Here is a 57,671-nt window from a genome sequence, read left to right as displayed (position 1 = left end):
ACGAAATGCCAGCATGCCAAGATGCGATCTCTGATGTAGACCCATCACAATGGTCAATCGGCGATGTACGTGAGTTAGAAGTTGAGTCGATTGAGTTCGGTCGTATCGCTGCTCAGATCGCAAAACAAGTGATCGTACAAAAGATTCGTGAAGCAGAGCGTGCATTGGTTGCAGATGCTTATGAGTCTAAAGTCGGTGAGCTGATTTACGGTGAAGTGAAAAAGCAAACTAAAGATGGTTTCATCATTGATCTTGGTGATAATGCTGAAGCTTATTTGGCGCGTGAAGAAACGATTCACAAAGAAATGTTACGTCCGAAACAGCGTATCAATGCAATTTTATATAACGTAAACCGTGAAGGTCGTGGTGCACAATTATTATTGTCTCGTGCTCGTCCTGAAATGTTAATCGCATTAATGAAGAAAGAAATTCCAGAAATTTCTGAAGAAATCATTGAAATTAAAGCGGCAGCTCGTCAACCGGGTGTTCGTGCTAAAATTGCAGTGAAAACTAATGATCATCGCATTGACCCTGTTGGTGCTTGTATTGGTATGCGTGGTACACGTATTCAAGCAGTGCAACAAGAGTTAAATGGCGAGCGTATTGATGTTGTGGTGTGGTCTGATGACCCAGCACAGTATATCGCAAGTGCATTAGAGCCAGCTGATGTATCTGGAATTGTACTTGATGAAGATGCACGCAGTGCGGATATTATCTTTGCAACCAATGATCAGTTAGCGCGTGCAATTGGTTCGCAAGGTCAAAATGTTCGTTTAGCATCAGAATTAACGGGTTATAAACTCGACATGATGTTAGAAGAAGAGTATCGTGCTCGTCAGCAAAACGAAGCACAGCAATATTTAGATATGTTTATTACACGTCTTGATATTGAAGAAGATTTAGCAATGGCTTTGGTTGAAATGGGCTTCACTTCATTGGAAGAGATTGCTTATGTACCAGCTGAAACATTTGACGAAATTGAGCTTGAAGCAGATTTGGTTGAATTGCTACAAAGCCGTGCAAAAGAAGCTGCTTTAACAGATGCGTTGAAACAGCAAGAAAATATTCAAGAGCCAAGTGCAGAACTTCTCGGTATGGAAGGTATGACAACTGAGATTGCGTATGCATTGGCGGCGCGTGGTGTAATTACTGTTGATGATTTGGCTGATCAAGCAACTGATGATATCTCTGATATCGAAGGCTTAGATAATGACAAAGCTGGACAATTAATTATGAAAGCACGTGAATCATGGTTTAACTAGGAGATAATAGATGACGGACAAGTCGATTCAAGAGTTAGCACTCAGTGTAGAACGTCCTGTAGAGAAACTCCTAGAGCAGGTTCGTGATGCAGGTCTACCACAGCGTAAAGCAGATGACATTATTACCACTGAACAGCAAGATACTTTGATCAATCACTTGAAAAAAGTTCATGGTCAAGAAAGTGGTAACACAGGAAAAATTGCGTTGAAACGTAAAACAACGAGTACTGCAAAAGTAACAAGTACATCGGGTAAAGCAAAAAATATCAACGTAGAAGTACGTAAGAAACAAGTTTTTGCGAAACCGAATCCAGAGTTACTTGCTGCAGAAGCAAAAGCGCGTGCAGAAGCGGATGTGAAAGCACGTGTTGAGCAAAAAGTACGTGAAGAAGCTGAGCAAAAAGCACGTAACAGTGCGGAACAAAAAGCCAATGCAACGTTAGAAGCAATGCGTGCAGCGCATACTTCTGATGGTTCAGGTCAAACAACTGCGAAAGCAGCTGTTGTGGTGAAAAAGCGTAATAGCGATAAAGTAATCAAAGCCCCTGTTATTCGTCCAACAGAAACACCTGAACAAAAGAAAGCGCGTGAAGCTGAAGCTGCGAAGTTAAAAGCAACTGAAGAAGCAGTACGTCGTAAAGCGGCTGAAGAAGCTCAACAACGTACACTTGAGCAGATGCGTAAAATGGCATCTAAATACTCAAGTGATGATGCGACGACAACAATTCGTGTGATTGATGATTCTCCATTGGCTGCGGGCCTTGTTGGCCAAGCATATGAAGACTCATTTAATCAAGAAGACCGTGAAATTAAACGTGGTGGTGCAACTAACCCGCGTGGTCAGAAGAAAGGTGGTCGTCATAATCAAGAAGAGCAAAACTTCAGCCGTCAACATCACAAACGTGGTTTAAAGACCAGCCAATCAAATAAGCATGGTTTTGAAAAGCCTGTTAAGAAACAGATTTATGATGTAGAAATTGGTTCAACCATTGTTGTTGCTGATCTAGCGCAAAAAATGGCTGTAAAAGTTCGTGAAGTTATCAAGATGCTTATGAAAATGGGCGAGCTTGTTACTCAGAACCAATCAATTGATCAAGATACAGCGGTATTGGTAGTTGAAGAATTAGGTCATAACCCAATTCTTGTTTCTGATACACAAGCAGAAGATAACTTACTTGAAGCGGCTGAAGAAGCTCGTGGTGAGCAAACAACTCGTCCACCAGTTGTAACAATCATGGGTCACGTTGACCATGGTAAAACATCATTATTAGACCGTATCCGTCGTGCTAAAGTAGCGGCAGGTGAAGCGGGTGGTATTACCCAGCATATCGGTGCTTACCATGTTGAAACTGAGAAAGGTATTATTACTTTCTTAGATACACCTGGACATGCTGCGTTTACGTCTATGCGTGCTCGTGGTGCGAAGGCGACTGATATCGTTGTTCTTGTGGTTGCTGCTGATGATGGTGTGATGCCACAAACAGCTGAAGCGATTGATCATGCGCGTGCTGCGGGTACGCCAATCATCGTTGCGATTAACAAGATGGATAAAGAGTCAGCTGATCCAGATCGTGTGTTAAATGAATTAACAACTAAAGAAATCGTTCCTGAAGAGTGGGGCGGTGATGTTCCAGTTGCTAAAGTATCGGCACATACAGGTGCGGGTATTGATGAGTTGCTTGATCTGATCCTGATCCAATCGGAAATGTTGGAGCTTAAAGCATCTGCTGAAGGTGCAGCACAAGGTGTTGTTATCGAAGCGCGTGTTGATAAAGGTCGTGGTGCAGTAACTTCTATTCTTGTACAAAATGGTACGTTGAATATTGGTGACTTAGTATTGGCTGGTTCATCTTATGGTCGTGTTCGCGCGATGTCTGATGAAAATGGTCAACGTATCACTTCAGCTGGCCCATCAATTCCAGTGGAAATTCTTGGTTTACCAGAAGCGCCAATGGCGGGTGATGAAGTTCTTGTTGTCAATGACGAGAAAAAAGCACGTGAAGTTGCTGATGCTCGTGCAGACCGTGAGCGTCAAAAACGTCTTGAGCGTGCAAGCTCGATGCGTCTTGAAAACATCATGGCTTCAATGGGCAAAAAAGATATTCCAACAGTTAACGTTGTGCTTAAAACAGACGTACGTGGTACGCTTGAAGCATTACATGTTGCGCTTGATGAGCTTTCAACTGATGAAGTTAAAGTACGCGTAATTGGTTCTGGTGTTGGTGCAATCACAGAATCTGATGTAACTTTAGCAGAGTCTTCTGAAGCTGTATTATTGGGCTTTAACGTACGTGCGGATAACACAGCGCGTCAGAAATCTGATCAAGATGGCATTGATATCCGTTACTACAGCGTGATCTATCAATTAATTGATGACGTAAAAGCAGCAATGAGCGGTAAGCTTGCACCTGAACACCGTGAAACGATTTTGGGTGTTGCTGAAGTGCGTGAAGTGTTCCATTCAAGTAAGTTTGGTGCTGCAGCGGGCTGTATGGTTCTTGAAGGTGTATTACACCGTAACAAACCAATCCGCGTATTACGTGATGACGTGGTTGTGTTCCAAGGCGAGCTTGAATCTCTTCGTCGCTATAAAGAAGTGGTTGAAGAAGTTCGTGCTGGTATGGAATGTGGTCTTGCAGTCAAAGGTTATAAAGACATCAAAGCACAAGATAAGATCGAAGTGTATGATGTTCAGTTAATTAAACGGAGTCTTTAATGGCGGGTAGCCAACGCTTAAAGCGCATGGCGGATTCTGTACAACGTGAGTTGTCTGAGCTAATCCGTCAAGAGCTTAAAGATCCTCGCTTAGGTGGTCTAGTGACCATCTCAGCAGTGAAAGTCAGTGCTGACATGGGATATGCTGAAGTTTATGTCACAGTAATGGGGCGTGAGCTTGGTGATGAGCAAAGTGAAGCAGCGAATAAAGAAACTTTAGATGTATTGAATAAAGCTTCTGGTTTCTTGCGTCATGAATTGAGTCGTCGTATCAAGACACGTATTACGCCGAGATTGCGTTTTCATTACGATAAAACCAATGCATATGGTAACTACATGTTTGGTCTGATTGCTGAAGCCGTAAAGGATCTGCCTGAACAAGGGCAAGATGAGAAAGAATAAAGAAAAAAGCCACCTAAGGGTGGTTTTTTTATGTAATAAATAAAAAATATTACGACAGATTAAGTCGCTAATATATTGTAAAAAAACATGATTTTTTGTTATTGTGAATCCATGTTCTAAAATTTAAGAATATAAAAATTATTTAAAAATATTGCATAGGGGAACTTAGGTGGAACTACATAGCCGTCTTTACTATAAGCATTCAGATGATCAGGTCATGAAACAACTAGAGGCTTTATTTACCACACATCATGGTGATGAAGAAAAGTTTATTCAGTCAAGTTTAGTGATTAATCCAGAAGCAGGTGATATAGCGCAAGAGTTGCTTGATCAGATTGATTCTGTTGAGTATGACCTTGCGCCAGAAAGTTTGGTTTATGTTGCAGGTTTTGCTGTGCTTGATTTTACTCACGGCTCAAACGGTGACGAAAATATTGAGAATATTTTATTATTTTTAAAAGAATTATTACCTGATATTCATGTGCAAGCACGAGGTCAGGGCGATGATGATCCTTGGGAATTTTGGTTTAAATTTGATGGTGATGAATTGGTTCGTGAAGATGATGAACCATTCAATGATCCAGAGGATGATGAGGAAATTAAAGCCTCAATTTATCAGTGGTGGCATGAGGGGATGCCAGAACAAATCAAAGAAGGCTTTTTGAATGAAGACTAAGGTGAGAGTTTTGGTGAAGCGTAAAGCACTGCCATAGACAGAAGAAGACCAACTATTGTTGGTCTTCTTTATTTGCGACACGGCGATAACGCTGCCACGGTAATGGACGATTTAAAGCTTCGGGAACTTCGCCACTATTTGAACGTAGGCGTAAATGAATCGCAGCTTGTGCCATTAAATTTGCTGATACTGGTGCAGTAATAAAGACAAATAAAGTAATTAATAATTCAGCAAAACCAAAACGCCCCTGTGTTGCGCCAAAGATCATTGCTGCAATTAGAAAACTTCCTAATCCTAACGTACTCGACTTCGTTGGGGCATGCAGACGCATAAATAAGTCTGGTAGTCGAACCATGCCGATCGATCCGACCAGCATGAAGAAAGCACCGAATATAAGGAAGAAAGAAATAATGATTTCAATGATTAACTGCATAGCTCATCTCCTTAGTCAATGACATGACCCGTTGTGAAATAACGAGCAAGCGCAGCTGTCGAAACGAAGCCTAGCATTGCAACCAATAGTGCTCCTTCAAAGACATTGGTACTTACCCAATACACACCTAAAACAACAATAAGACATGTCGCATTTAGAAATAGTGTGTCTAAAGCAAGTAGGCGATCAATCACAGATGGGCCGATAATCAATCGGATCAGGCATAGAAACATTGAGATAGTAATGGCAATTAAGCTAATGCCAAGCGCATAAGGTAAAATTGTCATTTGCTTGCTCCTTCTTCAATCTTTACATCAAAGATTTCGAGTAAAGGTGTTTCGTAGCGTTTTTTGATTTCTTGAATATCGAGTTCAGTGTCATCTGAGCTAAGTGCGTGGACGAGAATATCGCCACGCTCTTGATCAATCCCTGCTGAAACCGTACCTGGTGTCGTAGTAATGATCATCGCGAGAAGAGTATTCACTTCTTCATGCTCAGTTTCTAGTGGAACGCGATACCATCTCGGATGGAGTTGATCCATTGGACCCAACACCATTTTTGCCACGCGGAAGTTTGAAACGATAATATCCCAAAACACAACAAAAAATAATTTTACTGCTGGTGTCCAGTGAATGTGTGGCGTTCTAGAAATAAATGGCCCAACTAAACGTGGAATAATAATCGCCAATAGGATGGCCACTAATATATCCGTTAAGTCCAGACTATGCGACAGCATTAACCAACTCAGAAAAACCAAAAAAGACACGAAAGGGTGGGGGAACCAACGGTCAAGCAAAGCTACTTTTTGCATGTTAGTGTTCCTCCATTGGTTTTAACTGAGTGGTATTTGGAATCGTTGGTGCTTCTAACGTTTGTTCTGCAATTTGGCGTTGCTTATATTCAGAGATGTGCTCACCTTGCAGTGTTGGTTTGGAAATCACATCAGGAATAAGTAAAGCATTATGATCTTCTACTTCACCACCATATTTTGTTTCTGGCAAATAGCTTGGATCATAAGGTTGAACGCTGATCGCACGGCCTTGGTTATCCGTCTTTAAAATGGCTTGCTGATAAAGGGCGTGATTTTGGATTTGCTGTGCAGTCAAAGCCATATAGTTTTGAATTGGAGCAGCAAATACTACATAAGCCATTAAAGTACCCAATAGAATATAAATCGCTTTATCATTTCGTTTTGGAGCTACTTCTGGTAAAGCTTGATAAACAGCATAAGCTTCTTCGTTTGGATTTTCCTCTGGTGGTGTAGCTCGCCAGAACAGAATGAAACCAACGCGGGTAAGTGCGATGATACTCAGCAAGCTGACAATTAAAATAACAGCAATAATCCAACCTTGATAAGCCGTTTCAGCGGTGGCTTGTAAAATAAACACCTTGCCAAGGAACCCACTAAAAGGTGGTAAACCAGCAAGCATTAAGGCAATGGTAAAGTAGGTAAATGCCGCAGCCTTTTCCTGTTTCATTTTAGGGGAAACTTTGAGGTGGTCTTTAAATGCACCACGTTGTGATGTAATCCAACCACAGAATAAATAGAATGCTGCTGCAATCAATGTGCTGTGAACTAGATAGTAAAGACCTGCTGCCCATGCTGCTGTATTGAACATCGAGATTGCAATCAGTAATGTTCCGATAGATGACAACACCATGAAACCCACAAAGCGACGTAAACGGTCTACACCAAGTGCGCCAATTGCTCCATAAATAGAAGTCACTAAGCCAATGACTAATAGACAGTTTTTAAGAATATCTTGTGCCATTGCATCATCAAACACAGTGCCATTAACACGCAAAATGGCGTAAATACCGACTTTGGTCATGATGGTAAAAATTGCAGCAACAGGTGTGCTCGCAACGGCATAGGTTTTAGGTAACCAGAAGCCTACAGGCAGCATCGCTGCTTTAATGCCAAACACAACAAACAGAAGTAAGCCGCCTGCAATCGCAAGTTTATGCTGATCATTGTCTAATGTTGGAATAAGGCGACCGACATCAGCCATATTTAAGCTACCGACACTGCCGTAAATCATGCCTAAGCCGATTAGAAAGAGTGCAGATGCAAGCAAATTGATGGTGACGTAATGCACACCCAGCTGAAAACGTGGGCGCCCTTGTCCATGCAATAAAAGCACATAAGATGCCATCAATAGAATTTCAAAGAAGACAAATAAGTTAAATAAATCGCCTGTTAGGAATGCACCAGATAATCCCATCAACAGGAAATGGAACATGGCATGGAAATAGCGACCACGCGTATCCCAGTTTTCACTGGCATACCACATAACAGGTACAGCGAGGGCATAGGTCAATAGCAGCATGAAGGCTGAAAGACGATCAAGCACTAATACAATACCAAAAGGAGCAGACCATTCACTGAGTTGATAAACCGTGATTTGTCCTGTACTTGCAATTGAGAAGTAACTTATTGCCAGCCCTAAACCGATTAACGCTGAAACGAAACTAATGCCTCGACGCCAAGGTTGACGCCAGTCTTGCTTTAAAGAACCTGAACCTGGATTTCCAAGTATCAATAGGATAAAGCTGGTAAAAGCTGGAACTAAGATACTGAGAATAGGAGTATGAGTAAGCCAAAAATTGTAAAAATCGAACATTATGGCTCATCCTCACGTGGGTCATAAGTCAAGGTGGGTTCTTCTTTAGAGTCGACATGATCTGTACCAGACTCATATCGGCTACGGAGAGCAAGTTGTACGATAAACGCAGTCGTTGCAAAACCAATTACAATTGCAGTTAACACAAGTGCTTGAGGCAGTGGGTCTGTAACTTTGGTTGCTTCAGTCAAGATAGCTGGAGCATTGACCTGTAAACGTCCCATTGCGAATAGGAACAGGTTGACAGCATAGCCGATCATGGCCAAACCCAGAACAACAGGAAAGGTTCTCGCACGAAGAATTAAATAGATTCCTGTCGCGGTCAGTAAGCCAATCCCAGATGCAAGTAAAAATTCAATACTAACCATTATTTATCTCCACTTGGGATTGGGCCAGACATGCTTGAATGGCGTGAGTCACCTAAGACTGAAATCAATAACATGGTTGCACCTACAACGGTGATATAAACACCTAGGTCAAAAGCTGCTGCTGAAGCTAGATGCATTTTTCCGAGTAGGGGAGGCTCGACATAGATATGTGCACTAGTTAAGAAGGGGCGTGCCCAATACCATGCTGCAATACCTGTTAAACCAGCAATGGTTAAACCAGAACCAATCCAAATCTCATATAAACGACCTGATTTGGCTTTTAGCATCTGCTCAGTTTTGTCTTGCCCTAGAACAATGTACTGAATGATCAGTGCCATCGAAGTAATCAAACCCGCAATGAATCCACCACCCGGATAGTTATGACCACGCAAGAAGATATAGACACTGACAACAAGCGCAAGTGGCAAGATCCAAGAAGCGGTCATTCTTAGCATCAGTGGTGATGGATTAAAACGGTAAGTCAGACCTTGGGTCATGGTGGTGCCATGCGCACGCATACCATCCATCAAGCAAAGCGCACCAATACCTGCAATGCCTAATACGGCGATTTCACCAAAGGTATCGAATCCACGGAAATCGACAAGAATTACGTTCACTGCATTTGAACCACCACCAAGTGGAATCGCTTGCTGCATGAAGAACCATGAAATTGAATTGTGATCTCGAGTTAATAATAACCAAGCAATCCAACCAATACCTAAGCCACCTGCGATGGCTAAGCTTGCATCTCTCCAACGACGTGAACGACTTGATTCGTATGGTGTAAGTTGTGGTAATAACGACAGACTCATTAATAATAAGACAGTGGTTACAATATCAACGGTAATTTGCGTTAGGGCTAGATCGGGTGCAGATAGAGTCACAAAAGTCATAGTGACAACCAAACCAACTGCACCACTAATCAACACTGCCTTAATACGTTCGTGGTGAAACCACAACATCATCCAGCAGCCAGAGAATAGTGTTAGCCAAAGGACAATCGCAACCCACGGTGCATGTGTCAGTTCACGAGTGCCCGTAGTGAGACCTTGATTGAACAGCGGTAAGCCAACCATCAAAATACTGAACAAAACGATCCATAGCAGATAGCTTTGTAATGAGCCATTTTCTGTTGCTTGTTTAATCTTTCTGCTATTTAACAGTAAATGTTTTAGGAACAACTCAAATATGATCTTGCCTTGAAACTTACCTAGATAAGGATCAAGGTCAATTTTGCGGATACGCCCATCTTTTGCCAATGCAAAATAGAAGATAGCACCGCCAATCAAAGCAATCACACTCATGAGTAGTGGTGCATTGACTCCATGCCAAATCGCGAGGTGAACGCCTTCAAATTCAGGTTGTGCCAAGCTTGAGCGAGTCACGCTATTGACCATCGTGCCTGCAAGAAGAGCTGGAAGAATCCCGACTAAAATACACAAAGTTGCCAAAATGATTGCTGGTAGACGCATTCCTAATGCAGGCTCATGTGCATCTTTATTTGGGACTTGTTTACCAACTTCACCGTCAAAGAACACGCCGTGAACCAAGCGAATTGAGTAGCTAACCGCAAAGATCCCTGCCAAAGTTGCAACAATTGCCGAAATGACCATCACTGGACCAGACAAGTTTGCAAGCAGTTCAGTAAAGAACATTTCTTTGGAAATAAAACCGTTGGTTAATGGAACACCCGCCATTGAGGCTGCAGTGATCATGGTTAATGTGCCTGTGAAAGGCAGTAATTGCCAAACGCCACTGAGTTTACGTAAGTCACGCGTACCCGTTTCATGGTCAATGATTCCAGCAATCATGAACAATGCAGCTTTAAAGGTTGCATGGTTGATGATGTGAAAAATCGCAGCAGCGACAGCAAGGGGAGAACCGATCCCCAGTAAACATACAATTAGACCTAAATGGCTGATTGTTGAATATGCTAACAGACCTTTGAGATCTTCTTTGAAAATTGCAAAACCTGCCGCCATACACAGTGTGAATAGACCGACAAAAGTGACGATATTGTGATACAGCGCAGCGCCAATAAAAATAGGTGCTAAACGTGCGAGCAGGAAAATACCTGCTTTAACCATGGTTGCTGAATGCAGATAAGCGGAAACAGGCGTTGGCGCAGCCATCGCATTGGGTAACCAAAAGTGAAATGGGAACTGCGCACTTTTAGTGAATGCACCCAATAAAATTAATAATAAGGTTGGTACAAAAAGGTAATGCTGTTGAATCGTATCTTTCATCAGCACAAGCTGATCGATTTGATACGTTCCTGTGATTTGTCCAAGTAAGACAAAGCCACCGAGCATTGCAAGACCGCCCATTCCTGTAATGGTGAGTGCCATACGAGCGCCGCGTTGCGCAGCATCATATTGACTCCAATAACCCACTAAAAGGAATGATGAAATACTGGTTAATTCCCAAAATACCAATAAGATAATGAGGTTATTGGAAAGTGAGATACCAAGCATTGCCGCCATGAACAGCATTAATAATTGATAAAGCTTACTAAGAGAGTTTTTCGGACTCAGATAATAATAGGCGTAAATATAAATGAGTGTACCGATACCGCTAATCAGCAGACCAAACAATAAACCTAATGCATCTAGGCGAAAACTTAGATTGATTCCAAGTTGAGGAAGCCAATCCCAGCTTTGTTGCAGAGTATTTCCCTGAAGAACAGTTTCTGCCTGAGTAAGAAGTAAAATGAAACAACTAAGGCTGATGCCAATTGCCCCTAGTGCCGTCATGCCCCGCGAAATACGTTGCAATTGTGCGACAAGGGTGGTGCCGAGTATGAGCGGTAATAAGATAATAATCGGTAGCACACTGGTATCCATGTCGATGATTTAGGTCGGGAGCGACCTAAGGGTGAATTTTCTTTTCGAGACTCACAGGCATTCAAAGAGAGCGCCAAAGTTTCAAATCTCGAAACCCAATCAAGTTAACGGAGGCAGCAAGTTGTATTGCACAACTTGAAAATAAAATGAGCTTTATCTTACTATAAAATATGAACAAAAACCCGATGTTATTACATGAAAATAACAACATCAGGCTGAGTTTGGTCGGGAAAATTCAGTCGATAAAACAAATGATTAAAGCGGTGTTTCTTCGGGGGTATCATCAATTTTTAATAAGCTTAATAAATCATTTTTTTCTTGAGGGTTAAGCTCCTGTATTTGATGAAATAATTCATCCACTCGGCTAATCAGTGTTTCTGTTTCCAGTAAGTTGTGCGTTTGAGCGATGTTATTTCCTTCAGTCCAAACTAGTTCGTTATACAGTTGAGAGAGTTGTTGTTGAGACTTTTCTACATTGATTTCGTAGATTTCTTTGGCGTCTAAACGTAAACATTGATAATCCACGGCATGTTCAAGCAATTCATCTCGATTGCCTGAAGCGATAATTTGTAGTCTTGGAAATGCTTGATGAAGTCGTTGCAAAATCTCAGCACAATTATTTTGATCAAGCTGATGATCGATCTGATCAATTAATAAAATGCCTTCGCCTTCTAAACAAGGATCAAAACAATGCGGGTTGAGTAAGCACATGCGACGAGTAATATCACCGACAAGTGCAATCCATGTTTTGAGGGAGGCTGAGAGCTGTTGAAATGGAATTAACTGATCACGATAACGTACGATCAATTGTAATTTTGGAACATATTGAATGTAGAGATCCGTCAGGTCAGGAAAAATGGTATGTAAGCTTTTTTTCAATGCATACAGATTTGGGGCAGATAGTTGCTTTGGATGATTAGCCAATTCTTGCTGTAATTGATTTAATATTTCCAATTGATTTTGTTGGCTAAAATCATTCCCCATTAAGCGGCGAACAATATGAGCTGAGTGGGCATTTTCTACATCACTAATTTCACGTAACCATTCAAAAAAACGCGCAAAAGTGGTGTAGGGAATCGCCGTAAGATCATAAGCAGAGATTTCTTGTAAAATTCCTGGAACATTTTTGCTTTGTAAATTGATTTCATGGACAAAGCGTTCAGCAGGATAATAAGCAATCAGTGGTAAGCCAAATAAAGGATCTTGTAAGCTGGTTTTTTGATAAAGCGTAACCATTTGATCAAGCTGCTGTGTCTCGACTTGACTGATACCGACACCTTGACTATTAAATGTCTTAAATAATTTCCAAACACAGCTTTGAGTGTCCGTTTCAGCGGCTGAACTGCTCTCCGCCAAACTACCAGTCAGTTCAGCACTCATACGAACTTGCATTTGAATTTTTGCTTGGAGTCGGGTCAGCATAATGTCTTGATCAGAAATGACTACGCCCGCTGTTCGTATATCTTTATAACGTGCCGAGAACCACGTTAATGCTTGGTAGATATTTTTTAATAGCGTGGTTTTGCCTGTAGCTTGATCACCCAAAATAAGTGTGACAGGACGCTCAGCCTGAAATTCGACAGTTAAGTCTCGAAACATTCCAACATGCTTGAAGAGAACGGATTCAAGTTGCATAGGCTCTCACCTCAATCTAAGCGCTTTAACCTGCTGACTGACGAAGACCTGAGGGAGCGCACCGTTTTAATTGTTGTATTAAGTCAAAAAGATGGTGAATATTTAAACTTACTTTAGCACGAGTACAGGCAACGTAAAGTAATCTTAATTCTTCATCTGTAATTTTATGTTCCAGCCCATTCACTTTGAATTGGTAATCATCTTCGATATGGACACGATTCCATTCCAGTCCTTTGGCTTTATGTGCCGTTGAGATCACATAATCAGCTTGTTCAATCGGTGTGATTTTGGCAAGGGCTTTTTTAAGTGGTTCTGTGCCGTGATCATCGACCAATTTAACCAATGGTTTAATGTCGCTGCCGTCATTGGTCTCACAATATTCATGTACATCATGCCATGAGTTAAACCAAGCCAGCTCAGGGACATCGGTAATGCGTTTGCCTTGTTTTAATAAGCTTGCCGCATCAACAAAACGACTGAGTTTTTGATGATCTGCTTGTAAGCTGACTTTGTCGCCATGCACCAGACCTGAAAGCAGTAACTCCATCGCGCGGGCATTGGTACGGCACAGGATGGCATCACGCATTTTGGTGTGCGGTTTATTCACCACACTTGATTTTACATTTGGATTGCCGAGTAGAGGGACAGTTTCATTGAGTGCACCAAGCAAACTATTTGCCACATCTGCGATTGCATCACCGAAACGGAACGAGGTGGTCAAACGGCTTTCAGGTAGTGGCATTTGTTGCATCGCATTAATTGCACCACGCCAAGCATAGATTTGTTGATGTGCATCACCGACATAAATCACTTGGGTGCTTTTCTGACGCAACAAAATGCCTAACATCAAGGGATCGGCATCTTGTGCTTCGTCAAATAGCACATAATCCGCAGGAATATTCGGTTCAGACAATGCCCATAATTTCAGATAAATGTCATGCCCAATGCCTGCTTGATGATTTGGATCAATCGATTCTAACCAGCGACGTTCAACCGCAGGATAAAGATGCTGTTGTAAAGATTCGATATCATCCTGATGCAACCAACTCGGTGCTTGAATATGACGAGGCGCTGGATATTGTGAACTGGTCGAACAAAAATAGCTCACCGCATTGGCAACTAGGCTTGCCAAACGGCTTGGCATCAAAACGTATTTTTCATAACGTCCACCCATGAGTCGACGCAAAGTAATCGGTTCTAGGCGATATTCTTTGGCCATAAAACTTGGACTAAGACGTGGTAAACGTAATTTATCCGTTACCCCGCGTGGCACACTGCGAAAAGCGAGCGAGTGGAATGTTCGACAATTTACATTGCCGTGAAATTTACTCTGCGCTTCTGTTGCGATGGCTTTGTTAAATGCCAAATACATACCACGCCGTTCAGGCATGGCATCACTGATCATTTGTAAGGTTGTCGTTTTACCTGTGCCAGCATAGGCAATCACTTTAAAGGATTGTCCTAAACGAGCATTGTCTATGGCAACAGCTTGCTCATAAGTCGCTTTGGGTTTCTCGATACTCGACACAGGCGATGCTTACGCTTCTTTGCTACGATTGGCTTTTTCGACTAAACCTGATAAGCCTTGGCGACGTGCAAGTTCATCCAATACGACTTGAGGGTCGAGATCAAAGTAGCCAAGCATCACAATGCTGTGGAACCAAAGATCAGCAACTTCATAGATCAGGTCATGTTTATTTTCAAGCGAAGCATGCACTGCATAATCTTTTGCTGCGATGATGCTTTCGACACTTTCTTCGCCGACTTTTTCTAAGATTTTATTGATACCTTTTTTATATAGACTAGCAACATAAGAGCTATCAGCTTCAGCATTCTTACGTTCTTGCATTAAGCGACCTAAATAGCCCAAAACATCGATTTGTTCGCTGTGGCTATGGTCATGCACTTCTGTTTTTGCGGATGCACCATAAATTGCAGTTGGATCTTTCAGTTGGGCATCAACGATTTCCCAGCCTTGAGGTGTGAGTTTTCGATAAAAACAAGACTCTCGACCTGTATGACAAGCAATACCGCCGTGTTGTTCTATTTGAAGAATAATAACATCAGCATCGCAATCGAGACGAATTTCATGCACCGTTTGAAAGTGTCCTGATTCTTCGCCTTTGTGCCACAATTTTTGACGTGAACGTGAGTAATACACCGCCTGATTTTTTTCAGCTGTCAGTTGTAAAGCCTCACGATTCATCCACGCAACCATTAACACTCGACCAGTTTGATGATGTTGCGCAATGGCAGGAACAAGACCATTGGAATCAAATTTAACTTCATCTAACCAGTTTGACATGAGTGGAAATCCATTTGGTGGAAAGCCGTTAGTGTAGCGTTTGTGGCTAGGGTTGGCTATGCTTGTTGGTTAAAAAATCGGTTTGCTGAATTAAAGGTAGTTCGAAATTTCAATCAAGTTTTGATCGGGATCACGAACATAAACAGAAATAATTTTTCCTACAGCACCTGTTCTTTCAATAGGCCCTTCAATAATTTCGACATTCAGTAATCGTAGATGCTTAATGATTTCATCTAACGGTGTTTCTGCAATAAAACATAAATCAGCTGAGCCAGCAGTGGGTTGATGAGCTTTGGGTTCAAACTCTTTACCTGCTTGATGCAGGTTGATTTTTTGAGTGCCGAATTTTAAGGCCTTACGGTTATCACCAAAGGTGATAACTTCAAAATTCAAGGCTGATTGGTAAAACTGACAAGTTGTCTCAATATCGGCAACGGTCAGAACTAAATGATCTAAATGACTAATTTTCATATTTAATTCAAATCCTATTTTGCACTTAGTCATATTCAGGTAATGATTGATTATTTTCAATCAAGACATTTTGATTGTGTTGGTATGCCGCAATCTGTTGATAGCTCATTTGTTGGAACATACCTGTTTTTAAACCTGAAATGGTGATTGCCATTTCTTTACGGAAATACGGGATTTGATACAGCCAAGGGAAAACAAGGTCGCGTAATCCACCTGCCCACCAATGATCTGATTGATAAAGAGGGGTGAGGAGTCGACTGAGAAATTGGTAGAATTGGGTCGAAGAACGACGGTGTTGGTGATAGTGTTGCCATAATATCGTCCAGTCGATCTGCTGGTTTTTCTGAGCAATTTGCAAGGACTGAGAAAATGCCCATGCATCTAAAAGTGCCATATTCGCACCTTGTCCCAATTGTGGACTCATGGCATGTGCCGCATCACCAATGACCCCGATTCGACCTTGTCCATATTGAGACATCACCACATCACGATATTGGGCAGAAAGCCATTGAGGTTGATGTTGTTCACTCAATAAAAGCTGCTCTAGCCAATCAGCAACATCTGGCCAACGATTAGAAACCTGTTTCAACCAATGTTGCTTTGCCTGTTCATTTTGCAAGAACGTACTTAACTGCGAAGTCGGCAAACTCCAAAACACACTGGATAGCCGTTGTTGTGGTGCGGATGGAATTGCACCTGTAGGCAAGACGCCCATCATAATTTTGGAACGATCATAAAATTGATGCAGAATCTTAGGGTCTAATACGGCGCACTCAGGCACAATACTCCATGCTGCTCCCCAAGGATAAGCTTGATCTACTTTGACCCATGCTTTAGGGCGTAATTGACTCCGTGCACCATTGGCAATCAGTACAGCATCAAAACAAGCATCGAAACTTTGCTGTTGGTATGAGCCAACTAAACGAACTTCGTTATGACGTTCTTCGACCTGATCAATGCTATGCCCCATACACCATGTGATTTGATTTGCGTACCCAGCCAGTTTTTCAGTTAATACGTGACATAAGGTCGCACGATGAATCCCGATACCGTAGAAATTTGAGCCAGCTTGATGATAGTGGCTGTTCACTAGCAGTCTTTTATCAGCAAGTTGCCCCTCTAAGCCTGTGACTTTTGCGCCAAGTTTCAGGGTATGGTCGAGTACACCAAGATGTTCAAAAACTGCTAAGCCTGCTGGTTGTAACAGTAAACCAGCACCTACAGGACAAAGCTCATCAACTTGCTCAAAAATCGTAATTTGATGACCTTGTCTGGCAAGTAAAATGGCTGTTGCCAATCCAGCGGTACCTGCACCAATGATTGCAAAATGGACTGTTTTCATTATTTATTCTTTTAAGGGCGTTATAAATTGGTTGAATTGTGATTTTAACTGATCGTAATTAATTTTTGAAAATTGATATAAAAAATCCTCTGCGAAAACAGAGGATTTTTGCTTTATTTCGCCATACGCCATAGCGCTAAAAGACTACTTAATACGATAAGAATAATCGATATAAACCAAGGTGTAATAATCGCAATGGTAAGTAAAATCAACATGATGCTGCCAAAAATCCAACTGCGGCGTTGTTGATGTTGCATTTGTAGGCGCATTTGTTGAATTTCACGCAATTGTTTGTCATGCCATGCAGACTGATTTTTTAATCCATTTAGACTGTCGATGATCAGGCTTGGTAAGTCTTGAGCACCAAGCAATAAATCTGGAATCTGTTGTCCGATTTCTTTGACATTTTTAACGGGGTTCATATTGGCTTTGACCCATTCTGTCAGAATCGGTTTCGCCAGTTTCCAAATATCAAGCTGAGGATAAAGGTCTGTACCTAAACCCTCAACATGAACCAATGTCTTGAGGAGTAACATCAATTGCGGTGGAATTTCCAAGTGGAAACGACGCGCAATATCCATGACTTGAATCAAGATGCCTGCAAAATCCAGTTGATCCATCGGTTTTGAAACCATAGGGCCGACCGTACGACGCATTTCACGAGCCAGTGTATCTTGATCTGTACCCGGTGGAATCCAGCCTGCTTGATGCACGATTTGAATCAATTGCATGAAGTTGCTATTCATCACAGCAAGCAACATGCGTGCAACGGTCATTTGATCATGTTTAGACAATTCACCCATGATGGCACAGTCCAGCGCGATAAAACGTGGATTACTAGGGTTAATCGTTTCAACGAAAACATTCCCTGGATGCATATCTGCATGGAAAAAGTTGTCACGGAATACTTGGGTAAAGAAAATCGTCAGACCTTTTTCAGCGAGATCAGCACGATCCATACCTAAACGATCAAATGTTGCCGTATCAGAGATTGGAACACCTGTGATTCGTTCCGCTACCATCACATCTTTGCTGTCCATATAAACTTCAGGCACATACATCATGCTTGAACCTGTAAAGTAATGGCGCATACGGCGGGTATTGTCTGCTTCTAAGCTCAGATCAAGTTCATTTAAAATGATTTGACGATAATCTTGGATGATCTCTGATAAATGTAAGGCACGTGCAGCTTCTACACGATTTTCTAACCAATCACCCAGCCATGCCAAGATTTCAAAATCTTGCAGAATCTGCCCCCGAATATCAGGGCGTGTGACTTTAACAACCACTTCACGACCATCATGCAAAGCCGCAGTATGAACTTGTGCAATAGATGCGGCAGCTAATGGTTGCTCATCGAAGCGTGAAAATAAGGTGCTGACATCTGCCTTAAGTGATTCTTGGATGCGTTGTTTAGCAAGTTGTGTATCGTAAGGTTTGACACGATCTTGTAATAATACCAACTGAGATAAGACTTCAGGTGGAATCAAATCTCGGCGTGTTGATAATAATTGACCCAGCTTAATTGCAAGTGGGCCCATTTCTTCCAAAGCTTCCTTGAGCTTCAGTGGATTTTTCTTTTCTCGACTCGACCAAGCAGCGGGGTGCATTTTAATAACATTTAATGCATGACGCGCTTTAACAGGAAGTTCTTCCGCAGGGAACAAGGTGTCAAGGCGATAATGTGCAGCAATACGCCAGAGTTCGTGTAACCGTTTAACATGCGGAATCATATAAAATCTTACCTAGTCTTGAGTGGTTTGCTTTTGTTGGTTGAATTGAGTTTGTAACTGTTGCAATTGAGCTTCGAGTCGATCTAATGATTGATTAAGTTGTCGCGTCTCTCGATTGAGATCATCCATTTGCCAACGAGGAGCAAATAGACCGCTATCTTCTTTTAAGGCGTCTTCAACAAAAAAAAGCTGACTTTGCAAAGAACGTTTTAGCTGCTGAGGTGCAAGCTGAATTTTACCTAGCTCATGTGCGAGTTGAGGACTAATCCAAGGAGACAGATGCGCAGCGAGATCAGGTTCAGCTTGCTGCATAATTCGCTGAATATCTTGTAGTAAGTGATAATCGTCTTGCAGCGGAATATTACCAATTTGATCCATATCACTGAGTAATAATTTGACCAGTTCCACTACATTTTCAACATGTAATGTTGCTGTTGCATCTGTGATTTTCTGTTGAGGATCAAATGGACGCTGTTCAAAAATAGAGGGGCTTTGGCTTTGTCCTGTGACGGTTGGTTCTAAACGAACTTTATTTTCATCAAAAAACACATCAACTGAAAGTTGTGGACTGTCGATAACCACGCGTAACAGTTGACCTTGTAATTGATTGAGTTGAATGCGAGTAATCGCATCCAAGTCAATCACATGATGAATGAGTCGTTCAACCGCACCGAGTGCTAAAATCGACCACATTGCAAATTCCTTAACGTCAAAACTTTAAAGTTTGAATCCGCGGTGAACCGCAACGATACCACCTGTTAAGTTGTGATAGTCACAGCTCTGGAAGCCCGCATTTTCCATCATGCCTTTTAAAGTACGTTGATCTGGGTGCATACGAATCGATTCAGCAAGGTATTTATAACTTTCAGAGTCATTTGCAACGAGTTTACCCATGATCGGAAGTGCCGTGAATGAGTAAAGGTCATACAATTTAGAAAATGGTTCAAACACTGGTTTTGAAAATTCAAGTACCAATAAACGGCCACCTGGCTTCAGCACGCGATACATCGCTTGTAGTGCCGCATCTTTATCCGTCACGTTACGAAGACCAAAACTAATAGTCACTAAATCAAAACTATTGTCTGCAAATGGTTCTAATGTTTCTGCGTTGGCAAGAACGAAATCAACGTTGGTGCAGCCCGCATCAATCAGGCGATCACGACCAACATTTAACATTGATTCATTAATGTCAGAAAGAACAACGTGTCCTTGTGGACCGACTTCACGGCTAAATACTTTGGCAAGGTCACCCGTACCGCCTGCAATATCAAGTACGTGTTGCCCACGACGAACGCCAGACATATTGATCGCAAAACGTTTCCAAAGGCGATGAATACCAAATGACATCAAATCATTCATGATGTCGTACTTGCTTGCAACTGAGTGGAAAACTTCTGCAACTTTCTGTGCTTTATCATCACTGCTTACAGTTTGGTAGCCGAAGTGTGTAGTTTCTCCAACATTACCTGTATTCGCACCGCGAGGTAGGTTGTATTTTGGAATCGAACCTGTTGGTGTAGACGCAATATTTTGTTGTAAAGATTGTTGCTGACCTTGAGGTGTGCCTTGAGGAAGCGGTGCGCTTAGGAATGGGCTAACTTTGTCTGAACTTTGAGTTTGCTCAACTTCTGGGGTAGGCTGTTGGTTTTCGTTAGACATTGTGTTCTCCTAAACTTTTTGCTCTAGCGGCACGAATCAGCATGCATGATGACAGATTTTGTAATTTTTTACAGGGCTTAGCATATCATTGTTGTGAATAATATACAGAAAGTCACGATCTCAAAAGTGTTTTCATTTTGGTTTTTTGAGTTCTTAAATGAAAATCCCTCTTAAGTGAAGAGGGATTTAAGTAACTGTGTTATGCACGAAATGGATCAGGGTGTCCTGCATGCACTTTGTCGATAATTTCACGCTCTTTTTCGGTAAATGTTTTGATAAATACCGCGGCTGATTTCATCGGTTTCATTGCGGCAAAGCCTTCTTGGATGAATTCATACATTTGATCGAATTGATATTTATGTGCAATACCTTTACACATTTTAAAGGCTGCAAACATCATGGTTGAACGCATATATTTATCAAGTGTTTGACCCAGTTCATCCAGTAAATGAAGCTGTTCATAACGAGCCTCGCCTTGATCAAGTTTCACAAGGGTTTGACGCATGATGTCATCAGTCAATGCCGTTTCTAATGGATAATCCTCCAAAAGTTGCATAGCAACTTGCTCATCCAGTTGAGTTGCGAGGACCGCAAGGCTCACCGACTTAGTCCCCGTTTTAATTGCATTTTCAGGGAGTAAGCTTTCTGCTTTATGAGCATACTTTAATAGGCGTTCTATTTGCTGTGCCATAGCATCAAAATCAGGGCCGCCGTATAAACGATTGAGAAAATATTGCGCCATAAGTTGATTTTCTGGACGAGCAAAAAATTCTTCATGCGTTTGAGCAATACGCTCTTTCATCCATGCTTGTACTTCGTGCAGACGTTGGGCAATCGCTGGGTTTTGGTGATAGTTCAAAGATTGGTATTGTAATAAAAGTTGATCAAATGCAGCGAGTTTTGACATGTTTGAACTCAAAGAAAATAAAACCATAAAATCATAGGCTGCATAATAACGAAGAACCATGACAGCATAAACCGAAAATGTTTAACAATTGGTCACTGTTGTCATTCACTGATTTAACTCTACATAAACTGTACAAGGGTTCTCTAAAGCTCTAAATCGATTTCATTATACTTATTCTTAATAATTAGCCATTTAGAATTAAAGATGAGCGCACAACAACCAAAATTTGAAATACGAGATGAAGATGAACTGTCTTTAGATCTGATTGAAGCACAATACGCTTTAAAAGATAGTCGAGATAAGAAGAATGCCAAAAGTGTTCTGATTTTGGTTAGCGGCATTGAAATGGCGGGCAAGGGCGAGTCAGTCAAGCAATTGCGAGAATGGCTCGATCCGCGATATTTAAAAGTGAAGGCGGATGCTCCAACGCTGCTTTCATCGAACCAAGTATTTTGGCAGCCGTATACCCGATTTATTCCTGCCGAAGGGCAGATCGTGGTGATGTTTGGTAATTGGTACAGCGACCTACTTTCAACTGCGATGCATGTATCAAAACCTTTAAATGAAGAGTTGTTTGATGCCTATGTTGAGCAGATGAGAGCTTTTGAGCATGACTTACAACACAACAATGTGCATGTGATTAAAGTCTGGTTTGACTTGTCATGGAAATCATTACAGAAACGGTTAGATCAAATTGATGCTTCAGAACAACATTGGCATAAATTACATGGTTTAGATTGGCGCAATAAAAAACAATACGATACCTTGGCGAGTCTAAGTCAAAAATTTACAGATGATTGGTTTGTGATTGATGGTGAGGATGAAAAAGTAAGAGATCAATGCTTCGCACAATATGTGTTGCAAACGTTACGTGAGCTACCCGATCACCAAACCAAAATTACAGAAAAATGGCAACAAGCCAAAATTCCGAAAACTTTACTTGAACCTTCGAAAGACAGTTTAGATAAAGATGAATATAAGGAAGAGCTAAACAAACTGACCAAAAAAGTGGCTGATGCGCTGCGTTATGACGAACGTAAAGTGGTGGTGGCTTTTGAGGGAATGGATGCGGCTGGAAAGGGTGGTGCGATTAAGCGCATCGTAAAAAAACTCGATCCACGTGAATATGAAATTCATAGTATTGCTGCACCAGAGCGTTATGAGTTACGTCGTCCTTATTTATGGCGCTTTTGGAGTAAGTTAAATGATAGTGGCAAGATCACAATTTTCGATCGTACATGGTATGGACGTGTTTTAGTTGAAAGAATTGAGGGCTTTGCTAGTGCTGTCGAATGGCAACGTGCTTATGACGAAATTAATCGTTTTGAACAAAGTGTTGTCGATAGCCAAACCGTACTTGTGAAAATTTGGCTCGCCATTAGTAAAGATGAGCAAGCAGCGCGTTTTAAAGCGCGTGAACAAACGCCACATAAACGCTTTAAAATTACTGAAGAAGATTGGCGCAACCGTGAAAAATGGGATGATTATTTAAATGCGGCTGCGGATATGTTTGAACGAACGAATACTGATTACGCGCCGTGGTATGTGATTGCGACTGATGATAAAAATACTGCAAGGATCGAAGTGCTGAAGGCAATTTTAAAACAGTTGAAAGCGGATTAAGCTTTCAACTGAAAGATATAAAAGCATTACGTTTAAAAGTGATTAAGCCACAATGGTATTACGGCTTTTCTGCTGAATACGTTTTGCCAAGTTATAGCAATCTTGAATATGTGCTTCGGTAATTTTACGCATCATGAAATAACCAAGGCTTGCTGCCACAAGTTGACCACCGAGAGGAATAAACTTGGTCACTTGTTTGGTCGCAATCTTGGTAAAAAAACCATTAAACGATTTTTTCATCGCGGTACGTGCTACCACAAAACCTGAGAACTCAAAGCCACGTTTACGTAATTCATCCCAATGTACTTTCTTGGTTTCTGGGTCATAGACACTGATATGTTCAGGCGCTAAGCCAAAGCGAGCATTCACATAAGGAATGATCTGGGTCAACATACCTAAATCGACCACAACATCAAAAAATGGAATAGGAACTATCGCTGCACCTGCTGACCAATACGCACGCTTTTTTGTAAGCTCTAAACACTCTTCGCGGATTTGATCCAAGTTCAAGCTCGGATCAATTGAGTCAGGAATTTTTTCAATTTTCATAAAGTTATACCTAAAGTCTATCCCTCGATAGTACATTCAATCGTACTGAGTGGTGAATTTCAAAACAATTTTTTTATTTCCTTGTGTGTTTAACGTGACATAGTTCGATGAAGTTGTATAGTGATGATTGTGTACGGTTTCGTGCAACACAATGCTGATTTATTGACGAGGTTGTAGTTACGCATGGGGATTCATGTTATTCAAAGTCAACGCCTTGATGTGTTATTGCAAGGTGTGATGGCATCAATTACTCAGCCGAGCAACTCGCCATTTCAAGTCTTTAAAACGCAGCATTTTATTGTACCGAGTCCCGCACAGGAGCAGTGGCTCACGCAGAAAATTGCTGAACAACAAGGCATGACTGCCAATTATCAATTTCATCAACGTATTCGCGGTTTTCAGTGGTACGCTTATCAACAAGTCTTAGAAAATAAAGAAAAAGTACGTAAAGCCAATATTCCTCGATTGATTTTAAAATGGCGCATTCATCAAGCCTTACAACCCTTTATTCAAGCAGATCAAATCAGTCTAGCTGAAGATCATCCTTTATATTCAATCGTACAGCGTATTTACGATAGTGCTGATCAACTACAACATGGCAAAGAGAAACAGCTAAAAAAACAAAGTATGTTGTATTGGGTAGCTGAGCAAGTCTCTCAACTGTTTAACAACTACATGATTTATCGTGGGACTTGCCAACGTGCATGTGAGGGCGAGTGTACCTGTTCAGGTAATTGGTTATCGGCTTGGGGCAGAAACCAAGCCTTGAATATCGAACAACTCATCTCAATCACAGATCAACAAACCTCGGCATTTAGCTTAGAGCAAACAGAAAAGCTCGAGGCATGGCAACGTTGGCTATGGCAGAACTATTTCCATGATGACTTTGTCGAGATGCAGAGTATTGATGCTGACTTTTGGCATATTCTTGATCAACCGCACAAACGTGATCAAGCGTTAGCGCAACTGCCCAATCAGGTGATTGTATTTACCATTTTGGATTTACCACCGAGCCAATTGCAGTTTTTACGCCGCTTAGGACAATATTTAGATGTGGTTATTTTGCACTATAACCCATCTCAAGAGTATTGGGCGGATAGTGTCGATCCTTTGTGGAAGCAACGCTACGATTTAGGGGTGAAAGAGCGCTTTATTGCCAAAAATCCCAAAGCAACGGATGAGGAAATCACGGCGTTTTTTGAACAATTTACGCTGTTCTTTAATGCGCAAGCACGCGAGTCACGTCATCCTTTGCTGACTCGCTTAGGGAAGCAGGCGCGTGACCATTTCTCTTTATTGTCCCAGCTTGCAACAGGTGAGGAAGGCAAGTGGGTGGATGCTTTTGTTGAGCAATTTCCTGAAACTTTATTAGGGAAAATCCAGTCTGATATTTTCTATCTCGCTGAACCTCAAGCTGCGCAATATGAACTTGCCATTGATGATCAATCGATTCAATTGCATGTTTGCCATTCCAGCTTACGTCAACTTGAGGTACTTAAAGAGCAATTGGTCAATTGGCTATCTCAGTCTGATGTCATGCCGCGTCGTCCAAGTGATGTGTTGGTTTTAACGCCAAATCTCGCTGAGCTAGAACCGTTGATTCGTAGTGTATTTCCTGCGGTTGCCAATGATCAGGAAGTTTTTTTACCTGTCAAAATTGCAGGTGTCGCCCAGCTTGATGCTTTGAATGCTTGGCGTGCGGTGCTAGGTCGTTTGCAATTGACACAAGGTCGCTTTACCCAAGATGATTTCGCAGACTGGTTAAATTTATCTGCAACGCAACAGCGCTATGGTTTGGATTATAGCCAAGCTCAACGAATGTTGGATTTACTCAATGATGCGGGTTTTAAGCGTGGTTTGGATGCAGAGCACCTGCAACAAAGTTTGAGTGAAACTGACCAAGACTATCGTTATAGTTTTAAATTCGCCTTAGATCGTTTGGCGCTAGGTATTGCAGTACCTGCGCATGTGATGGTGCAACAGACGCTTAGTTATGCGATGGTTCAGTCTAGTGATTTTGAGCTGATTGGAATTCTGATTCAGATTTATCAAGATTTATCTGCGCGACGAAATTGGCTGATGGCACATGAACATGGTCAGCGGTTGCCTGTTGAGGCATGGTTAAAACGACTGAAAGATGATGTGCAGGAGTTTGAGCAAGCGGAGATTGTCGCGTTAAAAGCTGTACGTGAAATCATCCAAAAGCAAGAGCGTATGCTGACTTTGGCCAGTTATTATGAAGATGCTGAAACTGAGCTGCGTCAAATTTCATTGCCATTGCCTTATATCATTGAAGAAATCCAACGAACTTTAGAAAGTCAGTCTGCACAGGTTGAACCAACAGGACAAATCACCTTTAGTCAGATCGGGCAAATCCGTCCGATTCCTTATCGTTTGATTGTGCTATTAAATTTAGATACAGGTAAGTTCCCAAATCGAGACAGCCATATTCCTTTTGACTTAATGGATGCATTGCGTCAGCAATTGGGTGATCGCTCTCGTTTAGAGGATGATCAGGGCGCATTTTTAGATGCAGTATTGTTAGCGCAAGAGCAATTGTGGCTGTTCTATAATGGTTTTGATATCAATGATGGTGAAGTGAGAGAGCCTTCAAGTGTGTTGCAAGGCTTTCGAGATCATTTGGCGTTGATTGTTCAATCCTCCCCAATGCCTCTGTATGAAAGGGGGGAGAGTGAGGAAGTTCCTATGTTTATCAAAGAGGGGTTAGGGGAGATTTGCCCACCTCAACTTTATCCTCTCTATCATGTACACCGTTTGCAGCCTTTTGATCCGCTCGGCTTTACGACGGATCGACCTGTACGTTTCCAAGATCAATGGTTTAAGGTTGCTTCACAGATTCAGAAAGCGAAAGGTGAACGACAGGCATGGGTGAATGTAGCCTATCCAGTTGAACAGAGTGAAATGACCATTTTGGAGAGTCAGCAATGGATTCAAGATGTGACCTTTCCAGCACGGCTATATTTAAAAACGCTAGGGGTGGAAAATTTAAGTGCCACTGAATTGGTCGATCTAGCCGAGCCTTTGTTATTAGATGGTCTAGGCAAATATGCGATTCGACATTTTTTACAGCAGCACGATGAAAAAGTTTCACCCAGCATCTTGCAAGATCAGTTGCCTGTCGGCAAGGTACTGCACAGTGCATGGCAGCAAAGCCGTTTAGAACAACAACGTTTAATGGAACGTTTACAGCAATATGCAGCCGCGCCAACGCAAACCACGCAACGTATTTGGCGAGTTTCTAAGCATTTGCAAATGAGTTGTATCACCCCCAAGCAAGATGTGCAGGATTGGGTGAGCTTAGATGCTTCTAGTGCGCGTGCCAAACGTTTGGCTAAAGTGTGGTTGGAATATTTGCTCTGGCTGGTTGTCTCAAATCAGGGTGAAGCCACTGAGAAACGCCGTATCGTGGTGTTCAGTAATCAAACGGTGATTTGTGAAGGCGTAAGTTCAACCCAAGCAAAAGATTATTTACAAGCATGGTTACAGCTTTGGCAAAATGCGCAACAACAACCCGTGGTTTTGCCAGCAGCATTATTATTAAAACCTTTGGAAAAAGCCAAACCTTATGAATGGATTGAGCAAGATACTCGACAAATTTTGGATGAAAATAGTCAAAAACAAGTGTTAAAAGATTGGAATGATACAGGCGATTTTTCAGGTTTTGACATGACACAAAATGAAGCGTGTAAATTACATCGAGATTGGCAGTTTATTTTACAAGAACAAGATGCCACTGCTTTATTGAACTATGCTTGTGATCAGTATTCATTTGCCTTGTATCAACCGATTTTTGAATTTTTGCGTGTGGAGTAAGGCATGAGCTCTCTATATCCAGTGTCTTATCAACCGATTCGTGATATTCAGTTTCAAGGGTTGCATTTGATTGAGGCATCGGCAGGAACAGGTAAAACCTATACCTTGTCCAGTTTGATGGTACGCATTTTTTTAGAAAAATATTTACCGAATCAGGTGATTGCAACCACATTTACTCGTGCAGCTGCTGCCGAGTTAAAAACGAGAATCCGGCTACGTCTCGTTGAAACTTTAGATTATTTAGAACCTTTCCGAGATGTACTCGAGCGAGATATTCTAGTTCAGGCAGCACAAGAATCTGATCCTTTGAAACAGCATGTGCTACAGCATTTTGCGCCACGGATTGCCTATGCTTGTGAACGGCTCAAGTTGGTGATTGATCAACTCGATGAGTTATTTGTTGGGACACTAGATAGTTTTAGTCAAAAGTTATTGCGAGAGTTTGCTTTTGAAAGTGGCAAAATTGAAAGAGCGCAAATCACAGAAGATGCGAAAACCTACACACGACAATTGATTCATGATGTATTACGTGAATGGATTCAAACACAACCGCAGCAAGTGATTGATGCACTTTATAGTGTCGGTAGTTTAAAAAGTGTTGATCATTTTGTGGGGATGGTGGAAAGCTCGCTGAACTTTAGTTCGGCACAATTTAAATTACCTGATATGCCTGAAATTGAGCTAACTCAATTGCAAGCTTGGCAACATCAGGTGCAGCACATTGATTTGAGTACCTTGTCTGATTATTTCTCATTGGATGGCGCATATTATTCACATATTAATGGTACCTCTTTTCGTAATCATGCCTTTCACAAACTCTTTGTGGAATCTCTACCATTACTATTAGATGCATTATCAAGTGTTGAAAATGTGCAGGTATTTGATGCGTATTTTGCCAACGCGCGAGATGCGGTATTTAAGTTTTTAGATAAGCTTGAACAGCAAAAAATCTTTAAAAAATGCCCAGCAGACATTAGCGATACTTTTTATCAACATGCAACGGTATTGCAGATTCAGTCGTTATTTCAATCTGTGCTGCAAACACAACAACAGTTTGAGCAGTTGGATGTGTTTTTAAAAGCTTATTTGTGCATTGAAGTGAAAAAGCGCTTGCCGCAAGTGTTACAGCAAAAAGGTGAAACCACCTTTGCCCAACAAATCAAAACCTTATCTGATGCTTTAAAAGGGGAGCAAGGGCAACGTTTTGCAGTGTTTGTGCAAGCCCGTTATCCCTTAATTTTGGTCGATGAGTTTCAGGATACCAACCAAGATCAGGATGATATGCTTGCCAGTATTTGGAGACATCCACAGCGTTACCAAAAAGGCTGCATGATTATGGTCGGTGATCGTAAACAGGCGATTTATGGTTTCCGTGGTGGCGATATGCTGACCTTCCTGAATGCCTACCAAGATATTATGGTGAAGCAAGGGCATGAATATAAACTGATTCATAATCATCGTTCGGTCAAAAAACTGGTGGAAGTGGTCGATGTGTTATTTCAGCGTCAGATGGATTTTGGTGAGCAGGTCATGTATGACCCGATTCAAGCAGGTTCACGACTCCATCCTGCTTTGATTGAACAGCAGCAATCCAATTTAAAGCCTTTACGTTGGTTGCAGTTGCAAGAGGGGAATGAACAAGCCACGCAAGTCGCTTGGCAAATTCAGCATCTATTGAATCAAGCGCATTTAAAACAACTGTATTTACACAATGATCAGCCGATAGCCATCGCTGAAGATGATATTGCGGTGTTGTCGCGCAGTCATCGCCAACTTGATGAAGTGCAATATGTGTTGCAACGTATGGGTATTCGCGTCAATCGACCCGCCAAGCGTAGTGTATTTGATTCAGCAATTGCGCAGGATGTAGGCGCATTACTCACTGCGTTGCTGCATCCTTATGATGAAGCGAAGTTAAAACGTGCTTTACTGAGTCGTCTGTTTGGCTTCGATCTAAAACGATTGATGGAGTTAGAACACAGTGCAGAGGGTTTAAGCCATTATATTCAGCAGTTCGATGAGATTCGTGAAATTTGGCTAAATCAGGGTTTTTTATCTGCATGGCAACGCTGTCTCAATCAGTTTGGTATTTGGCAGCAATTGGTTGCGACACAAAGCCGAGACAATGAACGAACCGTAGTGAATCTACGTCATCTCACCGATATTTTGAGTCAACATAGTGAGCACGTACAAGGCATTCAAAACCTTTATCATTGGTATTTAAAACAACTGCACTCACCGAGTGATCGTGATTGGGAACTTGAACATAAGCTCTCTAGTGATGCTGGTGTTCAGCTCATGACGATACATCAGTCCAAAGGTTTAGAGTTTAAAATTGTGTTTTTATTAGGCGCAAATAAACCCTATTCAGAAATACAAAAGACTTTAAATTTTTCGATGACAGAGGTTCAATTGCCTGAAACGGGGCAAATTCGAACTCAACGTGTTGTTGCGATTGCGGATAAAAATTTCCTACAGCAAACTGAGATTGATCAGCATCAACAACGTGCTTTAGCAGAACAAAATCGCTTGTGGTATGTGGCATTGACCCGTGCCAGTCATCGTGTTTATGCAGTATTTGAGCCTGAAAAAGGGGAGAAAAATAAGTTCTCAGGTCTCGCTTTTTGGAAAAATCAAGGTGAGCATTTTCAACATACCTATAGTGCCGATGAAGCTTTAATTTTAGAGCGACCTCTCGCAGTTCGAACACAGCAAGAGCAACAGCACATGATATTGAATGCTCAACCCTTACCAGAACAACGCTTTTATGCACGTGGCAAAACCAGTTTTAGTTATTTGGCACAGCATTTAAAACATAAGGTCAATCGGACTGATGTATTGGCAAATATGGATGCAACGGTTGAACAGGCTGAAGATGAACTGGATATTTTCGCTGTAGAACAACAGATAACCCAAACGGAATCAATCGCATGGATTAAGCAGCATTTCCCGAAAGGGACTTTAGCTGGTAATTTTCTACATGAAATCTTTGAACAGATTGATTTTCAACAACCTCAAACTTGGGGTGAGGAAATTCGTCGTCGTTTTAAAAATACCTATCAAAGTTTATGGACAGCTTTGTTGGAAACCTATCAGCAACATTTTCCAGATCAGCAAAATAGTGAGCCACTCTATCAGTGGATTGCGGACTGGATCGCTGAGGTTGTACAAACGCCATTGAATCAAGATTTTCAGTTGCAGCAACTCAGTACAGGGCAATACCTATCCGAGTGCCCATTCTATTTGGCACTCTCCGATCGTGTCCTCGCGATGCAACGGGTGCAAAAGCTATTTGAGGAATATGGAATCGAAATGCCTGAGTTACTTGAGGCAAAGTCTGCGCGTTATCTCAATGGCTCTATCGACTTAGTTTATTTTGACGGGCAGCGTTATCACATTGCCGATTATAAAAGTAATTATCTAGGTGCATCGCAACTTGATTATCAATCAATACAGATTGCAGAAAGCATGTCGCTTTCGAGTTATTGGTTGCAGGCCGCTTTATATTTAGTTGCGTTGCATCGTTATCTCAGCATTAAGTTGCAAGATTATAAGATTGAGCAACATTTGGGTGGCGCATCTTATCTATATTTACGTGGTATGAATGGCCAAGCCCAGCAAGGCTATTTTTACTGGAAACCTGAGGATGAGTTTATCCTGCGTTTGGACGCAATTCTTGGGTATTTCTCTGAAGATAAATCAGGAAAAGTGGTGTAGATAAAGTGTATGAATTTAAATTAAACAAAAACTTATCTTGTGAATAAGTGTGTTTATAACCTTGTGGACAAGCGTGTGGGTAAGTTTGAGGATAACTCTGTGGACAATAAAAGTAATGCTCAAGCGGAGCAAATGACTTGGTTAAATATGTGGAGTCACTATTTCACACAAGCACCATTTACTCAGTCTGCTCAACCAGAAACGGCTGCACAGGTGTTGCAACAATTGGTTGAAGCGAGCCTGCAAGGGGATAGTTGTATTGATGTTGATTCAACACAGCTCGAAGCGCTAGGTGATTTGGCGATTTCTAGTGATATCGCAACAACCCAAGTTGCTCCATGCGTCTATGATCAGCAGGGCTTGGCATTATACCGATATTGGCAGCTAGAGCAACGCCTCGCTCATCAGATTTGTCGATTAAAGCGACAAATGGTGCCTCATATTGACGTTTCTATTTTTCAAACCTTACTCAGTGATCAACATCAACAAGCCGCTTTAACTATGGTCATGCAGCAGTGGCTTAGTATTATTACGGGCGGGCCTGGGACTGGAAAGACCTATACACTGGCAAGGATTATTGCTGCGCTCAACCAAACGATTCCAGATATCCGAATTGCAATGGCAGCACCGACAGGTAAAGCTGCACAACGAATGCAAGAAGCACTGCAAAACTCATTCAATGATCCAAAGCTTTTGGAATCAGGTCTGATCACGGATGAACTTCGTCATCAAAATACGCAGACTTTGCATCGTTTATTGGGAATTGGGAATCGGCCAACACCACGTTTTAATCAAAAACAACCGTTGCCTTATGATGTGATCGTCGTTGATGAGGCTTCAATGCTCAATTTGAATCTAGCGACATTACTATTTGAAGCGGTTCCTGAACATTGTCGAATTATTTTATTGGGTGATGCCAATCAGTTGGCCTCTGTAGATGTGGGTTCTGTATTGGCAGATTTACAACACGTTGAGGCTTTGGCTGAAAACCGTGTCCAATTGATGACCAGCCGTCGATTTTCAGGGGATGCTAAGATTGGACAATTTGCAAGATTCATCCAAGATCAGCAAGATTCGGCTGAGCATCATACCGTGTTGGAAAAACTCGAACGCGACATCGTCAAGCCAACTGTACTCCAAGCCATCACATTAACGCTGGGGATGCCTGATCAGATTCAATTGGAATATTTACCTGAGCAGCTAGAGGGCGATGCTGAACAATATCAACAAAAGTTGATGTATGGTTTTCAGGGCTATGTAGATGCCTTAAAGACGTATCTAAAAGCCGATGATATTGAACAAAACATGATGACGGTGATACGAGCGTTTGATGATTATCGTATCCTCACTGCTGTTCGACATGGGCCGTTATTAGGGCTAGAGCAACTGAATCGTTATGCTGAACAATGGTTAAACCAGCAACTCAAACAAATCGCAGTTGGGGATTGGTATATTGGTCGTCCTGTGATGATGACGTATAACGACTATCAGTTAGGGATTTCAAATGGTGACATTGGGATTTGTTTTAAGCACAGAACGCAAGCTCAACAATTTGAAGTTTTCTTTCCTAGTCTAAATAAATGGATTGCAGCACATCGTTTGCCACGTAATATGCAAACAGCTTTTGCACTAACAATTCATAAATCACAAGGTTCTGAATTTACGCATACTGCAATTGTGTTAGATGCACATGCGGAGAAATTATTGAGCCAAGAATTAATTTACACTGCGATTACGCGTGCGAAAAAAGTGGTTACACTTTTGGCTGATCAAAAGTCGTTACAACAAGCGCTGACAATTCGTACAGTACGTCGCAGTGGTTTAGTGCAAAAGATCAATTTGAATAGATTGTGAACTTATTCTTTAAAATTCACTGTTTTGTAAGTAAAAGCTTACATGGATTCGAGATATTGTCGCTAGAGTGAGACAGGTGTTTTTGAGATTATGTACACACAAAGAGCCTAGCAAGGAAAGTTAGGTAAATCGCAAAAATATAATAATAAAGTCAGTAGACAGCGAACTTACAGTGAAGTAAGTGATAAAAGAGGAAACTTACAGCCGCTAAGCCTTGTAGTTTTGGGAGAGACTACAGGGCTTTTTTATTTGTTATAAATTTTAATCACAACATGTTGATATTAATTGTATTAATTTTAACCACTTTAATCTGATTTCACTTTAAAAAATTGATCCATATTTCGACAAAGATTTACTGGTATTAATTTGCTATTCAGTGGAAATGTATCAGAATCTACAAAAGTTATAAGGCTATTGTCAGACAGTTTTTTTTCATTATTAAGTTAAATGTTATACAGACCTGTACGTTTTTGCTTACACAGAGATAAGAAAAATGCTATTTTTCTCCACAATTGATTCTGACAGAATAGCAACTATAGAGAGGGGAACAAGCTCTATAACAACAGAACGTAAAAAGATAGAACGTAAAAAGATGATGATGTGTGAGAAGCATCCAGAGGGTTCGATTGTTATTAAATAAAAAGACAAAAAATAAAAATAAACTAAAATTATAACGATAAAAACTAAGCGCAAAGGCCCAAGCGAAAACTTGGGCTTTTTTGTGCGCGTTTGAAAGTAGATTAAACTAAATCGGCTTTGGTACGGTCTGTTGCAAACAATGACCGACGTTGATTTTTTGGGATTTTCGGACAATTGGTGGAGATTTGATACAGCGTTTTGGCTAAAGCTGGTAAATGCGTACCGACGACTGATTTCCCTGTCGTCAGCAGTGATACACTGATGTCACGCTCAGGGTCAGCCCAACATAAAATATTCGAGAAACCAATATGACCAAATGCTTGCCCTGTCATTGGTCCGAATAAACCAACAGGATTACTCCCTAACATTGGGCCAAGTGCGTAGCGCATCGGTGCCAATAAGGTTCGATCTAAGCTAATCCCAGAGGTTGGCAATGTGGAACGGAACACAGTTTTGGCACTCATGATCTGCTTACCTTGATACTCACCACCGCTGAGCAACATTTCAAAGAAACGGCCAACCTGATCGGCACTGGTATAAATATTGCCTGCTGGGCAGATGGTATCCATAAAACGGCTGTCATTGGTTACATCAACAGCCAGTTGTAAACCACCACCAAGCACATGATTAAGGTATTGATCTGTACCTAAACTTGGATGTACACCAGTTGCATAATTCATTGCAACATCCGCACGATATTCAGGTTTTAAACCATAGTTGAAATAATCCAATCCCATTGGTTTTTCAATTTGTTCTGCTAAAAACTCACGAACGCTTTGCCCTGTAACACGATGAACGATTTCACCTAAAATATATCCTGCTGTAACAGCATGGTAGGCAAGATGAGTACCTGAAGGAGAAACGGGTTTAGCTGCACAAAGACGTTTTAAAATTTCATTTTGATCGAATAAAAGTTCAGGCGTGACTTCGCCTTCTATACGGGGAATTCCACCACGATGAGAGAGTAAATGGAAAATAGTGGCGCGACGTTTACCATTTACACCATATTCGGGAATGTAATAGCTAATCGGATCAAGTAAATTCAGATCACCGCGTTCATCCAGCATATGAATCAACATCGCCGTAACCATTTTTGATGCTGAAAATAGGCATACAGGCGTGTCGGGCGTTGCAATTTTGGCATCAGGTGCTAAGCCATCAGGAGAGTTTCCTTGTGCATAGCCAATACTGCGATTTAAAACGACTTGCCCCTGACGACGTAAACATAGTGTGATGAGTGGATAGTTTCCTGTTTTATATAAACATTCCACACTATTCCAAATTTTTTGAACTTGTCTTTCAGTCATCCCACCTAATGCTGCCGCAACTTCATCTTTTGAGCGAATCACTTGATTGAGGTCATGTGGTACATAACAGGTATTTGTTGATAAAATTTTCACGATTCCCTCGCAATATTTTTCGTTTTCTTTCGTCTCTGTCATAAATTGAAAACAGACTCATGATAGTGTGCCTATTTTGTTCAATGCTGTCAGCTGCCGAATTGCCAGCAAACACAAAACATTTTTGCAATATAACGATAGATCACTTAAAATAGGCGACTTGCTGTAGTGATGCACGGCAGTCAGTTGGCTTCAACTGATTATTATCATTTTTATTTTTTAAGCATCTCGGAGAAATCGAATGGCTTTAACTAACGCAGATCGCGCAGAGATCATCGCTAAATTTGCTCGTGCTGAAAACGACACTGGTTCACCAGAAGTACAAGTTGCTTTATTGACTGCTCAAATCAATGATTTACAAGGTCACTTTAAAGCTCACAAACACGACCACCACAGCCGTCGTGGTTTGATTCGTATGGTTAACCAACGTCGTAAATTACTTGACTACTTAAACGGTAAAGATCACGGTCGTTATGTTGCTTTGATCGGCGCATTAGGTTTACGTCGTTAATTCGATTTTACTTTGTTTTCGGTATTTCGCATGTTGCTATGCTTTATTGCTGAAAAGAGAGTCTCATCTAATTTACTTTAGATGACTTTAGAAGGGGCGCTTGTTCGCTCCTTCTTTGCGTTTAATATTTTTAAAATATTTGGTCTAGTGTGATGGCTTCTAAGCTTTGTCATTTATCTATATTGTTGTAGTCTGAATGCCAAACCTTAGGGGTCTCACTAGAATAACGTTTTAAAAGAAACTAGGAAAATACAATACATGTCAATGTTTAATATCGTTCGTAAAGAATTCCAATTTGGTCAACATCAAGTTGTTTTAGAAACGGGTCGCGTTGCACGTCAAGCAAATACAGTTTTAATCACAATGGGTGGTGTAACTGTTCTTGTTGCTGTTGTTGCACAACCAAAAGCAAAAGCGGGTCAAGATTTCTTCCCATTAACTGTTAACTATCAAGAAAAACAATATGCAGCTGGTCGTATCCCTGGTGGTTATGGCAAGCGTGAAGGTCGTGCATCTGAAGCTGAAACTTTAATTTCACGTTTGATTGACCGTCCAATCCGTCCATTATTCCCAGAAGGTTATTTCAACGAAATCCAAGTAACTGCAACTGTTGTTTCTTCTGACAAAACCATGGATGCTGATATTGCTGCAATGTTAGGTACATCTGCTGCATTGTCTATTGCAGGTACGCCGTTCCGTGGTCCAATTGGTGGCGCACGTGTTGGTTTGATCAATGGTGAATATGTTCTTAACCCAACACTTGAACAACTTGCACAATCTGACCTTGACCTTGTCGTTGCAGGTACAGAATCAGCAGTACTTATGGTTGAATCTGAGGCGAAAGAACTTTCAGAAGACCAAATGTTAGGTGCTGTACTTTTCGGTCATGACGAAATGCAAATTGCTGTACAAGCAATCAAAGAATTTGCTGCAGCTGTTGGTGCGAAAGAATCTGAGTGGGTTGCTCCAACACACAACGAAGAATTACGTGCAAAATTAAAAGAAGCTTTTGAAGCAAAAATTTCTGAAGCGTACACGATCGCAGTAAAACAAGATCGTTATGCAGCTTTAGATGCACTTTATACAGAAGCTAAAACTCAATTCGTTCCTGAAGAAGATGTTGATGGCATCGCAGACGAAGTTGATTTCTTATTCGAAGATCTTAAATACCGTACCGTACGTGACAACATCTTGTCTGGTAAGCCACGTATCGATGGTCGTGATACTAAAACCGTTCGTGGTATTGACGTTCAAGTGGGTGTATTGGGTCGTGCCCATGGTTCAGCATTGTTTACACGTGGCGAAACACAAGCACTTGTAACTGCAACTTTAGGTAACACACGTGATGCCTTGATGGTTGATACCTTAGCTGGTACGAAAACTGATAACTTCATGTTGCATTATAACTTCCCTGCGTACTCAGTAGGTGAAACTGGTCGTGAATCAGGTCCTAAGCGTCGTGAAATCGGTCATGGTCGTTTAGCGCGTCGTGGTGTTCAAGCGGTTCTTCCACCAGTTGATCGTTTCCCTTACGTACTTCGTATTGTATCTGATATTACTGAATCAAATGGTTCATCTTCTATGGCGTCTGTTTGTGGTGCATCTCTTGCGCTTATGGATGCAGGTGTTCCACTTAAAGCACCAGTTGCTGGTATTGCAATGGGTCTAGTAAAAGAAGGCGAACGTTTTGCAGTTCTTTCTGATATCTTAGGTGACGAAGACCATCTTGGTGATATGGACTTTAAAGTAGCAGGTTCTGCAAACGGTATTACTGCACTTCAAATGGATATCAAGATCGAAGGTATTACTGAAGAGATCATGGAAGTTGCATTAAACCAAGCATTTGCTGGTCGTATGCACATCTTAAATGAAATGAACAAAGTCATTTCACGTGCTCGTGCTGAAATCAGTGCTCACGCGCCAACATTCGAAGTAATCAACATCAATCCAGACAAGATTCGCGATGTAATTGGTAAAGGCGGTGCAACAATCCGTCAAATTACAGAAGAGACTAAAGCTGCGATTGACATCGAAGACAACGGTACAGTTCGCGTATTTGGTGAAACTAAAGCAGCGGCTAAAGCTGCAATTGCAAAAATCCAAGCGATTACTGCTGAAGTTGAGCCAGGAACGATTTATGCAGGTAAAGTAATTCGTATCGTCGAGTTCGGTGCATTTGTAAATATCCTACCAGGTACTGATGGCTTACTTCACATTTCGCAAATCTCAAATGAGCGTATTGCCAACGTGACTGACGTATTAAAAGAAGGTCAAGAAGTAAAAGTACAAGTTGCGGATGTCGACAACCGTGGTCGTATCAAGTTAACAATGAAAGATATCGAACAAGCTTAATCGTTCCGATATACAAAAAGCCCGCCTTGCGCATCGCCAAAGCAATTGCTTTGGCTTGCTCAGGGCTTTTTTTATGGCATTATTATTTTAATTAAAATATTGAATATTATCGTTATGCAGCTTTATTATTTTTATCGTCATAACAGTGAAAACACAATTTTTATTAGTGCAGAACAACAAACAGAGCATAGCCTTGAGTTTCTTTGGGTTGATAGTTTAAGGCAAGATCTTGTCAATCATACTGAGACTTGGCAGCAGAATATTTATGAACATACAGGTTTGACGTTAAATGAATTCCATATGCGCGATCTACTCAATATTGAACATCCATGCGCATTTGATACGGTAGAAGAATATGATCTATTGGTTTTTAGGAAACTGATCAGTCCTGATGACCAAATCTATGAAAATGATAATTCAGTAGAGTCGCATGAAAGTGTTTTTGGTTTAGCGACGACACCGATGAGTTTTGTACTCAGCCAAAATATTTTAATTAGTCTCAGGGAACAAGGTAATAAAGCGGTCGAAAATTATATTCAACGAATCCAAACGATTATGGAGCGTCCGACAGCTGAGCAAAACAAACCAAGAAAGTTACCGAATACGCCCGCTGATCTGTGTCTACGTTTATTAAACAGCATGATTGATGGTTATTTGAATTTACGCACACCATTGACGCGTCGTGTCGAGCATTGGCAACAACAATTATTGCAAGGAAATCGTCGTTTTAAACAATGGCATCAATTATTCCATGAGGATATGGCATTCCAACAAATTGAAAATTTATGCGAAGAGCAAATTGAAACCTTACAAGAGTTTCGGGATGAGTTGGTTGATAATTATCATCATGTCGTGGGTGAGCATAAGCATAAATCCCAAGACATTTTATTGGTACGTTTAAATGATTTAATGAGTCATGTGGAGCGTGTGCAAAAACATACTTTACGGCTGAGAAATGCGATCCAGTCTGCTATAGATTTACACTTTTCTGCCATCGCCAATCAAACCAATGAGAATATGCGTATTTTGGCGATTATTACGGCTGTGTTTGCACCACTAACTTTACTCACAGGTATTTATGGAATGAACTTTGAGTTTATTCCCGGATTAAAATCACCTGTTGGGTTCTGGATTATGTTGGCTGTGATGCTTCTGAGTACAGTGTTATTGCTTTACTATTTTTATCAGCAACATCTGGTTGGGCGAGGAGAGCGCAGTGTGATTGATCTGCTAGCGCAACAACATAAGCAGCGTAATTTAAACCTACTTTGGTTTTTAGATTATGAACCGATCAAGCAAACCTTAAAAGAAGTGGAGAAAATGACTAAGTTGAAATAGATATCACTTAGTCATTGATATGAGTTTAATGAAAATGCTTCAGTTGTTTACGGAGCTGCTGTACTTCATCAATTAAATCTAACATCACCGCGACAGCAGATAAACTGGCATCAAAGTCACGTTGTAAACGATAAGCACGTCTGGCACGACTGACATCTTCACCAATGAATTGATAATTTTGTGGATCAACTTTGATCTGCAAAATATCATAATCAATTAACTTCAACACCCAGTCAGTACTTTGACCGCAAGCTTCTGCGAAGTGCTCTAGATCAAGTGCCAATTGTTCATCAATGATTTCAACTTGGCAGTGACCGTCATATTGAATTTCTTTGTATTGAATGGTTGTCATGATCTTACTCCTTATGAGGCACGTGGTCTAAATGAAGCAAAGGCATCGGCAAATTGTTGATAAGCTTGCTGCTCTTGCTCACTGTGCGCTGGCGGTAAAACAATATTAATAATTAGATAGAGATGACCAGCAGTTTTATTCGGAATCCCTTTATCTTTTAAACGTAGTTGTTGCCCATTTTTGGCATTTTTCGGTAAATTCACTTTTAAATGCCCAGCAGGTGTATTTACTTCAATACTTTGTCCTAGTCCTGCTTCCCATGGACTCACATCAATGGTTTGATAAACATCAGCGCCTTCTACACGGATGAGATCGGTATCCTTATATTGGATTTCAATATAGAGATCACCATTTTCGCCGCCGTTGATTCCACTTTGACCTTGTCCATTTAAGCGGACTTGCTGACCTTCTTTCATTCCTTTTGGAATTTTAACTTCTAAAGTTTTACGCTGGACTTCAGGTTCACCATATACATTATAGGTTGGGATTTGTAAGGTGATTTGTTGAGTTGAACCATGATAGGCGATGTCTAAATCAACCTGAATACTGGCATGTTGGTCTTCACCCTTGTAACTACGTTGCTGGCGTTGAGAACGTTGTTGACCGCCACCAAAGCCAGAACCAAAACGGCCAAATAAATCTTCAAATCCACTGAAATCAGCACCATCACCAGAACTTTGGCGATAGAACTGAGAACCATCAAATCCGCCTCCTCCTTGGTTGAATCCTCCTGCGCCTTGTCCAAAGCCACTAAAACCTTGTGGATGATCCAGCATTTGATCATATTCAGCCTTTTTAGTGGCATCGCTTAGCGTGTCATAGGCAACATTAATCGCTTGCATTTTTGCTTCAGCATCGGCTTCTTTACTCACGTCTGGATGATATTTACGGGCCAGTTTCCGATACGATTTTTTAATTTCATCTGCTGAGGCATCTCTGGAAACACCTAGCTCTTCATAATAATTTTTTGCCATGATATTTAATTAAGATAATTATGTGTTTCCTTCATTATGAAACGAATCCGAGCAATTTCAATAGTTACGATTGTATAAGACTTGTTGTTTAGCGATGCTGATTGTTGGCGTATTGGCTAAACCAAATACTCACTAAAACCAGTATGATTCCGATGATCTGTAATGTTGTAAGCGACTGGTCTAAGAACCACCAACCGAGTAAAACTGCTGTGAATGGACTAAGCAGTGAGAGTGAGGAAATCACATTAGCATTTAAAAATTGAAGACCTCTAAACCATAGACTATAACTAAATGCAGCTCCCATGAGACTAAGCCATGTTAATCCTAGGAGATTAAGGGAAGAAGGCATATGAATGGGCTGATCAAACAACCAAATCAGTGGTAATAGCAGTAAACCACCTGCGGTAAGCTGCCATGCACTGAGGGTTAAGGCTGAAATGGGTGCTTGCCATTTCTGAGTTAAAATCATACCGAGTGCCATAGAGGTCGCCCCCGCAAGACCTGCAACAATACCGATTGGGTCAAGTGTGGTGTCTGCTGTAAGAACGAGCAGTGAAACACCACCCATTCCGATTAGTGCAGCAAAAATAGCCAAAGGTCGAATTTTACTTGAGAGCAAAACAGCCGAGAGCATAATAATGATCAAAGGTTGTGATGACAGCACAGTACCTGCGACACCACCAGGCAAACGATAGGTAGCAACAAATAACAAGCTAAGAAAAAGTGTGATATTTAAAGCACCGAGAATAAATGTATGTAACCACCAACGACCTGTTGGAAGCTGTCGAGTTAGTAACAAGAGCAACAATCCAGCAGGCAATGCGCGCAACATGGCAACGACCATCGGGGAGAAGTTTGCTAAAGTCGTTGTCGTGACAATATAGGTACTGCCCCATGCCAATGGGGCAATTGCTGTGATTAAAAGATTGGCATGATGCGTTTTCATAGGATATCTAACACCTCACTGAGTGGGCGGCGTGGTTTTTGCGGCCAATTACCCTCTGCTGAGCGCCCGACTGGGAGCATCAGTACAGGAATTTCATCTGCTCCAAGTGAAAATAGGTTGCTGACTGCTTGGTGATCAAATCCAATCATAGGGCCTGAACTCCAGCCCATCGCTTCTGCTGCATACATCAGCGTTGCTGTTCCTAAAGTTGCTGAACGTATTGCTTCATCTCTTGCAGTTTCAGGATGACTGTAAAGTGCTTGGGCATTCTCTTGCCAATCATTTGCCATGGTTTTAGGCATGAGGCCCGTTTCTAGAAATGGCTCTAGGCGTTGAGATAGATGCTCCGCATTCGGAAGCTGACCACAAATGATAAAGGTTACAGCTGCATCCATGACTTTTCTTTGCCCATAACTCAAGGTAAATAGTTGTTGTTTGAGCGTTGTACTTTGAACTGCGATGAAACGCCAATTTTGTAGGTTAAATGCGGTCGGTGCTCGAGTCGCCAATCGAACAAGTTGTTCAATTTCTTGCTGCGATAAGGTGTGGTCTGGGTCAAAACGGTTCACAGAAACACGCTGTTCAATGAGTCGGAGAGCTTGTTGCATAGTGATTTACTCAATTCAAAAGAATAAAAAAAGTATAGGTACTTGCTCATTAGTGAACAATTGGGTAGTTTTAAAATTCACTATTTACTCATTGGAAATAATAGGGTGGATCGATATACATTATTTCAAGTGTTTCGGCAGGTTGCAGAACAGGGGAGTTTTGCAGCAGCAGGACGTCAGTTAGGCCTATCCGCTCCAACAATTAGTAAAAGCGTGGCCGAGTTAGAAGCGCATTTAGGTGTTCGTTTAATTCATCGAACGACGCGTCGCATGTCTTTAACGGAGGAAGGTAAAATCTATCTAGAACACTTAGTTCGTGGGCTTGATGCTTTGATTGAAGCTGAAGAGATGATTTTTAATGCCAAAGCATCACCGCATGGCGTGCTTAAAGTCAGCGCTCCCATGACTACAACCTTAATTTATCTTTCTGAAGCCATTCCTGATTTTTTATCTGCTTATCCTGACTTAAAGCTTGAGATGCATTTGGATGATCGGCGAGTTGATCTCGTACAGGAGGGTTTTGATCTTGCAATTCGAGGTTATGGTCAGTTGGATGACTCTCGTTTGGTTGCAAGAAAGCTGACGGTTATGCCATTGGTGTTATGTGCGACACCCAATTTTTTTGAAATACACGGTACACCGCAAACGCCTATGGAGTTACGGGATTTGGAACACATCCGTTTTCCCTATGGACATCAAGCTGATGTATGGACATTTCGTAAAAATGAGCAAGTTGAGGAGGTTGCAGTGAAGGCGCGTTATTCTGTGACATCAAGTTTAGCGGTTCGAGATGCGTTAAGGGCGGGGTTTGGGGTCAGTTTAATTCCACGGCCGTATGTACAACAGGATTTACAGACTGGTGTTTTGCAGGAGGTATTACAGGACTGGTCAACAACGGAGGTTACACAATATGCAATTTATCCATCAAGACAACACTTAGCACCCAAGATCCGTGTTTTTATAGATTTTTTAGTTGAACAATTTAAAAAGATGGATAATTGATAATGCCATTGTGCACATTATTTTTAATATTGATAAAGGATTGAAGCGATGGAGAAAGCACAATGTACTTTCTCCACCAAAATTGATTAACTCAAATGTTCACCAAATAAACCCAATGCTTCTTCAGCAGTGAATTCATAACGGGTATTACAGAACTGACAGTCCATTTGAATTGGATTCTGTGCTTCTAAAGTTTCATGTACGGCATCGACACCAATTTGGATCAAGGCATTGGCACAACGCTCTTTAGAACAAGTACAGCCAAACTTTAATTGTTCAATCTCTGGGAGACGAACTTCTTCTTCATTGTAGAGACGGTACAAGATTTCATTCGCCGAAAGATCAGTTAGTTCTTCTGGTTTTAGCGTTTCAGTCAGCATGGTCAAACGCGGCCATAGATCTTCATCAACAAGTTTTTGCTCTTCTTCATCATTACGAGGCAATAGCTGAATCAGTAAACCACCTGAACGTTGAGCATTAGTTGCCAATACAATCCGAGTCGGGATTTGTGCAGACAAATCATAATATTGCATCAAACAACCCGCCAATGTGGGTTGGTCAAGCGGTACGATCCCTTGATAGCGTTCGCCGTGTTCAGGTTCAATATTGATGAACAGCACAGGATTTGAAAGTGCAGTAAGTACAGTTCTGCTATCGCTACCCTCTAAAAACCGTGGATCTTCTTCATAATCAGCAAGTGCACGAACTTCACCGAGATGATTACACTCAGCCATTGCCCACTTGAATGTGCCATTTGCCTGAATTTGTAAGCTAATTCGGCCACGAATTTTAAGCGTACTTGCGAGTAATGCGGTTGCACTGAGCATTTCACCTAACAGGCTTTGTACCGCAGGCATATAGTCTCGTTGTGCAAGAATAGTTTGTAGTGTTTCTTCTAAATGAACCACTTCACCGCGAACAGGGCAGTCTTCGATATAAAAGCGTTGGCGTAAATCAGACATATTTTTCTCCAATACCCCGTATAGGGAAAACAAAGCAACGCTTTGCTTTGAAAAGCTCTTTCAGCTTTATAAGAAGGTGAATGGTTATGCAGTCAATAATGGTGTCTGTTTAGCAAAACTCAAGTTGTTTCATTGGATGAATTTGCATCACTTTGTTCGTTTTGGTTACTGTTCAAACGATCTAGAGGCAAAGTTTTTGTATTTTCAAACAAATACTCAAGTTCAGCGATTGCATTCGGATAAGCCTCAACGGAATCGTCATCTGGATGTGATCCATGTTGCTGCTCCAGTAACCTTTGATCTTCTACGCGGAAACATTCGATTTGCGTATGTGCATCAGTTGCAGATAAGCCTGTTTCAATTAAAGCTTGTGCTGCCATTTCAAGTGATGATGCATAAGTTTCACGCCATACGTGTTGAATACCTAAGCTATCTAATAGATGAGCATGATGGCGATCACGTGCTCGTACAAAAAGATTCAGATCAGGGTAGTTAAGACGTAAATGTCTTGCCAGATTCATGCAATCTTCGACATCGTCGATTGCTAAAATCAGAAGCTTACAATATTCAATTCCAGCTGCGCGTAAGTTCTCAACTTGAGTGACATCAGCATCTAAAAAATAATGCCCATATTGCTCAATAAATTCGGCATCAGGTTGGTTACTGTCAATGACGCTAAATTTTAGACCTTGAGCATGCAGCGTCCGCCCAATCACTTGCCCAAATCGACCAAAGCCAACAATGACTATAGGATGCTGAGGAACTTCTGCTGCTGTGATAGGTGCTTTTTTCTGAATGGTGGGTAATATTTTGCTATGCATGAGCCAGTAAAGGAGTGGCGTTAGCAACATAGAACCTACCACGATTAAGAACATAGGTTGTAGCAGATCTTTGGAGAGAAGCTGCTCATCTTCTGCAAGTTTGAACAAAATGAGTGAAAGTTCACCACACTGTGCCAAAGCGACGGCAACAAGCAGACTGTTCTCCATTCGGCGATGTTGGAAATAATAAATCGTCCCAATCACGAGTGCTTTGACCAAAACCAGCACAAGGATTGCAACGAAGATAAAAATAGGCGATTGATACAATGGAACTAATGAAATACTTAAACCAATCGCAAGAAAAAATAAGCCAATTGCAATGTCTTTAAAGGGTTCAATAACCCTTGCAACTTCGGCTTTAAACTCAGTTTCAGCCAAAAGTAATCCCGCAAGAAATGCACCAATCAACACATGGATATTTAAAACCTCCATGAGCAGAATCACCGACAAAACCACAAATAAGCCGAGTGCAGGAATTAATTCAATGCTTTTACGACGAACTAAATAACGAAATGCAGGACGAACAATGTAGCGACTGGCGAGAAATAAGCCTGAAATCGTGGCAATAATTGCTGCAAAATACGCGATTCCATGACGTGTCGAGGCTGTGTCTTCAAGCAGAGGAAACAGAGCAATCAAAATCACGGTCACAAATATTTGAAATTGTAGCGAAGCTAAAGATGCCTGCCCAAAGGATGTATTGAGTTGTTGTTTGTGCTGTAATAATTGTTGGACGATATTGGTGGAGGCAAATGCCAACATACATCCAATCAGAATACTGCTGAATAAATCATGGATGAGCGCAAAACTTAAACTACTGAATAGGAGGGATAAAACAGCAAGTGCTAAACCGCTATTTTTAATGATACTACGACGCTCTATCCATAGTTTTTGTGGACGAAAAGCAAAGCCAGCAAAAAACATCAGCATGATCATTCCAAGATGCATGATTGGCTGAATAAGCTGTTGGTCGTCTATGAACCCTAATCCTTGAGAACCAAGCAACAGCCCTGCGATTAGATAACCTAAAACTGTAGTTGAGCTATAGCGTTTTGCGAGCGGAACAAGAATTAAAGTCGCAATCAGTAAAAAAATGATTTGTAGCAGTAAAGACATTTATTGCCTCAAATTTTTATGTTTTTAAATAGAGAATTTAACTAAACTCTTGTGGATCAATGTCAATCGATAGCCTGAGCTGATGCTGACGAGGTAAATGTACCACTTGTTGCCACCATTGACGCAAATAAAAATGCAGTTTTGCTCGATCGGCAGATAAAATCACCATATGCGCACGATAACGTCCTGCTTTACGCTCCATTGGTGCAGGGATAGGGCCCCAAATATCGACAATTTCAGCGGCCATTGTTCTCAGCTGTTGTGCTGCTTCACTCAAGAATTGTTGGCTATATTCTCGATTTTTTGATTCGACTCGCACCAATGCTGCATATCGATAAGGCGGCAGCATGGCAATTTTACGTTCAGCCAGCATTTGCTTTGCCACAGTTCGATAATCATGCTCAATCAATGTAGTCAGCATCGGGTGATCTGGACGTAAGCTTTGTAGATAAACATTACCTTTATGTTCTCCACGACCTGCACGCCCCGCGACCTGGACAATTAACTGTGCTGTACGTTCAGGTGCGCGAGGGTCAACACTCAGTAAACCTGCATCAATATCTAAAATCGCAACTAAAGTGACATGTGGAAAATGATGCCCTTTCGCTAGCATTTGTGTGCCTAGTAAAATGCTCGGCTTATTTTGTTGGATACGATCATAAATCTTCTGCCAACTGCCGACCCGACTGGTACTGTCTCGATCTACCCGAATCACATCATGATGCGGAAACAGTTCCTGTAAATGTTCTTCCAGTTTTGCTGTGCCTGCACCGATACTTTTTAAGGTTTGTTTTTGGCATTCAGGGCAATGATCAGGTAGGCGATGAATCGTACCGCAATGATGGCAATGCAAATAATGATAAGGCTGAGAATGCAATGTAAAATGTGCATCACAATGTGGACAGTTTGCTTGCCAACCACAACTTTCACACATCAAGATCGGCGCATAGCCACGTCGATTTAAAAAAATCAGCACTTGTTCTTTTTTTTCTAACGTCAGTTTGATTTGATCAATCAAGTTTTGGCTGATGCCATGCTGCTTCTTTGCGATTTTTAAATCAATCACATGCATTTTGGGTAATACCGCAATACCTGCACGCTGATTCAGCTCAAGCAAATGTAATTTGCCTGATTCTACGAGATGGTAGCTATCTAAGCTTGGGGTTGCTGAACCTAAAATCACAGGGCAACCTTGTAAATGTCCTCGATATAATGCGACATCTCGCGTGTGATAGCGGAAGCCCTCTTGCTGTTTAAAGGAGAGGTCATGTTCCTCATCCAAAATAATCAAGCCAAGATTTGGCATCGGTGTATAAATTGCGGAACGTGTACCGATCACAATCGATGCTTTGCCGGTCTGTGCATGTTGCCATGCTTGTAATCGTTTCGAGTCATTTAACCCTGAATGGAGTAAGGCCACATCACAATGAAATCGTGATTTAAATCGAGCAACAGTTTGTGGCGTCAAGCCGATTTCAGGAACGAGTACGAGAACTTGCTTGCCTTGTTTTAGTACCTCATGCATAACTTGTAAGTAGACTTCAGTTTTACCACTTCCCGTCAAACCATCGAGTAAAAAGGCTTGGTAATGATGCTGTGCTTTCACGATCTGTTGGATCGCTTTTTTCTGATCTTCATTTGGTGTCAACGGCATTTGCGCCAGTTGCACAGGCATCGGCGTAAAATCATGTGGTTCTAAACGACATTCAATCAGTTGCTTCTTTTCTAATGCTTTGAGTGTGGCAGTTTCGACACCACTCAGGTTGAGTACATTTTCGGTTGTACCATGTGGGTGTAATTTTAAGACTTGATAAGCATCATATTGTTTCTGAGAGCGTTTCAATAAAGCATTCGGGTCGTCGTGGGGCAGGATTTGCCATTGGTGAAATAAAATATCCAGTGCGCGACCTTGCCTCAGTAAACTGGGTAAGGCACTTTGCATGACTTCGCCAATTGGAAATTGATAATACTGTGCAGACCATGTCAATAAAGTTAAAACTTGTTGGTCTAAGATGGCTTCCTTATCGAGTAATTCAGTGATGGCTTTTAACTTGAACTGTCCTGTAAAAGCTTCGTTAGGATCGACCTTTTCGGTAATGATGCCAACTAGATTTTGTCTTCCGAAAGAGATTGCTACACGAGCGCCGATTTGCGCTTGGGCATATTGCTCCGCGTTGACTGTATAGTCAAAGGTGTCATAGACATATACGGGTATTGCAACTCGAATACGGTAGAGCGTCGCGTTAGAATTTTCGGTAGGCATATAGGCTTCATTCATGTTTAAAATCGCATGACTTCATGTCATAGAATTATGCTAAAGTGCTGCTGGTTATGTCGATGAATTTCTTGTGGAACTCTCGTTCCTCATCCGCAATACGGATACAACGGTAACAACAACTATTTTGGGACAATTAGAACAGAACCATGCCTGCTTATCAATTTACTGCATTAGATGCTTCTGGAAAGCAACATAAAGGCGTACTCGAAGGGGATTCTGCACGCCAGATTCGCCAACAATTGCGTGACAAAGAATGGACACCCATTTCAGTTGACGCCGTTGAGCAAAAAGATAAGCAACAACAACGTGCTTGGTTTAGAAAGAGTTTTAGTGCCTATGATCTTGCTTTGATGACTCGTCAGCTTTCAGTGCTTGTCGCAGCAGGTATTCCACTGGAAGAAGCACTCAGAGCAGTGAGCAAGCAAAGTGAAAAATCCCATGTTCAAAATCTTCTCATTGCTGTGCGTTCGAAGGTACTGGAAGGTCATTCACTGGCACAAAGTATGCAACAGTCAGGTCGCTTCCCTGAGCTGTATATTGCAACGGTGGCAGCAGGCGAACGTTCGGGGCATTTGGATCTAATTCTAGACCAACTTTCTGACTATACTGAAAACCGTTTTGCCATGCAGAAGAAGATCCAAGGTGCAATGATCTATCCGATTATCTTAATGCTCATGTCATTTGGAATTGTGATGGGATTGATGACTTATGTTGTCCCTGAGATCGTCAAAACTTTTGAGCAAAGCAAGGAAGCATTGCCGTGGATCACTGTGGTTTTAATGAAAGCAAGTGCATTTATCCGACAGACATGGATTGCGATGCTGATTCTTGCTGTGATTGCGATGATTGTATTTACGCGATTTTTGAGAACAACAGCAGGACATTACGCATTTGACCGATTAACACTCAAATTGCCACTATTTGGTAAACTTTCGCGTGGTATAAACGCTGCACGTTTTGCTAGTACGCTCTCTATTTTGACGCGTTCAGGTGTTCCTTTAGTTGAAGCATTACGAATCGGTGCAGAGGTAAGTAATAACTGGGTAATTCGGGATTCCATCGAAGTTGCCATGGAGCGTGTAACAGAAGGTGGTAATTTGGCAACACAGTTAGAACGTTGCGGTTATTTCCCCCCAATGATGGTACAAATGATTCGAAGCGGTGAGGCATCGGGTGAGCTAGATCGGATGCTAGACCGAGCATCGACGATGCAAGATCGCGAAGTCACAGCTTTTATTTCGACATTGTTGGCGTTGCTAGAACCTTTGATGCTGATTTTTATGGCTGCGATTGTGTTGGTGATTGTGATTGCGGTAATGTTACCAATTATTAATATGAACAATATGATCTAGGAAATTTGATGTTTGAGATGAAAATGAAGAATTCAATCCATGAACAGCATGCTGAGAATAATCTTAATCCTGCCACTCGAAGCATAGCTTCTCGCCTTGCGGTATCTTGCCACTCGAAGCATAGCTTCTCATCTTGCGCTGATGATCCTCGCACTCACAACACAGTTGCTCGTCTTGCGACCCGACCGAGCAATACTCGGTTTTCTCGGGTCTCTGGATTCACCCTAATCGAGGTGATGGTGGTGATTGTTATTTTAGGCGTTTTAGCTGCACTGATCGTCCCGAATGTAATGGGTCGCGGTGAAAAAGCAAAAGTAGATACCACAAGCATTACCTTAAAAGGTGTTGCTGGCGCATTAGATCAATATAAATTAGATAATGGACGTTACCCATCGATGCAAGATGGCGGTTTGGATGCATTAGTCAATCAACCTGCTTCTGCAAAGAATTGGTTACCGGGTGGTTATGTCAAAGGTGGTTATCCTAAAGATAGTTGGGAAAATGATTTACAGTATGTTATCCCAGGTCGAGATGGGCGCTCATTTGATTTATATTCTTTTGGCGCTGATGGTAAAGAAGGTGGTGAAGGGAATGACGCTGATATTTATTATCAACCCTAATGTTTGATTAAAATAATCACTTCATTTTTAATTAAATAAATTGAGAGTGAAGTGATAATGTTTCTTGATTCGATAAATGTAGTTAAGACCTTAAAAAATATATATTTATTATAATAGTTGATATGTGAGATTTATAATAAGAATTATTCCCATATTTAATAGTTACAAGAAACAGGAAATAAGAAGAAAAATAGACTTTTCCTTTATATCAAAGCTTTGCATAATAAATTCAGATCATTTAAATCAGGTATGGGGGAGTCGGATGAAAGCATTTTTTGTGTTGAATGAACTGAATCAGTTTCATTGGGCAATGCTCAAATCTGTCGCCTTTATTCTCAGTTTATTACCAATGAGTCAAGCTGCATTAAGTTTATGGCAAGCGGCTGAAGGCAGTAGTCAGATTATGATAGGGTTCTTCGCGTTGACGATGTTAAGTGCATGGTTTGTGCTTTGTTTCTTGAGTGCTTTAAAAACAAGTGTTTGGCATAACGATGAAATCATTTCAAAATATGAGCAAATATTATTTAAAGCCTATGGTTATGTGCCAATGCTGTTTTTATCGAGTTTAGTGGCTTATTTATCAGTTCAATTATCACTTGCTTTATAGTCTAAACAACAAAAAATTTTCATTCATCAAAAAAGAGCGTTTTATTTAAAAACGCTCTTTTTAGTTTATCGACGAGATTTGAAAGAAATATCTACTTTCTTCGGGCGATAAATCCAACCCATCATCAGTAATAACAGTGAGAAGATTAAAATCGGATAATCACTGAGTCGGTTGTAAAGTGTTTGCCCTTGCATTGCAGGTAAATCACCACGTAATACAAACTCTTCATCCATCGGTGCTTGTTTGACGATATGACCATTCTGATCAATAAACGCAGTCACACCTGTATTGGTAGCACGAATAAACCAGCGACCATTTTCTTTGGCACGCATTTGTACCATCTGTAGATGCTGCCAAGGTCCAGCAGTTCCTGTAAACCAAGCATCATTGGATACGGTAATCAAGAAATCACTGTCTGATGCATTACGACGAGTTAGATTAGGATAAGCAACTTCATAGCAAATCGCGGCTGCCAAGGCGTGTCCTTTAACCATTAACGGTTTTTGATTGGCTTCACCGCGTGAAAAACCACTCATACTCACGTCATTTTGCATTGCTGGAAGCACCCATTTCAGTAAACCTGACAATGGAATGTACTCACCAAATGGAACTAAGCGTTGCTTTTTATATAAACCATAGGAATCACTGCCTGATGCCATGATACTGTTGTAATACAGTGGTTCGCCAACTTGTTGCGATTTTGCCATATCCCAATAGGGAATACCTGTCACCCAAGCCGTATCTGATTTTTTCGCTTGAACATCCATTGCTTTTAAAAACTCTGGAATATCAGTTTGGAAGAGTGGAATAGACGATTCTGGCCATACAATCAGATCACGTCCCCATTCAGCTCGACTCAATCCGGCATAAATCTCTAAAGTCTTAACTTGATATTCCGTTAACCATTTAAGGTCTTGAGGAATATTGCCTTGAATTAACGAAACGCTGAGTGGTTTTGCTGCTTTGGGTTGCACGAATTGAATAAATCCAGCTCCCCAAGCACCTAGAACCAGCAGAGCAGAGGGAATAACCCAAAAGAAACGTTTATTTAGGATTTCAACTAAAGCACATGCAAGTACGATCACAACGAAGGAAACCGCATACACCCCAAATAAAGGCGCATAGCCGTCAAGTAATCGCTCAGTAAATGCATAACCTGCAAACAGCCAAGGGAAACCAGTAAATACCCATGTTTTCGCCCATTCAAAAAGTACCCAAAGTGGCGCAAAGGTCAAAGGTGTTTCTGGAAAGAACCGACGATAGAGCCATGTTTGAAATGCTGTAAATAAGCCCATTGCTGTTGCCATAAAGACAATCATCAAAATGCTTAAGAACGCATTGGTATCGCCGTAGGTATGAATGGAGGTATAGAGCCAAAATGCGCCGACAAACCATAAACCAAAGCCATAAGCCCAACCTAAAACAAAGGCTTGTCTAGGTCCTCGCTGGCGTAAAACCGCATACAATAATGCTGGTGATAAAATCGCAAGCCACCAAAAATAATAAGGTGCGAGTGCCAAGCTAAAGATTGCACCCGAAATGAGTGCAATCAAAAGTGGAAAAATAAAAGGGAGCTGTTTTTGTGATTGGGATGGATTTAACAGCTTTTCAAAATAGCTTCTCATTGACGTACAGCTCGAATCAGATGAATAGTGCGTGCATCTGCTTCGATAATGGTGAATTGCCAATCGCCAAGTTCAATCGTTTGTCCTTGTAGATCGCTGACGAGACCAATTTCTTGTAGAAGCAGACCGCCCATAGTTTCAACTTCATCGTCAGAAAAATCTGCATCTAAAATAGTGTTGAAATGTTCGATTGGTGTAAGTGCTTGAACAATCCACGTATTTGCAGTCGTTGGGTCATTGTCTGGAACAATATAGAGCGCTTCTTCATCTGCAATATCATGTTCATCCTCGATTTCACCGACGATTTCTTCAAGAATATCTTCGAGTGTGACTAAACCAGAGGTTGACCCATATTCATCAATGACGATTGCGATATGTGTTTGCGTATTTTTAAGCATACGCAACACTTGATCCGAACGCGCACTCTCGGGTACGAAAACAGGTTGGCGCATCAATGCACGAATATCAACATTGACATTACGTTCAGTGAGAAATGGTAAAAGGTCTTTTGCTAGTAGAATACCAACCACGTTGTCACTTTGATCAGCCGAAAACACAGGGAAGCGTGAATGTGCTGATTCAATTAAGACATCTAAAATATCAAAGAGTTGATCATCCTCTTGTAAGCTAATAATTGCTGTACGCGGGGTCATCACTTCTCGAATTTTTGTTGCTGGTAGATCTAGAACACCCTCAAGCATAGCAACAGTATCTGGCTCTAAAAAGCGACGCGAATTTTGAACTAACTTGAGTAATTCATCGCGGGTTTCAGGTGCGGTACCTAACCATTTTCTTAAGCCACGCATACCCCACGACGGACTGGATTCCTCGACCATGATCTTTCCTAAAGACTCTCTATATCAATTAGATGATTTTCATCATACCGAAGATAAAGCGGATATGCATCAATAAAACGATGCAAAAAACGTACAGTTTTTCAAAATATTGTTGGTGATTTTTATATAGTCACTTTATGTTAAAATATGAAAATTAGAATATTTGAGTTTAATGATGTCTGAAGCAGCAAAAGTTCCTAGTGTTCAGCTAAATACCAGAGGTTTACGTTGTCCTGAGCCTGTTATGATGTTGCATCAAGCAATCCGAAAAGCCAAAGCGGGTGACATTGTGGAAGTATTGGCAACTGACCCTTCTACATCTTGGGATATTCCAAAATTTTGTATGCATTTAGGGCATGAGCTTTTGCTCAAAGAAGAGAGCCTTGATGAAAATAGCAATACTGAATATCGTTATTTGGTGCAAAAAGGCTAATTCTCTTTTTTAATATTACTTACCTCCCGTATTGGGAGGTATATGCAAAATCATATTACAAACAGTAGTTATTTTTTACCATGAAACTTTTCAATCCAGTGATTTAACCAATAATCCACACTCACATAACGACCACCACCTAACATAATTAACGCAAGTAACATCACAAAATAGGTTGCTGCAAACTCAATTCCATTATTTAAAATAACAAATGAGCCATTCGATGTGAGCCAGTCATAATTGCCATAAGTCATTAAAATTTCTCTTGCTTTCTCTAATTTTTCAGCGGACGCCATCACTTGCACATTCGCAAAAGGTGCTTGTGGGTCGGCAATCGCTTGCCAACCATTGGGTAGATGCACAGTAAATATCGCGACGAGCATTGTGATCATCAGGGGAATACTGATCCACCGAGTTGCCAAACCCAGTGCGAGTAAAATGGCACCACCCAGCTCAGCAGAAGTTGCTAGTGTTGCCATCAGTGTTGGAAAGGGTAAGCCTAAGCCCCAATCGGGGTTACCAAACCATTCAACGGTATCTGCAAAATGAGCAAGCTTATTCGAACCTGCCATCCAAAACACTGGGACAAGAAATAACCTTAACGAAAGTGCTGCAATTCCGTCGAAATGTTTTAAATGCGAACAAAAATTCTGATAGCGTAACAATAAAGGATAAATAAATTTATTCATGAGGATTTCACACCGACTCGTATTGAATAGTTATTAGTCGGTTGAGGATTTAGTTTCTTACAAGAAAAAAATTATTTTTTAACTGTAATAAATTGAGTGGTCGCTCGTCTAATAACATGTACCTAAGTACAAAACCCCAAATTGATTTAAAAGGAACTTCAAAATGAATAAGTTAAATTCGATGACTTCAGTCGCTGCTTTAGTTGCATTATCTATGGTTGGTGCAACAACACATGTCTCTGCGGCTTCAACGACAACTGAAACCCATGTGACCAAAGCTGCTGATGGTAAATGTGGTGAAGCAAAATGTGGTGCAAATAAAGCCAAACAACAGCACAAAACAACTGAAGCAAAATGTGGCGCTGACAAAAAAGCAGCTGATGCGAAATGTGGTGCTGACAAAAAAATGGCTGATGCGAAGTGTGGCGCAGATAAAAAAATGGCTGATGCAAAATGCGGTGCACACTAATCAATTAAATGATCGGTGATGACAACAACGTTATAAAGTTGTTGTCATCATTGAAAAGGAATGCAAATGGTTGCTTTCACTGGTGCTGGACTGGGTTTAAGACGTGATTTTATTGATACGTTTTTACAAGCAGACCAACATCCTGATTTTATCGAAGTTGCACCTGAGAACTGGATGGGTTTTGGTGGGCGACATGCAAAGTTATTGGCTCAATGTTTGGAAAAGTCGCGATTAGTTTGTCATGGGCTTTCCTTATCTATCGGCGGGCCGCATCCACTTAATCTTGAGTTTGTGCATCAAGTAAGAGATTTTTTAAAACAACATCAGGTACTGACTTATTCCGAGCATTTGAGTTATACCAATGATGGTGGTTATTTATATGATCTGTTGCCGATTCCGATGACAGAAGAAGCAGTGGACTATGTGGTTGAACGGGTCTTGCGTGTACAAGATATTTTAGGACAACGTTTAGTTCTGGAGAATGTTTCAACGTATCTCATGCCGAATGCAGAAATGAGCGAAAGTGATTTTGTTCATGAAGTGATTACACGCGCAGACTGTGAATTATTGCTTGATGTAAATAATGTCTATGTGAATAGTAAGAACCATCAAACAGATGCATATGCTTTTATTGATGCGATGCCGAAAGATCGGATTCGATATCTACATATTGCTGGTCATGAACAAGTGAGCGATGATTTGTTGATTGATACGCATGGGGAAAATGTCTGTGATCCTGTGTGGGAATTGTTGGCATATACCTACCAAACTGGTGGTGTAAAGCCGACCTTGTTAGAACGTGATTTTAATATTCCGACGTGGCAGCAACTTCAGCATGAGCTAGATATAATCAAGGACTTACAACATCAATTTAGCTATCCACAATCACTTCATACCAATACCTTAAATACCTCAAGTGAGGTAAAAGCATGAAGATGAATAAAAGTCCTCTGCAGCAAACTCAGCAGGCATTTTGTGCATGGGTTCGTGACCCTCGATCAGATCTTCCAGCAGAATTTGCAACAGAGCGAATGCAGGTTTATCGAACCTTATTGTTCAATAATGTCAGTTCATTTATTAACTTGGTGTATCCGATTGCCCGAACGCTATTATCTGAGACGAAATGGCAGGCTTTGCTGCAAGATTTCTTTCAAAATGCTCAAAATCAATCACCATTTTATAATGATATTTCACTGCAATTCAGAGAATATCTTGATGAGCAACAACATCCAATCTTACAAGAATATCCGTGGTTAGCGGAGTTATTACAATTTGAATGGCTGGAACTCTATTTAGATACGGTTGAAATCGAAGAGAAAACTTTCTCATCAGCGTCAGCTTGGCAATTGAACACACACATTTGGATTTTGGTTTATCAATATCCAGTTTATCTTTGGACAATTGAACACCAAGACTTTGAGTATTCACCGAGCGCAGTGATGGTTTGGCGAAATCATCATCGGGTTTGTGTTGAACCATTATCTCCATTATTCGCTTATTTGATTGAACAACTCAATCAGAGAGCCTTGACTAAACCAGAGCTTAAGCAGTTGATAGACACGACGTTGCCAGACTTATCTGCACCAGAAGTAGAGCAACAACTGAAGCTATTATCTGAACGATTAACTGAGTTAGATTTATTGTATATCCCAGAACAATAGGATGAGGTCAGGAGATGGCTCAGGCTGCTACCAACAATGACGAGTTCATTCAACAACTACAAAATCCTGTTTTTTTGCATGATTTAAGGCAGCAAATGATGAAGTTTGCAGTATTGCAACTCTCCTCATTTCATCAAGCCGAAGATGTGGTGCAAGAGGCTTTAGTGAGTGCTTTGCAGCATGTCGAATCATTTTCAGGGCGTGCAGCATTTAAAACGTGGGTGTTTGCGATTCTGAAAAATAAGATCGTTGATTCGATTCGACAAAAAACACGTCTGGTTAGCATGAGTGAGCTATTTCATGATGATGACAGCGAGTTAAGCGTGGATGCGCTGTTTGATGCTGCTGGACATTGGCAAAAATCAGAGATGCCAAAAGCATGGCAAAATCCTGAAGAAATGATGGAGCAACAAGATTTTTGGATGATTTTCGATGCATGTTTGAATCATTTACCTGCAAAGTACGCACAAGTTTTTATGTTGCGGGAAATGATAGAACTCAGCTCTGATGAAATATGTGAAAAGCTGGAACTTACGGTTTCGAATCTCAATGTTTTAATGTATCGCAGCCGAGCACGATTACGTGAGTGTTTGGAAAATAAATGGTTACTTCAGGAGGATTGCTCATGTTGACCTGTCGACAAGCAACGCAGTTACTTTCTGAACAACAAGATCGACAACTGTTGTTGAAAGAACAGAGTGGTTTACAATTTCATTTGATGATATGTCGTTCATGTCGACGTTTTGGTAAGCAAATGAAAACGCTGAGTGTATTGTCTAAAGCATATAAGCGATTTGATGAAGAGCAGAAAGATTAAAATAAAAAGCCTCAATGAATTGAGGCTTTTTATTTAATTATATGGCAGGCATTAGGCGTGACCACATTATCTAAAATTACATGTTAGGGTATGAGAAGCGGCTAAAGCTCCGCCAGACTATCCGAAGTTACATATTTGGATAGTTAGGACCACCACCGCCTTCAGGCGTTACCCAAGTGATATTTTGTGACGGATCTTTAATGTCACATGTCTTACAGTGGACACAGTTTGCAGCATTGATTTGGAAACGCTTAGAACCATCATCATTTTCCATGATTTCATAAACACCAGCAGGGCAGTAGCGTTGAGCA

49 protein-coding genes (1 of these 49 running past the window's edge) are annotated in these 57,671 nt (G+C 41.2%); 21 read left to right on the top strand and 28 right to left on the bottom strand.

Translation table 11 applies throughout. From position 1 onward, the window contains the following. From nusA to ACT4_RS04285, 4 genes are all read left to right on the top strand, one after another. Window positions 1-1,262, top strand: the 3' portion of a protein-coding gene (nusA, locus tag ACT4_RS04300) for a transcription termination factor NusA (protein WP_004876494.1). The gene continues 223 nt to the left of window position 1, outside the view; only the last 1,262 of its 1,485 coding nucleotides appear in the window; its start codon lies off the left edge, out of view; it ends in the stop codon at window positions 1,260-1,262. 10 nt (window positions 1,263-1,272) lie between these two features. Next, entirely contained in the window at window positions 1,273-3,978 is a 2,706-nt protein-coding gene (infB, locus tag ACT4_RS04295; protein ID WP_007480110.1) for a translation initiation factor IF-2, read from the top strand. Next, on the top strand, window positions 3,978-4,379 hold the full coding sequence (locus tag ACT4_RS04290; RefSeq protein WP_004876497.1) for a ribosome-binding factor A: 402 nt from the start codon (window positions 3,978-3,980) through the stop codon (window positions 4,377-4,379). Before infB ends, ACT4_RS04290 begins: the two co-directional genes overlap by 1 nt. A gap of 169 nt (window positions 4,380-4,548) precedes the next feature. Then, a complete protein-coding gene (locus ACT4_RS04285) occupies window positions 4,549-5,055 on the top strand; it encodes a hypothetical protein (RefSeq protein WP_007480109.1) in 507 nt (168 codons plus the stop codon). Between the two features lie 52 nt (window positions 5,056-5,107). Here the strand turns inward: ACT4_RS04285 and ACT4_RS04280 are convergent, their stop codons facing one another. The 15 genes from ACT4_RS04280 to ACT4_RS04210 all read right to left on the bottom strand — a co-directional run bounded on the left by ACT4_RS04280 (window position 5,108) and on the right by ACT4_RS04210 (window position 21,375). After that, complete coding sequence (locus ACT4_RS04280; RefSeq protein WP_007480108.1) at window positions 5,108-5,488, bottom strand: Na+/H+ antiporter subunit G; 381 nt, start codon at window positions 5,486-5,488, stop codon at window positions 5,108-5,110. A gap of 11 nt (window positions 5,489-5,499) precedes the next feature. Further along, window positions 5,500-5,775, bottom strand: coding sequence for a monovalent cation/H+ antiporter subunit F (locus ACT4_RS04275; protein ID WP_004876501.1), 276 nt, complete (start codon window positions 5,773-5,775; stop codon window positions 5,500-5,502). Continuing rightward, window positions 5,772-6,299, bottom strand: coding sequence for a Na+/H+ antiporter subunit E (locus ACT4_RS04270; RefSeq protein ID WP_004876503.1), 528 nt, complete (start codon window positions 6,297-6,299; stop codon window positions 5,772-5,774). The genes ACT4_RS04275 and ACT4_RS04270 overlap by 4 nt, the downstream gene beginning before the upstream one ends. Before the next feature lies 1 nt (window position 6,300). Continuing rightward, window positions 6,301-8,112: a monovalent cation/H+ antiporter subunit D gene (locus tag ACT4_RS04265; protein WP_007480106.1), complete on the bottom strand. Its 1,812-nt coding sequence runs from the start codon at window positions 8,110-8,112 to the stop codon at window positions 6,301-6,303. Next, a complete protein-coding gene (locus tag ACT4_RS04260; protein ID WP_004876507.1) occupies window positions 8,112-8,480 on the bottom strand; it encodes a Na+/H+ antiporter subunit C in 369 nt (122 codons plus the stop codon). The genes ACT4_RS04265 and ACT4_RS04260 overlap by 1 nt, the downstream gene beginning before the upstream one ends. Next, a complete protein-coding gene (locus ACT4_RS04255; RefSeq protein WP_007480105.1) occupies window positions 8,480-11,323 on the bottom strand; it encodes a monovalent cation/H+ antiporter subunit A in 2,844 nt (947 codons plus the stop codon). Before ACT4_RS04255 ends, ACT4_RS04260 begins: the two co-directional genes overlap by 1 nt. Window positions 11,324-11,578: 255 nt before the next feature. Further along, the gene (locus tag ACT4_RS04250; RefSeq protein WP_007480103.1) at window positions 11,579-12,958 is read right to left on the bottom strand and encodes an AAA family ATPase; all 1,380 of its coding nucleotides are present in this window, start codon (window positions 12,956-12,958) and stop codon (window positions 11,579-11,581) included. A 25-nt stretch (window positions 12,959-12,983) separates the two neighbouring features. Then, window positions 12,984-14,486, bottom strand: coding sequence for a UvrD-helicase domain-containing protein (locus ACT4_RS04245; protein WP_007480102.1), 1,503 nt, complete (start codon window positions 14,484-14,486; stop codon window positions 12,984-12,986). A gap of 9 nt (window positions 14,487-14,495) precedes the next feature. Then, window positions 14,496-15,263, bottom strand: coding sequence for a bifunctional phosphoribosyl-AMP cyclohydrolase/phosphoribosyl-ATP diphosphatase HisIE (gene hisIE, locus ACT4_RS04240; RefSeq protein ID WP_007480101.1), 768 nt, complete (start codon window positions 15,261-15,263; stop codon window positions 14,496-14,498). A 90-nt stretch (window positions 15,264-15,353) separates the two neighbouring features. Continuing rightward, window positions 15,354-15,734, bottom strand: a complete 381-nt coding sequence (locus ACT4_RS04235) for a VOC family protein (protein WP_007480100.1) — start codon at window positions 15,732-15,734, stop codon at window positions 15,354-15,356. Window positions 15,735-15,759: 25 nt separating this feature from the next. Further along, window positions 15,760-17,076 (bottom strand): NAD(P)/FAD-dependent oxidoreductase, encoded by a 1,317-nt coding sequence (locus ACT4_RS04230; protein ID WP_007480099.1) that lies wholly within the window; start codon window positions 17,074-17,076, stop codon window positions 15,760-15,762. Window positions 17,077-17,189: 113 nt separating this feature from the next. Further along, window positions 17,190-18,809, bottom strand: a complete 1,620-nt coding sequence (locus ACT4_RS04225) for an AarF/ABC1/UbiB kinase family protein (RefSeq protein ID WP_007480098.1) — start codon at window positions 18,807-18,809, stop codon at window positions 17,190-17,192. A gap of 12 nt (window positions 18,810-18,821) precedes the next feature. Next, window positions 18,822-19,502 (bottom strand): hypothetical protein, encoded by a 681-nt coding sequence (locus ACT4_RS04220; protein ID WP_007480097.1) that lies wholly within the window; start codon window positions 19,500-19,502, stop codon window positions 18,822-18,824. Between the two features lie 24 nt (window positions 19,503-19,526). Continuing rightward, the gene (ubiE, locus tag ACT4_RS04215) at window positions 19,527-20,468 is read right to left on the bottom strand and encodes a bifunctional demethylmenaquinone methyltransferase/2-methoxy-6-polyprenyl-1,4-benzoquinol methylase UbiE (RefSeq protein ID WP_007480095.1); all 942 of its coding nucleotides are present in this window, start codon (window positions 20,466-20,468) and stop codon (window positions 19,527-19,529) included. Between the two features lie 199 nt (window positions 20,469-20,667). Beyond that, on the bottom strand, window positions 20,668-21,375 hold the full coding sequence (locus ACT4_RS04210; RefSeq protein WP_007480093.1) for a hypothetical protein: 708 nt from the start codon (window positions 21,373-21,375) through the stop codon (window positions 20,668-20,670). A gap of 204 nt (window positions 21,376-21,579) precedes the next feature. Here ACT4_RS04210 and ACT4_RS04205 point away from each other — a divergent pair, with 204 nt between their 5' ends. Beyond that, on the top strand, window positions 21,580-22,998 hold the full coding sequence (locus tag ACT4_RS04205; RefSeq protein WP_007480092.1) for a polyphosphate--AMP phosphotransferase: 1,419 nt from the start codon (window positions 21,580-21,582) through the stop codon (window positions 22,996-22,998). Window positions 22,999-23,040: 42 nt separating this feature from the next. Here the strand turns inward: ACT4_RS04205 and ACT4_RS04200 are convergent, their stop codons facing one another. Then, window positions 23,041-23,547, bottom strand: a complete 507-nt coding sequence (locus ACT4_RS04200; protein ID WP_004876530.1) for a hypothetical protein — start codon at window positions 23,545-23,547, stop codon at window positions 23,041-23,043. A 183-nt stretch (window positions 23,548-23,730) separates the two neighbouring features. Between ACT4_RS04200 and ACT4_RS04195 the strand changes: the two genes are divergently transcribed. From ACT4_RS04195 to recD, 3 genes are all read left to right on the top strand, one after another. Next, entirely contained in the window at window positions 23,731-27,381 is a 3,651-nt protein-coding gene (locus tag ACT4_RS04195; RefSeq protein WP_007480091.1) for an exodeoxyribonuclease V subunit gamma, read from the top strand. 3 nt (window positions 27,382-27,384) lie between these two features. Then, the gene (locus ACT4_RS04190; protein ID WP_007480089.1) at window positions 27,385-31,098 is read left to right on the top strand and encodes a UvrD-helicase domain-containing protein; all 3,714 of its coding nucleotides are present in this window, start codon (window positions 27,385-27,387) and stop codon (window positions 31,096-31,098) included. A gap of 132 nt (window positions 31,099-31,230) precedes the next feature. After that, window positions 31,231-32,952 (top strand): exodeoxyribonuclease V subunit alpha, encoded by a 1,722-nt coding sequence (gene recD / locus ACT4_RS04185; protein ID WP_374750065.1) that lies wholly within the window; start codon window positions 31,231-31,233, stop codon window positions 32,950-32,952. Between the two features lie 740 nt (window positions 32,953-33,692). Here recD and ACT4_RS04180 read toward each other — a convergent pair. Next, window positions 33,693-34,991, bottom strand: coding sequence for an EstA family serine hydrolase (locus ACT4_RS04180; RefSeq protein ID WP_034604604.1), 1,299 nt, complete (start codon window positions 34,989-34,991; stop codon window positions 33,693-33,695). A gap of 241 nt (window positions 34,992-35,232) precedes the next feature. Between ACT4_RS04180 and rpsO the strand changes: the two genes are divergently transcribed. The 3 genes from rpsO to ACT4_RS04165 all read left to right on the top strand — a co-directional run bounded on the left by rpsO (window position 35,233) and on the right by ACT4_RS04165 (window position 39,192). Beyond that, complete coding sequence (rpsO, locus tag ACT4_RS04175) at window positions 35,233-35,502, top strand: 30S ribosomal protein S15 (RefSeq protein ID WP_004876536.1); 270 nt, start codon at window positions 35,233-35,235, stop codon at window positions 35,500-35,502. Window positions 35,503-35,766: 264 nt separating this feature from the next. Next, window positions 35,767-37,854, top strand: a complete 2,088-nt coding sequence (gene pnp, locus ACT4_RS04170) for a polyribonucleotide nucleotidyltransferase (RefSeq protein ID WP_171054773.1) — start codon at window positions 35,767-35,769, stop codon at window positions 37,852-37,854. A gap of 114 nt (window positions 37,855-37,968) precedes the next feature. Further along, window positions 37,969-39,192 (top strand): magnesium transporter CorA family protein, encoded by a 1,224-nt coding sequence (locus ACT4_RS04165; protein ID WP_007480085.1) that lies wholly within the window; start codon window positions 37,969-37,971, stop codon window positions 39,190-39,192. 25 nt (window positions 39,193-39,217) lie between these two features. Here the strand turns inward: ACT4_RS04165 and ACT4_RS04160 are convergent, their stop codons facing one another. The 4 genes from ACT4_RS04160 to ACT4_RS04145 all read right to left on the bottom strand — a co-directional run bounded on the left by ACT4_RS04160 (window position 39,218) and on the right by ACT4_RS04145 (window position 42,072). After that, window positions 39,218-39,544, bottom strand: coding sequence for a chaperone modulator CbpM (locus tag ACT4_RS04160; protein ID WP_004876542.1), 327 nt, complete (start codon window positions 39,542-39,544; stop codon window positions 39,218-39,220). A gap of 11 nt (window positions 39,545-39,555) precedes the next feature. Then, window positions 39,556-40,518: a DnaJ C-terminal domain-containing protein gene (locus tag ACT4_RS04155; RefSeq protein WP_007480083.1), complete on the bottom strand. Its 963-nt coding sequence runs from the start codon at window positions 40,516-40,518 to the stop codon at window positions 39,556-39,558. A gap of 88 nt (window positions 40,519-40,606) precedes the next feature. Beyond that, complete coding sequence (locus tag ACT4_RS04150; RefSeq protein ID WP_007480082.1) at window positions 40,607-41,464, bottom strand: DMT family transporter; 858 nt, start codon at window positions 41,462-41,464, stop codon at window positions 40,607-40,609. After that, a complete protein-coding gene (locus ACT4_RS04145; RefSeq protein ID WP_007480081.1) occupies window positions 41,461-42,072 on the bottom strand; it encodes a nitroreductase family protein in 612 nt (203 codons plus the stop codon). Before ACT4_RS04145 ends, ACT4_RS04150 begins: the two co-directional genes overlap by 4 nt. A gap of 105 nt (window positions 42,073-42,177) precedes the next feature. Here ACT4_RS04145 and ACT4_RS04140 point away from each other — a divergent pair, with 105 nt between their 5' ends. Continuing rightward, window positions 42,178-43,074, top strand: coding sequence for a LysR family transcriptional regulator (locus ACT4_RS04140; RefSeq protein WP_034604593.1), 897 nt, complete (start codon window positions 42,178-42,180; stop codon window positions 43,072-43,074). Window positions 43,075-43,160: 86 nt separating this feature from the next. Here the strand turns inward: ACT4_RS04140 and hslO are convergent, their stop codons facing one another. From hslO to ACT4_RS04125, 3 genes are all read right to left on the bottom strand, one after another. Then, window positions 43,161-44,036 (bottom strand): Hsp33 family molecular chaperone HslO, encoded by an 876-nt coding sequence (gene hslO, locus ACT4_RS04135; RefSeq protein ID WP_007480079.1) that lies wholly within the window; start codon window positions 44,034-44,036, stop codon window positions 43,161-43,163. 119 nt (window positions 44,037-44,155) lie between these two features. Then, a complete protein-coding gene (locus ACT4_RS04130; RefSeq protein ID WP_007480078.1) occupies window positions 44,156-45,973 on the bottom strand; it encodes a cation:proton antiporter in 1,818 nt (605 codons plus the stop codon). A gap of 37 nt (window positions 45,974-46,010) precedes the next feature. Then, window positions 46,011-48,236 carry a primosomal protein N' gene (locus tag ACT4_RS04125; RefSeq protein WP_374750064.1) on the bottom strand — a complete coding sequence of 742 codons (2,226 nt, stop codon included), beginning with the start codon at window positions 48,234-48,236 and terminating at the stop codon, window positions 46,011-46,013. Between the two features lie 161 nt (window positions 48,237-48,397). Here ACT4_RS04125 and gspF point away from each other — a divergent pair, with 161 nt between their 5' ends. From gspF to ACT4_RS04110, 3 genes are all read left to right on the top strand, one after another. After that, a complete protein-coding gene (gspF, locus tag ACT4_RS04120) occupies window positions 48,398-49,603 on the top strand; it encodes a type II secretion system inner membrane protein GspF (RefSeq protein ID WP_004876557.1) in 1,206 nt (401 codons plus the stop codon). An 8-nt stretch (window positions 49,604-49,611) separates the two neighbouring features. Continuing rightward, on the top strand, window positions 49,612-50,223 hold the full coding sequence (gene gspG / locus ACT4_RS17620) for a type II secretion system major pseudopilin GspG (protein WP_007480075.1): 612 nt from the start codon (window positions 49,612-49,614) through the stop codon (window positions 50,221-50,223). Between the two features lie 262 nt (window positions 50,224-50,485). After that, on the top strand, window positions 50,486-50,830 hold the full coding sequence (locus ACT4_RS04110) for a hypothetical protein (RefSeq protein ID WP_007480074.1): 345 nt from the start codon (window positions 50,486-50,488) through the stop codon (window positions 50,828-50,830). Window positions 50,831-50,895: 65 nt separating this feature from the next. On the opposite strand, the gene lnt is transcribed toward ACT4_RS04110, so the two are convergent. Further along, the gene (gene lnt, locus ACT4_RS04105) at window positions 50,896-52,455 is read right to left on the bottom strand and encodes an apolipoprotein N-acyltransferase (protein WP_007480072.1); all 1,560 of its coding nucleotides are present in this window, start codon (window positions 52,453-52,455) and stop codon (window positions 50,896-50,898) included. Beyond that, window positions 52,452-53,291 carry an HlyC/CorC family transporter gene (locus ACT4_RS04100; RefSeq protein ID WP_007480070.1) on the bottom strand — a complete coding sequence of 280 codons (840 nt, stop codon included), beginning with the start codon at window positions 53,289-53,291 and terminating at the stop codon, window positions 52,452-52,454. The genes lnt and ACT4_RS04100 overlap by 4 nt, the downstream gene beginning before the upstream one ends. A gap of 175 nt (window positions 53,292-53,466) precedes the next feature. On the opposite strand from ACT4_RS04100, the gene tusA reads away from it, so the two are divergent. After that, window positions 53,467-53,724 carry a sulfurtransferase TusA gene (gene tusA / locus ACT4_RS04095; protein ID WP_004876567.1) on the top strand — a complete coding sequence of 86 codons (258 nt, stop codon included), beginning with the start codon at window positions 53,467-53,469 and terminating at the stop codon, window positions 53,722-53,724. 68 nt (window positions 53,725-53,792) lie between these two features. Here tusA and ACT4_RS04090 read toward each other — a convergent pair whose 3' ends face one another. Further along, the gene (locus ACT4_RS04090) at window positions 53,793-54,413 is read right to left on the bottom strand and encodes a DoxX family protein (protein ID WP_007480068.1); all 621 of its coding nucleotides are present in this window, start codon (window positions 54,411-54,413) and stop codon (window positions 53,793-53,795) included. Between the two features lie 163 nt (window positions 54,414-54,576). Between ACT4_RS04090 and ACT4_RS04085 the strand changes: the two genes are divergently transcribed. From ACT4_RS04085 to ACT4_RS04065, 5 genes are all read left to right on the top strand, one after another. Next, a complete protein-coding gene (locus tag ACT4_RS04085) occupies window positions 54,577-54,882 on the top strand; it encodes a hypothetical protein (RefSeq protein ID WP_004876572.1) in 306 nt (101 codons plus the stop codon). Window positions 54,883-54,948: 66 nt separating this feature from the next. Beyond that, entirely contained in the window at window positions 54,949-55,815 is an 867-nt protein-coding gene (locus ACT4_RS04080; RefSeq protein ID WP_007480067.1) for a DUF692 domain-containing protein, read from the top strand. Further along, on the top strand, window positions 55,812-56,543 hold the full coding sequence (locus tag ACT4_RS04075) for a DUF2063 domain-containing protein (protein ID WP_007480065.1): 732 nt from the start codon (window positions 55,812-55,814) through the stop codon (window positions 56,541-56,543). Before ACT4_RS04080 ends, ACT4_RS04075 begins: the two co-directional genes overlap by 4 nt. Window positions 56,544-56,557: 14 nt before the next feature. Then, entirely contained in the window at window positions 56,558-57,175 is a 618-nt protein-coding gene (locus ACT4_RS04070; protein ID WP_007480063.1) for an RNA polymerase factor sigma-70, read from the top strand. Next, complete coding sequence (locus ACT4_RS04065) at window positions 57,169-57,360, top strand: zf-HC2 domain-containing protein (protein ID WP_007480061.1); 192 nt, start codon at window positions 57,169-57,171, stop codon at window positions 57,358-57,360. The genes ACT4_RS04070 and ACT4_RS04065 overlap by 7 nt, the downstream gene beginning before the upstream one ends. Before the next feature lie 127 nt (window positions 57,361-57,487). Here ACT4_RS04065 and ACT4_RS04060 read toward each other — a convergent pair. Further along, window positions 57,488-57,671: 4Fe-4S dicluster domain-containing protein (locus ACT4_RS04060; RefSeq protein WP_007480059.1), on the bottom strand; the 184-nt coding region annotated here is incomplete at its 5' end.

This window comes from Acinetobacter sp. NBRC 100985, assembly GCF_000241225.1.
Classification (GTDB): domain Bacteria; phylum Pseudomonadota; class Gammaproteobacteria; order Pseudomonadales; family Moraxellaceae; genus Acinetobacter; species Acinetobacter venetianus.
The sequence above is the reverse complement of the archived record's forward strand: the minus strand, read 5'-3'. Positions and strand labels throughout refer to the sequence as shown.

Coding starts and splice junctions, on each gene's coding strand:
- ACT4_RS04205 (WP_007480092.1), top strand. CDS start 21,580: ATGAGCGCACAACAACCAAAATTTGAAATACGAGATGAAGATGAACTG.
- ACT4_RS04190 (WP_007480089.1), top strand. CDS start 27,385: ATGAGCTCTCTATATCCAGTGTCTTATCAACCGATTCGTGATATTCAG.
- ACT4_RS04130 (WP_007480078.1), bottom strand. CDS start 45,973: ATGTCTTTACTGCTACAAATCATTTTTTTACTGATTGCGACTTTAATT.
- ACT4_RS04290 (WP_004876497.1), top strand. CDS start 3,978: ATGGCGGGTAGCCAACGCTTAAAGCGCATGGCGGATTCTGTACAACGT.
- ACT4_RS04250 (WP_007480103.1), bottom strand. CDS start 12,958: ATGCAACTTGAATCCGTTCTCTTCAAGCATGTTGGAATGTTTCGAGAC.
- ACT4_RS04210 (WP_007480093.1), bottom strand. CDS start 21,375: ATGTCAAAACTCGCTGCATTTGATCAACTTTTATTACAATACCAATCT.
- ACT4_RS04275 (WP_004876501.1), bottom strand. CDS start 5,775: ATGACAATTTTACCTTATGCGCTTGGCATTAGCTTAATTGCCATTACT.
- ACT4_RS04225 (WP_007480098.1), bottom strand. CDS start 18,809: ATGATTCCGCATGTTAAACGGTTACACGAACTCTGGCGTATTGCTGCA.
- infB (WP_007480110.1), top strand. CDS start 1,273: ATGACGGACAAGTCGATTCAAGAGTTAGCACTCAGTGTAGAACGTCCT.
- ACT4_RS04075 (WP_007480065.1), top strand. CDS start 55,812: ATGAAGATGAATAAAAGTCCTCTGCAGCAAACTCAGCAGGCATTTTGT.
- tusA (WP_004876567.1), top strand. CDS start 53,467: ATGTCTGAAGCAGCAAAAGTTCCTAGTGTTCAGCTAAATACCAGAGGT.
- ubiE (WP_007480095.1), bottom strand. CDS start 20,468: ATGTCTAACGAAAACCAACAGCCTACCCCAGAAGTTGAGCAAACTCAA.
- hisIE (WP_007480101.1), bottom strand. CDS start 15,263: ATGTCAAACTGGTTAGATGAAGTTAAATTTGATTCCAATGGTCTTGTT.
- lnt (WP_007480072.1), bottom strand. CDS start 52,455: ATGAGAAGCTATTTTGAAAAGCTGTTAAATCCATCCCAATCACAAAAA.
- recD (WP_374750065.1), top strand. CDS start 31,231: ATGACTTGGTTAAATATGTGGAGTCACTATTTCACACAAGCACCATTT.
- ACT4_RS04280 (WP_007480108.1), bottom strand. CDS start 5,488: ATGCAGTTAATCATTGAAATCATTATTTCTTTCTTCCTTATATTCGGT.
- ACT4_RS04265 (WP_007480106.1), bottom strand. CDS start 8,112: ATGTTCGATTTTTACAATTTTTGGCTTACTCATACTCCTATTCTCAGT.
- hslO (WP_007480079.1), bottom strand. CDS start 44,036: ATGTCTGATTTACGCCAACGCTTTTATATCGAAGACTGCCCTGTTCGC.
- ACT4_RS04090 (WP_007480068.1), bottom strand. CDS start 54,413: ATGAATAAATTTATTTATCCTTTATTGTTACGCTATCAGAATTTTTGT.
- ACT4_RS04080 (WP_007480067.1), top strand. CDS start 54,949: ATGGTTGCTTTCACTGGTGCTGGACTGGGTTTAAGACGTGATTTTATT.
- ACT4_RS04160 (WP_004876542.1), bottom strand. CDS start 39,544: ATGACAACCATTCAATACAAAGAAATTCAATATGACGGTCACTGCCAA.
- ACT4_RS04110 (WP_007480074.1), top strand. CDS start 50,486: ATGAAAGCATTTTTTGTGTTGAATGAACTGAATCAGTTTCATTGGGCA.
- ACT4_RS04195 (WP_007480091.1), top strand. CDS start 23,731: ATGGGGATTCATGTTATTCAAAGTCAACGCCTTGATGTGTTATTGCAA.
- ACT4_RS04155 (WP_007480083.1), bottom strand. CDS start 40,518: ATGGCAAAAAATTATTATGAAGAGCTAGGTGTTTCCAGAGATGCCTCA.
- ACT4_RS04165 (WP_007480085.1), top strand. CDS start 37,969: ATGCAGCTTTATTATTTTTATCGTCATAACAGTGAAAACACAATTTTT.
- ACT4_RS04220 (WP_007480097.1), bottom strand. CDS start 19,502: ATGTGGTCGATTTTAGCACTCGGTGCGGTTGAACGACTCATTCATCAT.
- ACT4_RS04230 (WP_007480099.1), bottom strand. CDS start 17,076: ATGAAAACAGTCCATTTTGCAATCATTGGTGCAGGTACCGCTGGATTG.
- ACT4_RS04070 (WP_007480063.1), top strand. CDS start 56,558: ATGGCTCAGGCTGCTACCAACAATGACGAGTTCATTCAACAACTACAA.
- ACT4_RS04260 (WP_004876507.1), bottom strand. CDS start 8,480: ATGGTTAGTATTGAATTTTTACTTGCATCTGGGATTGGCTTACTGACC.
- ACT4_RS04085 (WP_004876572.1), top strand. CDS start 54,577: ATGAATAAGTTAAATTCGATGACTTCAGTCGCTGCTTTAGTTGCATTA.
- ACT4_RS04255 (WP_007480105.1), bottom strand. CDS start 11,323: ATGGATACCAGTGTGCTACCGATTATTATCTTATTACCGCTCATACTC.
- rpsO (WP_004876536.1), top strand. CDS start 35,233: ATGGCTTTAACTAACGCAGATCGCGCAGAGATCATCGCTAAATTTGCT.
- ACT4_RS04125 (WP_374750064.1), bottom strand. CDS start 48,236: ATGCCTACCGAAAATTCTAACGCGACGCTCTACCGTATTCGAGTTGCA.
- ACT4_RS04150 (WP_007480082.1), bottom strand. CDS start 41,464: ATGAAAACGCATCATGCCAATCTTTTAATCACAGCAATTGCCCCATTG.
- ACT4_RS04200 (WP_004876530.1), bottom strand. CDS start 23,547: ATGAAAATTGAAAAAATTCCTGACTCAATTGATCCGAGCTTGAACTTG.
- ACT4_RS04100 (WP_007480070.1), bottom strand. CDS start 53,291: ATGGTCGAGGAATCCAGTCCGTCGTGGGGTATGCGTGGCTTAAGAAAA.
- gspG (WP_007480075.1), top strand. CDS start 49,612: ATGTTTGAGATGAAAATGAAGAATTCAATCCATGAACAGCATGCTGAG.
- ACT4_RS04065 (WP_007480061.1), top strand. CDS start 57,169: ATGTTGACCTGTCGACAAGCAACGCAGTTACTTTCTGAACAACAAGAT.
- ACT4_RS04235 (WP_007480100.1), bottom strand. CDS start 15,734: ATGAAAATTAGTCATTTAGATCATTTAGTTCTGACCGTTGCCGATATT.
- gspF (WP_004876557.1), top strand. CDS start 48,398: ATGCCTGCTTATCAATTTACTGCATTAGATGCTTCTGGAAAGCAACAT.
- ACT4_RS04145 (WP_007480081.1), bottom strand. CDS start 42,072: ATGCAACAAGCTCTCCGACTCATTGAACAGCGTGTTTCTGTGAACCGT.
- pnp (WP_171054773.1), top strand. CDS start 35,767: ATGTTTAATATCGTTCGTAAAGAATTCCAATTTGGTCAACATCAAGTT.
- ACT4_RS04270 (WP_004876503.1), bottom strand. CDS start 6,299: ATGCAAAAAGTAGCTTTGCTTGACCGTTGGTTCCCCCACCCTTTCGTG.